This is a genomic window from Mediterraneibacter sp. (genome assembly GCF_030825015.1).
Taxonomy (GTDB): Bacteria; Bacillota; Clostridia; order Lachnospirales; family Lachnospiraceae; genus Mediterraneibacter.
Window position 1 is genome coordinate 1 of sequence record NZ_JAPJQP010000001.1, and the last position, 57671, is coordinate 57671.

General features: G+C 44.7%; 53 protein-coding genes and 1 riboswitch (1 of these 54 running past the window's edge). Of the genes, 46 read left to right on the forward strand and 7 right to left on the reverse strand.

Annotated elements, in window-relative coordinates; translation table 11 throughout:
• The first annotated feature begins 20 nt into the window (after positions 1–20).
• From bcp to RCH61_RS00100, 20 genes are all read left to right on the forward strand, one after another.
• The gene (gene bcp / locus RCH61_RS00005; RefSeq protein WP_178006670.1) at positions 21–473 is read left to right on the forward strand and encodes a thioredoxin-dependent thiol peroxidase; all 453 of its coding nucleotides are present in this window, start codon (positions 21–23) and stop codon (positions 471–473) included.
• A 22-nt stretch (positions 474–495) separates the two neighbouring features.
• The gene (gene cbiD, locus RCH61_RS00010; protein WP_178006668.1) at positions 496–1704 is read left to right on the forward strand and encodes a cobalt-precorrin-5B (C(1))-methyltransferase CbiD; all 1209 of its coding nucleotides are present in this window, start codon (positions 496–498) and stop codon (positions 1702–1704) included.
• Complete coding sequence (cobI, locus tag RCH61_RS00015) at positions 1701–2435, forward strand: precorrin-2 C(20)-methyltransferase (RefSeq protein WP_178006666.1); 735 nt, start codon at positions 1701–1703, stop codon at positions 2433–2435. The genes cbiD and cobI overlap by 4 nt, the downstream gene beginning before the upstream one ends.
• A 60-nt stretch (positions 2436–2495) precedes the next feature.
• Positions 2496–3290, forward strand: coding sequence for a precorrin-4 C(11)-methyltransferase (gene cobM, locus RCH61_RS00020; protein ID WP_178006664.1), 795 nt, complete (start codon positions 2496–2498; stop codon positions 3288–3290).
• Complete coding sequence (gene cobJ, locus RCH61_RS00025) at positions 3283–4014, forward strand: precorrin-3B C(17)-methyltransferase (RefSeq protein WP_178006662.1); 732 nt, start codon at positions 3283–3285, stop codon at positions 4012–4014. Before cobM ends, cobJ begins: the two co-directional genes overlap by 8 nt.
• Positions 4007–5275, forward strand: coding sequence for a precorrin-6Y C5,15-methyltransferase (decarboxylating) subunit CbiT (gene cbiT / locus RCH61_RS00030; protein WP_178006660.1), 1269 nt, complete (start codon positions 4007–4009; stop codon positions 5273–5275). Before cobJ ends, cbiT begins: the two co-directional genes overlap by 8 nt.
• Positions 5257–6741 carry a cobyrinate a,c-diamide synthase gene (locus RCH61_RS00035; RefSeq protein ID WP_306479495.1) on the forward strand — a complete coding sequence of 495 codons (1485 nt, stop codon included), beginning with the start codon at positions 5257–5259 and terminating at the stop codon, positions 6739–6741. The genes cbiT and RCH61_RS00035 overlap by 19 nt, the downstream gene beginning before the upstream one ends.
• The gene (gene cobT / locus RCH61_RS00040; RefSeq protein ID WP_306479496.1) at positions 6719–7837 is read left to right on the forward strand and encodes a nicotinate-nucleotide--dimethylbenzimidazole phosphoribosyltransferase; all 1119 of its coding nucleotides are present in this window, start codon (positions 6719–6721) and stop codon (positions 7835–7837) included. Before RCH61_RS00035 ends, cobT begins: the two co-directional genes overlap by 23 nt.
• A 32-nt stretch (positions 7838–7869) precedes the next feature.
• The gene (locus RCH61_RS00045; RefSeq protein WP_306479497.1) at positions 7870–8634 is read left to right on the forward strand and encodes an adenosylcobinamide-GDP ribazoletransferase; all 765 of its coding nucleotides are present in this window, start codon (positions 7870–7872) and stop codon (positions 8632–8634) included.
• Between the two features lie 5 nt (positions 8635–8639).
• Positions 8640–9317 carry a histidine phosphatase family protein gene (locus RCH61_RS00050; protein ID WP_306479692.1) on the forward strand — a complete coding sequence of 226 codons (678 nt, stop codon included), beginning with the start codon at positions 8640–8642 and terminating at the stop codon, positions 9315–9317.
• A complete protein-coding gene (gene cbiB / locus RCH61_RS00055) occupies positions 9314–10288 on the forward strand; it encodes an adenosylcobinamide-phosphate synthase CbiB (protein ID WP_306479693.1) in 975 nt (324 codons plus the stop codon). Before RCH61_RS00050 ends, cbiB begins: the two co-directional genes overlap by 4 nt.
• Before the next feature lie 28 nt (positions 10289–10316).
• Positions 10317–11393, forward strand: a complete 1077-nt coding sequence (locus RCH61_RS00060; RefSeq protein ID WP_306479498.1) for a pyridoxal phosphate-dependent aminotransferase — start codon at positions 10317–10319, stop codon at positions 11391–11393.
• Complete coding sequence (locus RCH61_RS00065; RefSeq protein ID WP_306479499.1) at positions 11393–12922, forward strand: cobyric acid synthase; 1530 nt, start codon at positions 11393–11395, stop codon at positions 12920–12922. The genes RCH61_RS00060 and RCH61_RS00065 overlap by 1 nt, the downstream gene beginning before the upstream one ends.
• The gene (gene hemC / locus RCH61_RS00070; RefSeq protein WP_306479500.1) at positions 12901–13827 is read left to right on the forward strand and encodes a hydroxymethylbilane synthase; all 927 of its coding nucleotides are present in this window, start codon (positions 12901–12903) and stop codon (positions 13825–13827) included. Before RCH61_RS00065 ends, hemC begins: the two co-directional genes overlap by 22 nt.
• A gap of 5 nt (positions 13828–13832) precedes the next feature.
• Positions 13833–15380 carry a uroporphyrinogen-III C-methyltransferase gene (gene cobA, locus RCH61_RS00075; RefSeq protein WP_306479501.1) on the forward strand — a complete coding sequence of 516 codons (1548 nt, stop codon included), beginning with the start codon at positions 13833–13835 and terminating at the stop codon, positions 15378–15380.
• A 167-nt stretch (positions 15381–15547) separates the two neighbouring features.
• Positions 15548–16027 (forward strand): Cys-tRNA(Pro) deacylase, encoded by a 480-nt coding sequence (gene ybaK, locus RCH61_RS00080; RefSeq protein ID WP_306479502.1) that lies wholly within the window; start codon positions 15548–15550, stop codon positions 16025–16027.
• 51 nt (positions 16028–16078) lie between these two features.
• Positions 16079–17005: an ABC transporter permease gene (locus RCH61_RS00085; protein ID WP_306479503.1), complete on the forward strand. Its 927-nt coding sequence runs from the start codon at positions 16079–16081 to the stop codon at positions 17003–17005.
• 35 nt (positions 17006–17040) lie between these two features.
• Positions 17041–17865 (forward strand): ABC transporter permease, encoded by an 825-nt coding sequence (locus tag RCH61_RS00090; protein WP_306479504.1) that lies wholly within the window; start codon positions 17041–17043, stop codon positions 17863–17865.
• Between the two features lie 2 nt (positions 17866–17867).
• Entirely contained in the window at positions 17868–19634 is a 1767-nt protein-coding gene (locus RCH61_RS00095) for an ABC transporter ATP-binding protein (RefSeq protein ID WP_306479694.1), read from the forward strand.
• A 136-nt stretch (positions 19635–19770) separates the two neighbouring features.
• Positions 19771–21369 (forward strand): peptide ABC transporter substrate-binding protein, encoded by a 1599-nt coding sequence (locus tag RCH61_RS00100; protein WP_442920437.1) that lies wholly within the window; start codon positions 19771–19773, stop codon positions 21367–21369.
• A gap of 48 nt (positions 21370–21417) precedes the next feature.
• Here RCH61_RS00100 and sdaAA read toward each other — a convergent pair whose 3' ends face one another.
• Positions 21418–22278 (reverse strand): L-serine ammonia-lyase, iron-sulfur-dependent, subunit alpha, encoded by an 861-nt coding sequence (gene sdaAA, locus RCH61_RS00105; RefSeq protein WP_306479506.1) that lies wholly within the window; start codon positions 22276–22278, stop codon positions 21418–21420.
• Complete coding sequence (gene sdaAB, locus RCH61_RS00110) at positions 22278–22964, reverse strand: L-serine ammonia-lyase, iron-sulfur-dependent subunit beta (protein ID WP_306479507.1); 687 nt, start codon at positions 22962–22964, stop codon at positions 22278–22280. Before sdaAB ends, sdaAA begins: the two co-directional genes overlap by 1 nt.
• A 146-nt stretch (positions 22965–23110) precedes the next feature.
• Between sdaAB and RCH61_RS00115 the strand changes: the two genes are divergently transcribed.
• From RCH61_RS00115 to RCH61_RS00160, 10 genes are all read left to right on the forward strand, one after another.
• Positions 23111–24103: a bifunctional adenosylcobinamide kinase/adenosylcobinamide-phosphate guanylyltransferase gene (locus tag RCH61_RS00115; RefSeq protein WP_306479508.1), complete on the forward strand. Its 993-nt coding sequence runs from the start codon at positions 23111–23113 to the stop codon at positions 24101–24103.
• 34 nt (positions 24104–24137) lie between these two features.
• Positions 24138–24785, forward strand: coding sequence for a precorrin-8X methylmutase (locus RCH61_RS00120; RefSeq protein ID WP_306479695.1), 648 nt, complete (start codon positions 24138–24140; stop codon positions 24783–24785).
• Complete coding sequence (locus tag RCH61_RS00125; protein WP_306479509.1) at positions 24782–25258, forward strand: precorrin-2 dehydrogenase/sirohydrochlorin ferrochelatase family protein; 477 nt, start codon at positions 24782–24784, stop codon at positions 25256–25258. Before RCH61_RS00120 ends, RCH61_RS00125 begins: the two co-directional genes overlap by 4 nt.
• A gap of 422 nt (positions 25259–25680) precedes the next feature.
• Complete coding sequence (gene nuoE / locus RCH61_RS00130; protein ID WP_306479510.1) at positions 25681–26175, forward strand: NADH-quinone oxidoreductase subunit NuoE; 495 nt, start codon at positions 25681–25683, stop codon at positions 26173–26175.
• Between the two features lie 78 nt (positions 26176–26253).
• Entirely contained in the window at positions 26254–26637 is a 384-nt protein-coding gene (locus RCH61_RS00135) for a (2Fe-2S) ferredoxin domain-containing protein (RefSeq protein WP_178006617.1), read from the forward strand.
• An 18-nt stretch (positions 26638–26655) separates the two neighbouring features.
• A complete protein-coding gene (nuoF, locus tag RCH61_RS00140; protein ID WP_306479511.1) occupies positions 26656–28443 on the forward strand; it encodes an NADH-quinone oxidoreductase subunit NuoF in 1788 nt (595 codons plus the stop codon).
• A gap of 14 nt (positions 28444–28457) precedes the next feature.
• The gene (locus RCH61_RS00145) at positions 28458–30200 is read left to right on the forward strand and encodes an NADH-dependent [FeFe] hydrogenase, group A6 (RefSeq protein WP_178006619.1); all 1743 of its coding nucleotides are present in this window, start codon (positions 28458–28460) and stop codon (positions 30198–30200) included.
• Positions 30201–30418: 218 nt separating this feature from the next.
• Complete coding sequence (locus RCH61_RS00150; RefSeq protein WP_178006414.1) at positions 30419–31384, forward strand: CPBP family intramembrane glutamic endopeptidase; 966 nt, start codon at positions 30419–30421, stop codon at positions 31382–31384.
• Between the two features lie 31 nt (positions 31385–31415).
• Positions 31416–33125, forward strand: coding sequence for a [Fe-Fe] hydrogenase large subunit C-terminal domain-containing protein (locus RCH61_RS00155; protein ID WP_178006415.1), 1710 nt, complete (start codon positions 31416–31418; stop codon positions 33123–33125).
• Positions 33126–33139: 14 nt separating this feature from the next.
• A complete protein-coding gene (locus RCH61_RS00160) occupies positions 33140–34315 on the forward strand; it encodes a SpoIIE family protein phosphatase (RefSeq protein ID WP_306479512.1) in 1176 nt (391 codons plus the stop codon).
• A gap of 119 nt (positions 34316–34434) precedes the next feature.
• Here RCH61_RS00160 and RCH61_RS00165 read toward each other — a convergent pair whose 3' ends face one another.
• Genes RCH61_RS00165 through RCH61_RS00175 form a run of 3 tightly spaced genes read right to left on the reverse strand, consistent with a single transcriptional unit; the run spans position 34435 to position 37904 of the window.
• A complete protein-coding gene (locus tag RCH61_RS00165; protein WP_306479513.1) occupies positions 34435–36657 on the reverse strand; it encodes a DUF6449 domain-containing protein in 2223 nt (740 codons plus the stop codon).
• The gene (locus RCH61_RS00170) at positions 36632–37534 is read right to left on the reverse strand and encodes an ABC transporter ATP-binding protein (RefSeq protein WP_178007239.1); all 903 of its coding nucleotides are present in this window, start codon (positions 37532–37534) and stop codon (positions 36632–36634) included. Before RCH61_RS00170 ends, RCH61_RS00165 begins: the two co-directional genes overlap by 26 nt.
• Positions 37512–37904 carry a GntR family transcriptional regulator gene (locus RCH61_RS00175; RefSeq protein ID WP_178007241.1) on the reverse strand — a complete coding sequence of 131 codons (393 nt, stop codon included), beginning with the start codon at positions 37902–37904 and terminating at the stop codon, positions 37512–37514. Before RCH61_RS00175 ends, RCH61_RS00170 begins: the two co-directional genes overlap by 23 nt.
• A gap of 204 nt (positions 37905–38108) precedes the next feature.
• Between RCH61_RS00175 and RCH61_RS00180 the strand changes: the two genes are divergently transcribed.
• The 11 genes from RCH61_RS00180 (at position 38109) to carB (ending at position 51947) form a co-directional block, all read left to right on the forward strand.
• Positions 38109–39488, forward strand: a complete 1380-nt coding sequence (locus RCH61_RS00180; protein ID WP_306479696.1) for a bifunctional folylpolyglutamate synthase/dihydrofolate synthase — start codon at positions 38109–38111, stop codon at positions 39486–39488.
• Positions 39489–39492: 4 nt separating this feature from the next.
• On the forward strand, positions 39493–40053 hold the full coding sequence (gene folE / locus RCH61_RS00185) for a GTP cyclohydrolase I FolE (RefSeq protein WP_178007243.1): 561 nt from the start codon (positions 39493–39495) through the stop codon (positions 40051–40053).
• Between the two features lie 47 nt (positions 40054–40100).
• Positions 40101–40592, forward strand: coding sequence for an HD domain-containing protein (locus tag RCH61_RS00190; RefSeq protein ID WP_306479514.1), 492 nt, complete (start codon positions 40101–40103; stop codon positions 40590–40592).
• Complete coding sequence (gene folP / locus RCH61_RS00195; protein WP_306479515.1) at positions 40589–41404, forward strand: dihydropteroate synthase; 816 nt, start codon at positions 40589–40591, stop codon at positions 41402–41404. The genes RCH61_RS00190 and folP overlap by 4 nt, the downstream gene beginning before the upstream one ends.
• A 120-nt stretch (positions 41405–41524) precedes the next feature.
• Positions 41525–42364 carry a 2-amino-4-hydroxy-6-hydroxymethyldihydropteridine diphosphokinase gene (gene folK / locus RCH61_RS00200; protein ID WP_306479516.1) on the forward strand — a complete coding sequence of 280 codons (840 nt, stop codon included), beginning with the start codon at positions 41525–41527 and terminating at the stop codon, positions 42362–42364.
• Between the two features lie 171 nt (positions 42365–42535).
• Positions 42536–42668, forward strand: a riboswitch (glycine riboswitch).
• A gap of 2 nt (positions 42669–42670) precedes the next feature.
• A complete protein-coding gene (locus RCH61_RS00205) occupies positions 42671–44086 on the forward strand; it encodes an alanine/glycine:cation symporter family protein (protein ID WP_178007581.1) in 1416 nt (471 codons plus the stop codon).
• 411 nt (positions 44087–44497) lie between these two features.
• On the forward strand, positions 44498–46657 hold the full coding sequence (gene nrdD / locus RCH61_RS00210; RefSeq protein WP_306479517.1) for an anaerobic ribonucleoside-triphosphate reductase: 2160 nt from the start codon (positions 44498–44500) through the stop codon (positions 46655–46657).
• Positions 46658–46686: 29 nt separating this feature from the next.
• Complete coding sequence (locus tag RCH61_RS00215; protein ID WP_306479518.1) at positions 46687–46863, forward strand: hypothetical protein; 177 nt, start codon at positions 46687–46689, stop codon at positions 46861–46863.
• Positions 46845–47384 (forward strand): anaerobic ribonucleoside-triphosphate reductase activating protein, encoded by a 540-nt coding sequence (gene nrdG, locus RCH61_RS00220; RefSeq protein ID WP_306479519.1) that lies wholly within the window; start codon positions 46845–46847, stop codon positions 47382–47384. Before RCH61_RS00215 ends, nrdG begins: the two co-directional genes overlap by 19 nt.
• A gap of 292 nt (positions 47385–47676) precedes the next feature.
• A complete protein-coding gene (locus RCH61_RS00225) occupies positions 47677–48747 on the forward strand; it encodes a carbamoyl phosphate synthase small subunit (RefSeq protein ID WP_178007574.1) in 1071 nt (356 codons plus the stop codon).
• Positions 48747–51947 carry a carbamoyl-phosphate synthase large subunit gene (gene carB / locus RCH61_RS00230; RefSeq protein WP_306479520.1) on the forward strand — a complete coding sequence of 1067 codons (3201 nt, stop codon included), beginning with the start codon at positions 48747–48749 and terminating at the stop codon, positions 51945–51947. Before RCH61_RS00225 ends, carB begins: the two co-directional genes overlap by 1 nt.
• A 114-nt stretch (positions 51948–52061) precedes the next feature.
• Here the strand turns inward: carB and proB are convergent, their stop codons facing one another.
• Positions 52062–52868, reverse strand: coding sequence for a glutamate 5-kinase (gene proB, locus RCH61_RS00235; protein ID WP_306479521.1), 807 nt, complete (start codon positions 52866–52868; stop codon positions 52062–52064).
• Between the two features lie 332 nt (positions 52869–53200).
• Positions 53201–53653: a CYTH domain-containing protein gene (locus RCH61_RS00240; RefSeq protein WP_306479522.1), complete on the reverse strand. Its 453-nt coding sequence runs from the start codon at positions 53651–53653 to the stop codon at positions 53201–53203.
• A 145-nt stretch (positions 53654–53798) separates the two neighbouring features.
• Between RCH61_RS00240 and RCH61_RS00245 the strand changes: the two genes are divergently transcribed.
• From RCH61_RS00245 to clpX, 5 genes are all read left to right on the forward strand, one after another.
• The gene (locus tag RCH61_RS00245; RefSeq protein WP_442920438.1) at positions 53799–54452 is read left to right on the forward strand and encodes a DJ-1 family glyoxalase III; all 654 of its coding nucleotides are present in this window, start codon (positions 53799–53801) and stop codon (positions 54450–54452) included.
• A 24-nt stretch (positions 54453–54476) separates the two neighbouring features.
• Positions 54477–54809 carry an LPS biosynthesis protein gene (locus RCH61_RS00250; protein WP_306479523.1) on the forward strand — a complete coding sequence of 111 codons (333 nt, stop codon included), beginning with the start codon at positions 54477–54479 and terminating at the stop codon, positions 54807–54809.
• A gap of 196 nt (positions 54810–55005) precedes the next feature.
• A complete protein-coding gene (gene tig / locus RCH61_RS00255; RefSeq protein WP_178006580.1) occupies positions 55006–56295 on the forward strand; it encodes a trigger factor in 1290 nt (429 codons plus the stop codon).
• Between the two features lie 145 nt (positions 56296–56440).
• Positions 56441–57022, forward strand: coding sequence for an ATP-dependent Clp endopeptidase proteolytic subunit ClpP (gene clpP, locus RCH61_RS00260; protein WP_178006581.1), 582 nt, complete (start codon positions 56441–56443; stop codon positions 57020–57022).
• 22 nt (positions 57023–57044) lie between these two features.
• A protein-coding gene (gene clpX / locus RCH61_RS00265; protein ID WP_306479524.1) for an ATP-dependent Clp protease ATP-binding subunit ClpX crosses the window boundary here: on the forward strand, positions 57045–57671 show its beginning. Its footprint extends 645 nt past the window's final position; only the first 627 of its 1272 coding nucleotides appear in the window; its start codon is at positions 57045–57047; its stop codon lies off the right edge, out of view.

A 57671-nucleotide genomic window follows, 5' to 3' on the forward strand; every position in this document is an offset into this window, starting at 1 on the left:
AAAAGCAGGAGGAAAAACAAATGTTAGAAGCAGGAATGAAAGCGCCGGGATTTGAATTGCCGGATCAGGACGGAACAGTACACACATTGGAAGAGTACAAAGGAAAAAAGGTTGTTTTATATTTTTATCCGAGAGATAATACACCCGGTTGTACAAAACAGGCATGTGGTTTTGGAGAATTATATCCACAGTTTTTAGAAAAAGGAGCAGTTGTGCTCGGAGTAAGTAAGGACAGCGTGGCGTCACACAAGAAGTTTGAAGAGAAATACGGACTTCCGTTTACCCTTCTTTCGGATACAGAGTTATCGTGCATCCAGGCTTATGATGTATGGAAGGAAAAAAATATGTATGGGAAAAAGACGATGGGTGTTGTCCGCACTACTTATTTGATCAATGAAGACGGTGTGATCGAAAAAGTATTCGGCAAAGTGAAAGCGGCGGAAAATCCACAGCAGATGCTTGCGGAATTATAAGAAATCAGGAGAAGACTGCAAAATGAGACAGGAGATCGGAAGAAACCGGTCAGGGCTTCGGTATGGATATACAACAGGAAGCTGTGCGGCTGCGGCTTCGAAAGCTGCGGCGGCGATGCTGCTTGGAAAAGAGGAAATTACACATGTAAAACTGATGACTCCGAAAGGAATTGAACTGTATTTGGAAGTAGAGTCAACCGTCAGGACTGCAGATTATGTGCAGTGTGCAGTTTCAAAATACAGCGGTGATGATCCCGATGTGACGGATGGTATGAAAGTATATGCAAGAGTGGAAAAGAGCGAGCTGTTTCTTGGAAAGGAAGAAGACACCGCACGCTGTTTTGAGATTGGAGAACGTCTCATCCTTGCCGGAGGGGAAGGAGTCGGGCGGGTGACAAAAGCGGGATTGGAACAGAAGGAAGGTTTTCCTGCGATCAATAAAATCCCGCGGAAAATGATTGCCGAAGCAGTGGAAGAGGAATGTGAAAAGTATCAGTATAACGGGAAGATCAAGGTGACGATCTCTATTCCAGACGGCAAAGAGATTGGGAAAAAGACGTTTAATCCACGGTTGGGGATCGTAGATGGATTGTCAGTTCTCGGAACGACAGGAATTGTGGAGCCGATGAGCGAAAAGGCGCTGACAGATACGATCTGGCTGGAAATGAAAATGCGAAAGGAGACAGGACATGACAGGTGTTATGTAGTCCCGGGGAATTACGGAATGGATTTTTTGCGCGAAGAACTTGGCGTCGATGAAGAGTTGACCGTAAAATGCAGCAACTATATCGGAGAGACGATCGACGATGCAAAATTACTTGGGATGAAAGGGATTCTCCTGATCGGTCATATCGGGAAGTTTGTCAAGCTGGCGGCAGGAGTGATGAATACTCATTCCAGGCAGGCGGACTGCAGGATGGAAGTGCTGGCAGTTCATGCGGCTTTGGCTGGCGCTGAGACGTCGGTTGTGCGCTCGATTATGGAGTGTATAAATACATCGGAGGCGTTGGAACTGTTGAAAAGATATGGATTTCTCGAAAAAGTAATGAAAAGTGTAATGGATCGGATTGAATTTTATCTGACAAACAGAGCCGGGGAAACATTAGAGATCGGGGCAGTCGTTTTCTCAAACGAAGAAGGGATTCTGGGAAAAACATCAAAGGCAGACGAGCTGTTTGATCGGATGAATCGTTCTGTCACGCATAGAGAAAAGGAGACGAAGACGTTATGAAAGGGAAATTTACAGGTGTCGGAGTTGGACCTGGAGATCCTGAACTTTTGACATTAAAAGCATTGCATGCAATACAAAAAAGCGACGTTATCGCCATTCCGGTATCGGACAGCACTCTGGAAGAACCGAGTGAAAAGGCAGATCAAAAATATGCCGGACAGTGCACAGCTTTTCAGATTGTAAAACAGGTCTATCCAGAGATAGAGAACAAAGAGTTGATCTTTCTGCCGATGCCGATGATCAAAGATCGGAAAAAACTGATGCAGATTCACGATAAAGACGCAGAATTTACAGGTGAAAAATTAAATCAGGGCAAAAATGTTGCATTTCTTACGATCGGCGATCCAAGTATTTATTCTACTTGTATGTATGTGCATAAAAGAGTGAAGCGAATGGGATATGAAACGGAGCTGATCCCCGGCATCCCGTCTTTTTGCGCGGCGGCGGCTCGTCTTGACATCTCTCTTTCGGAAAACAGAGATGAACTGCATATTATACCTGCCTCTTACGGAGTGGAAGAGAGCATACGGTTATCGGGAACAAAGGTATTTATGAAAAGTGGACGGAAAATGGCAGAAGTGAAACGTTTTCTTCTTGAAAATGGGTTAGAGGCAAAAATGGTAGAAAACTGCGGGATGGATTCGGAAAAGCTTTCTCTTTCTACAGAAGAAATTCCTGAGCAGGCGGGGTATTATTCGCTGCTTATCGTAAAAGGGAAAAAGGAAGGCTGAAAAAAAGAACAAGAAAGCTGAAAAAATAGAGAAGCTTAGAGCAGGAAAGGAAAGAAAAGGATGGTCACATTTGTTGGAGCAGGTCCGGGTGCGGAAGATTTGATCACTGTGCGCGGTCAGCGCCTTTTGGAAGAGGCAGATATTGTAATTTATGCGGGATCACTTGTGAACCCGAAACTTCTCTGTATTTGTAAAGAAACGTGTGCGGTTTACAATAGTGCGAAGATGACACTGGAAGAAGTACTGGAAGTGATGAAAGAAGGAGAAGCTCAGGGAAAGAAGATTGTCCGGCTTCATACAGGGGATCCTTGTCTGTATGGAGCGATTAAAGAGCAGATGGATGAGCTGGAACAACTGGGGATTGAATACGAAGTGTGTCCGGGGGTCAGTTCTTTTTGCGGAGCAGCGGCTGCGCTTAAAACAGAATATACTCTTCCGGGTATTTCTCAGTCCGTCGTGATTACCCGTATGGCAGGAAGAACACCGGTTCCTGACAAAGAGTCGATCAGAAGTTTTGCGGCTCATGGTGCGTCGATGGTTATTTTTCTAAGTACGGGGATGTTAAGGGAGCTTTCGAAAGAGCTGATCAGCGGAGGGTATACGCAAGATACGCCGGCAGCAATCGTATATAAGGCGACATGGCCGGAAGAAAAAGTGCTGAACTGTACAGTAGGAACATTGGCGCAGACTGCAGAAGAAGCAGGAGTGACGAAGACAGCGCTTATTGTTGCAGGTCATGTTTTGGATGGAACGTATGAAAGATCTAAATTATATGATCCTTCGTTTACGACAGAATTTCGGCAGGCATCTTCCCATGCGGCCATGACAGAAAAGGAGAGATCAGCGGATGAATAAAATATATGTTGTAGGACTTGGACCAGGGGCGGAAGATCAGATGACGGTGCGGGCAAAAAAAGTTCTTGATACATGTCCGGTCATTATCGGATATACGGTATACATTGATCTTGTGCGCCCTTTGTTTCCTGATAAACAGTTTTTAAGTACTCCGATGAGAAAAGAAACGGATCGCTGCAAGATGGCGTTTGAGGAAGCGGAGAAAGGCTGTGACGTTGCCATGATATGCAGTGGTGACAGCGGGATTTACGGAATGGCGGGGCTGATCTTTGAGATTGGGCAAAAGTATCCGAATATTGGGATCGAGATCGTTCCCGGAGTTACGGCGGCGTCAGGCGGAGCTGCTGTTTTAGGAGCTCCCTTGATGCATGATTTTGCGGTCATCAGTTTAAGTGATTTATTGACTCCGTGGGAATTAATAGAAAAAAGACTTCGGGCGGCAGCAGAGGCTGATTTTGTGATCTGTCTGTATAATCCATCCAGCAGGAAGAGGGCTGATTATCTTGAGAAGGCATGTGAGATCATTCTTAGATCCCGGGCAAAAGAGACTGTATGCGGGCTTGTAAAAAATATAGGCAGGGAAGGAGAATCTTATGAGATCCTGTCTCTGGAAAAACTGAAAACAACACAGACAGATATGTTTACAACCGTTTATATAGGCAACTCAAATACGAAGGAACTGAACGGAAAAATGGTGACTCCAAGAGGTTATAAAGATGTGTGAGAAAAAAAGAAAGGTATCACTGATCGGGATCGGAGCAGGCAATCTGAAAGAGATGACAGGAAGAGCGAAAGAAGAAATTCTTGCAAGCGATTGCCTGATCGGCGCTTCACGGATGCTTGCAAGTGCCGAGATGTTTTTGCAGCAAGAAAAAGATACAAAAAAGCGGGCTGTTCTAAGGGAATATCGGTGGGAATCGATTCTTTCTTATATAGAGGAACAAAAGGAGTACAGACGGATCGCAGTTTTGCTTTCCGGTGATATCGGATTCTACAGCGGAGCAAAAAAACTGGAATCAGCGCTGCTGCGATCAGCGGAAAATTGTACAGTTGAATTGATACCGGGGATTTCTTCTGTAGTCTATTTTGCGGCAAAACTTAGGACTTCATGGGAAGATGCAAAGATCGTCAGCCTTCATGGGAATGAAACGCAGTTTATACATACAGTAGACATAAGCAGAAAAACATTCTTCCTTCTTGGCGGTAAGGATGCAGGAGAGCGTCTGCTGGATGCACTTTTGGCGTATGGAATGGGAGATTTTTTTCTTTCAATCGGGAAGAATCTCTCTTATGAAAATGAAGAGATCATAAGGAAAAAAGCTGCGGATTTTCAGCGAGAAGAGGTGCAGGGATTATGCGTTGCATTTGTGGAAAATGAAAATCCGTCAAGGCGGTGCGGGCCTCATATTCGGGACGGAGAGTTTGTAAGAGGAAACGTTCCGATGACAAAAGAAGAGGTACGGGCAGTCGGTATCGCGCGGCTGGAACTTACAGAAAATGCGGTTGTTTATGATATCGGCGCCGGAACCGGTTCGGTATCTGTAGAGGCGGCTCTTTCCGGTGAACAGGTGAAAGTATATGCAGTTGAGAAAAATCCGGAGGCAGCTGCACTTTTAAAAGAAAACCGGAAAAAATTCAGAACAGACGGGATCAGGATCATAGAAGGGACAGCGCCGGATGTACTCTTGGAGCTGGAGCCTCCGACACATGTGTTTATCGGAGGAAGTTCCGGTAATCTGAAGGAGATCCTGACAGTTGTGAAACAGAAAAATTCAAATGTGAAGATCGTGATCAGTGCGGTGTCGCTGGAGACAGTTCGGGATGTGATGGATGCAGAGGCAGAGGGACTTTTGGAAGATTTGGAGATCACGCAAATCTGTGCGTCACGATCCCGGGTTTTAGGACATTATCATATGATGACAGGAATGAATCCGGTCTATTTGATTTCATCTGGAGGAAAAAGAGAATGGCTTCAGGAATCTTGATTACGGCAATTTCGAGCGGGAGCGGAAAAACAGCGGCGGCATGCGCTTTGATGGCAGCTTATCAGTCTCAGAAGAAAAAGGTTTCTGCCTGCAAATGCGGACCGGATTATATCGATCCGATGTTTCACAGAGAAGTGTTGGGAGTCGATTCAAAGAATCTGGATCTGTTTTTTTCTTCGAAAGATGCTCTGCGAAGGGAGTATGCGAAGCATACAGCCGGGGCAGAAATTGTTATAACGGAAGGCGTAATGGGTTATTATGACGGTATGACCATGAATTCAGATGCGGCGAGTTCCTACGATGTAGCGAGAACACTGAACCTTCCGGTGATTTTAGTTCTGCCATGTAAAGGTGCGGCGCTTTCTCTTTGTGCTGTTGTCAAGGGAATCGTATCGTTTCGAAAAGACAGCAATATTCAGGGACTCCTTTTAAATCGTGTATCAAAATCTCTCTATCCGCGTCTGAAGCAAATGCTTGAAGAACAGTTAAAGGAAGAGGGTTATCCCATTCCGGTGCTGGGTTATCTTCCACAGAATGAAGCATTTTGTTTGGAAAGCCGTCATCTCGGACTGGTTACTCCGCAGGAAATCTGTCATCTGAAAGATCAGATGCAGGAGGCGGGGAGGATTGTATCAGAAACTGTGGATCTGGACAGTTTGTATCAGATTGCTCAAAGTGAACAGAACAAACAAAGCGGTCCAGGCAGACAAAGCGGTCAGGGTGTGGTAAAGGATGGCGGGAATCAGAATAGAAGGAAGAAGGATGATACATCCTGCCGCCAAATTCGGATCGGCGTGGCAAAGGATGCGGCATTTTGCTTTTATTACAAGGATAATATGGAACTTTTAGAAGAACAGGGAGCAGAACTTGTGTTTTTCAGTCCTTTGGAAACAGAAAAGATTCCAAAAGATGTCTCGGGATTGATTTTCGGAGGCGGATACCCGGAACTGTACTGCCGGAAATTGTCTGCAAATAAGTCTATGCGGCAGTCGGTGAAGGAGGCGGTTGATCGCGGAATGCCTTGTTTGGCGGAGTGCGGCGGATTTATGTATCTGCATGAAGAAATAGAAGATAAAGAACATCGGATCTGGAAAATGGCAGGGGCCTTAAAAGGCAGGGCTTATCCCGCGGGAAAGCTTGTCCGGTTTGGATATGTGGAGTTAACGCTTGCGCCGGAAGAAGAGACGAGCCTTTATTTGAAACAAGGAGAAATGATCAAAGGACATGAGTTTCATTACTGGGACAGTTCAAAGAGCGGGGAAAAAATAACGGCAATGAAGCCGGATAAGAGCAGGTCATGGAAATGCGTCCGCATCGAAGGAGCGCTGTTTGCAGGGTATCCGCATTTGTACATGCCTTCTTGTCCGCAGTTCGCACAGCGGTTTGTGGAACAGTGCAGGATATGGAGAAAAAAGGAAGAAAAGAAAGAAGAGAAGGAAACATATGTCAGCAGACAGGGAAAATAGAACAGAACGACCAGAAAATGGTACAGTAAAATTAAAAGAACAATTAGAGAGCAGATTAAAACAGATTTGTCCTCCGGATCAAAAAGCAGCGGCAGAGGCGCAGAAACGGTGGAAACAGATTGCAAAACCGCTGTTTAGTCTCGGAAAACTGGAAGATGCCGTTACGAAAATCGCTGCGATTAAAGGAACGCCGATATACAGTCTGAAAAAGAAAGGTCTTGTCATTATGTGTGCGGATAACGGAGTGGTTGAGGAAGGCGTTACGCAGACCGGGCAGGAGGTGACTGCTGTTGTTGCTGAAAATTTTACAAAAAATGCCACAAGTGTATGTATGATGGCCCAGATTGGGGGAGCGGACCTGTTTCCCATCGATATCGGAATGGCATCGGACGTACCTGCTGTTACAAAACCGGAATACAAAGTCGCGTCAGGAACAAAAAATATGACTAAGGAAGCGGCTATGACGGAGGATGAGGCGATCAGGGCGATACTGATCGGAATGGAGATCGTACAGACATTGAAGTCACAAGGATATGAAATCTTGGCGACAGGAGAAATGGGGATCGGAAACACGACGACGAGCAGCGCAGTTGCGTCTGTTTTGACTGGTGAAAAACCTGAGATAATGACGGGCAGGGGCGCGGGTCTTAGCTCAGAAGGGTTAAAACGAAAAAGAGCGGCGATTGAAAAGGCGATTCTGATCAATGAGCCGGATCCGAATGATCCGGTTGATGTGCTTAAAAAAGTAGGAGGATTCGATCTTGCAGGACTTACCGGTGTGTTTTTGGGAGGTGCGGTTTTTCGGATTCCGATCGTCATCGACGGATTTATTTCTTCTGTAGCTGCACTTTGCGCGGCGAGGCTTGCCTCTGACTGTGTCGGATATATGCTGCCGTCTCATTGCTCCAAAGAACCGGCGGCATCAATGATTTTGGAGCAGTTAGGGTTGTCGGCGATGCTTGATTGTGGGATGTCTCTCGGAGAAGGGAGCGGAGCGGTAGCTCTGTTTCCTCTTTTGGAAATGGGTCTGTCTGTTTATGAAAAGATGAGTACGTTCGGTGAGATCCATGTAGAGCAATATGAAGAATTAAAGTAGAAACGGATAGAACAGATTAGGAGACAGAGAAAATGAATGTGCTGAAATCTTTGGCGATTGCCTTGGCAATGTATTCAAAGCTTCCGGTTCCGAATATTGAGTGGGAAGAAAAGAATATGCGGTATGCGATGGGTTTTTTCCCGATTGTAGGAGTGATCATAGGGGCGCTGACACTTGGAGTCGGGCAGCTGCTTTTGCTCTTTACGGATTGTGGGAAGCTTTTCTTTTCAGCAGTGATGACAATGATTCCGGTTGTTGTGACCGGAGGAATCCATTTGGACGGGTTTGCAGATACAATCGACGCCCTTTGTTCTTATGGAGATAGAAAGCGGAAACTGGAGATCTTAAAAGACCCTCATGCAGGAGCGTTTGCAGTGATCGGACTGTGCGCCTGTTTTCTTGTTTCTACAGCGCTTTGGAGTGAAATAGATGTCACGATGCTGCCTCTTGCCGCGTGGATGTATCCTTTGTCGCGGGCATTAAGCGGACTGTCTGTAGTTAGCTTCCCGTCGGCAAAAAACAGCGGTTTACTGAAAACCTTTCAGGAAAAGGCGGATCGGAAACGGGTGAAGAGGATGTTGTATGCATGGATCGTAGTCGTGACGGCGGGAATGGTGTTTATGTTTCAGGCGGCAGGGGCTGTGGTGGCGGCATCTTCCTGGGTTATGTTTTTTTATTATTATAAAATGAGTTCTAAGCAGTTTGGCGGGACGACCGGAGATCTGGCGGGATATTTTCTTCAGATGTGCGAGCTTGTCATGTTGGCTGTCATTGTTTTTGCAGGAGGATTGTATTGAAAATTATGCTGATCCGGCATCTGCCTACGCCGGGAAATGAAAAAAGACAATATATTGGGAGGACAGATGAAGATCTTTCGGAAAAAGCGGTACTGCCGCAGTTTGCTTACCCTGTGCCGGAAGGGGTTGTCATCAGTCCGATGAAACGCTGTATACAAACGGCAAAGCGGATATGGGGAGTGGATTTGGACGGCTGTCCCGTCGTTTTGGAACCTTTGATGCGGGAGTGTGACTTTGGGCAGTTTGAAGGAAAAACATATGAACAGTTAAGAGAAGAGCCGTCCTATATAAAGTGGCTGGAAAGCGGAGGGGTGACTGCGTTTCCGGGAGGAGAGACGCAGGAAGCATTTCGTGTCCGGTGCGTCAAAGGCATGATAAAGCAAGTGGACCGATTACTGGATCAGCAGATCAGATATGTGGCGTTTCTTGTCCATGGGGGCACGATTATGGCAGTTATGAAAACTTTTTCGGAAGAAAAGAAAGATTTTTATGACTGGCAGGTGGAAAATGGAAGCGGTTATCTTGTTTCCGTATCAGAGGGAGAATGGAAGAACGGAAACAAAGTGTTGAGGAATGCAATCAAATTGGAAGAGAAAAACCGGAACAGGATCGAGAAAGAAATTGAAGAAGAGCTTGCAGGAAAGACCGGGGAAGATAAGGGGAGAGGAAAGAGAAAATGTTGATATCATTAGCATCCTGTGTAACCGGATTTTTGCTGGATTTTTTGTTCGGCGATCCTGTATGGCTGTATCATCCGGTGCGGCTGATCGGAAAGTTGATTTCACTTTTGGAGAAACGATTGCGAAGGGGCAGTGAAAAGCAAAAGGAAATTTTAGGCGGTGTGTTGTGGTTATGCGTATCTGTCCTGTCTTTTACGATCCCGTTTGTATGTCTGGCGGCAGCACAGAAGATTCATCCGATGGTTCGGTTTCTGTTAGAATCTTTTTGGTGTTATCAGATTTTTGCGGCAAGATCACTGACGAAGGAAAGCAAAAAGGTGTACCGATGTCTGAAGGAACAGGATCTGAAAGCGGCTCGTAAAGCGGTTTCAATGATCGTTGGGCGAGATACGGAGAATCTGACAGAAGAAGGCGTAATCAAGGCGGCTGTAGAAACTGTGGCGGAAAATACATCGGATGGAGTGACAGCGCCTCTTTTTTATATGATGCTGGGCGGAGCGCCTCTTGGATTTTTGTATAAGGCAGTAAATACAATGGATTCCATGCTTGGATATAAGAATGAAAAATATTTGTATTTTGGAAAGATACCGGCAAAGCTGGATGATATTTTTAATTACATTCCTGCGCGGCTGACAGCGTTGACTATGATATGCGCAAGTTTTCTTGCAGGAATGGACGGAAAAAATGCAAAAAAAATATATTTGAGGGACAGGAATAAACATGCAAGTCCAAATGCCGCTCAGACAGAATCAGTCTGTGCAGGGGCGCTTCGAATCCGGCTTGCAGGCGATGCCGTTTATTTTGGGAAGCTTTATAAGAAAGAGTTTATCGGGGAGGCGCTGCGTCCGATTGAACCGGAAGATATTTTGAAATCCGGAAGATTGATGTATATGACGACAATTCTGATGCTGTTTGTTTTTACAGCGGTAAAATTGTGTGTTGCATTGGGGCAGCAGTGTTTTGTCGGATTTTAATCAGATCAGATAAAGAAGGAGACGGAATATGAGATATACACATGGGGGCGATATTTATACATATGGGGAAATGCTTGATTTTTCTGTGAATATTAATCCTCTCGGTCCATCTAAGAACGTGCTCAATGCGGCGAAGGAAGCGCTTTTACAGTCCGCAGCCTATCCGGATAGTCGATGTCGTAAATTGAGAGAAAAACTGGCGGGATGTCTTCATGCGGAAGAGAAGACGTTTGTGTTCGGCAACGGAGCTGCCGAGCTGTTATATACGCTTGTACTTGCAGAAAAACCAAAAAAGGCGTTGCTTCCGGTTCCGGCATTTTCTGAGTATGAACAGGCGCTAAGAACAATAGAGTGTGACATAAAATACTATCAAACAACACAAAATAATTACTTTTGTATTGATTTTGATTTCCTAGAAGAGCTTTCAGAAGAAGTGGATATCCTTTTTTTGTGTTCGCCGTCTAATCCATCGGGAAAGAAAATGGATCTTGCATTTCTCAGAGAAATTGCAGATCGATGCGAGCAGTATCGGATTCGTTTTGTGCTGGATGAATGTTTCCTTGATTTTGAAAAAACTCCGGAAAGTCTTTTCGATCAGATTGATCTTAGTCAGTATCCTCATTTGTTTTTTCTGCGGGCATTTACGAAGACATATGCGATTCCGGGAATACGGCTTGGGTTTGGAATGACGTCGGATGAAGAATTGTTAGAGAAAATGGAGGGAATGAAACAGCCGTGGAATGTATCGGTGATCGCTCAGAAAGCAGGAGAGGCGGCTCTTGACGAAGCGGAACGTGTGGCAGAAATGAGGCAGGCCGTATCTGCCGAACGAAAAAGAATTGAGAAAGAATTAAAATACCTTGAAATTGATTTTATTTCTTCTGATGTTAATTTCATTCTTCTTCATAGTGAAATTAATCTGTTTGAAGAACTTATGCAATATGGAATTTTAATTCGGGACTGCACAAAGGATCGTGGGCTTGGAGATGGCTGGTATCGGATCGCGGTTCGACGAAAAGAGGAAAATGAGCGGCTGCTGAAAGCATTGGCAAAAATTGTGCATAAAAATAAAATGAAGAAAGAACAGACAGGAGGCGGACAGTGATGGCAAAGTCGATTATGATACAGGGAACGATGTCAAATGTAGGAAAGAGCGTACTGGCAGCAGCGCTCTGTCGGATTTTAAAAGAAGATGGTTACAAGACAGCGCCTTTTAAATCTCAAAATATGGCGTTAAATTCTTATATCACAAGAGATGGTCTGGAAATGGGCAGAGCACAGGTTATGCAGGCAGAGGCGGCAGGTATTGAACCGTCTGCGGATATGAATCCGATCTTGTTAAAACCGACAAGCGATATAGGATCACAGGTGATCGTCAGAGGAAAGCCTCTTGGTATGATGTCTGCGTCCGAATATTATAAACGGAAAAAAGAATTCATTCCGTCGATCAAGGAGTCTTATAAAAAACTGGAAGAAGAGTATGATGTGATTGTGATCGAGGGGGCAGGGAGTCCGGCAGAGATTAACTTAAAGAAAGATGATATTGTGAATATGGGATTTGCAGAAATGGCAGACGCTCCGGTTCTGCTTGTCGGGGATATAGACCGGGGAGGTGTGTTTGCGCAGCTTGCAGGAACGATTCTTCTTCTTGAAGAGGAAGAAAGAAAGCGGATCAAAGGAGTGGTTGTTAATAAATTTCGCGGTGATCGCTCAATCTTACAGCCGGGACTGCGTTTGCTGGAAGAAAAAATAGAAAAACCGGTGTTAGGAGTTGTTCCTTATTTCCATCTTGACCTTGACGAGGAAGATAGTTTGACAGAACGTTTTCAAAGAAAGGGAACGCCGGGGCTTGTAAAAATAGCAGTTATACGTTTGCCGAGAATATCGAATTTTACAGATATCGCACCTTTTGAAGCATTGGAGGAAGCCGAAGTAACTTATGTGGCGTCTGCAGCTCAATTTGGAGAACCGGATGTGGTGATTGTTCCCGGAAGTAAAAATACGATCAGCGATCTCTTGTGGATGCGGCAGAATGGATTAGAAGGAAAGGTTCTGCGTCATGCAGCAAAGGGGGGAATCGTATTTGGAATCTGCGGAGGATATCAGATGCTCGGAGAGTCGATCAGTGATCCGACAGGGGCAGAACAGAAAGGAACGGTCCGTGGAATGGGGCTTCTTCCGGTTAAAACAGTGTTTGCACAGGAAAAGAGAAGGGTGCGGGTGACCGGAAAATTTGCGAGAGTAGACGGAGCGCTTGCAGAATTAAGCGGTGTATGTTATGAAGGGTATGAGATCCACATGGGAAAAACTGTCCTCAACGAAGGTACACAGCCGCTTGTTTATTTGCAAGAAGGCGGGAAAATGCGTCCGGACGGAGCGCAGCATAAGCAGGTGTATGGTTGTTATATGCATGGACTTTTTGATATGTCCGAAACGGTAAGGGCATTTTTGACTGCCATTTTGAAGCAAAAAGGAATCGATCCATCAGAGGTTAAGGTGCAGGACAGAAAGGCGTATAAAGAGGAACAATACGAACAACTTGCGGCAATCGTAAGGGAAAATCTTCAGATGGAGACAGTGTATCGGATTATAGAGAAAGGAAATGAAGCGACATGCAGTCTGTCATTCGAATAGGAAGCAGAGAAAGCCGGCTTGCAGTGAAACAGGCCGAAATGATAAGAGAGCAGATCCAAAAGTGCGATCCGCATCTTTTAGTTGAGATCATTACGATGAAAACGACAGGGGATAAGATCCTCGATCGAAGTTTAGAATCTGTCGGCGGGAAAGGTCTTTTTGTAAAAGAGTTAGATCTGGCGCTGGCAGAGGGCACGATCGATCTCGCTGTTCACAGTTTAAAAGATATGCCGATGGAAGAAACTTCAGAATTTCCGATTCTTGCGTACAGTAAACGGGAAGATCCTCGAGACGTACTGATTTACAGGAACAGGGAAAATGAGAAGAATGATAAGGAAGAATCTGCTCTCGAAAGATCCGGGGCGGTTATAGGAACTTCCAGTAAAAGGCGCATGATACAGATTCAAAGGTTATATCCGAATGCTGTATTTAAAGGGCTTCGAGGAAATATACAGACAAGACTTCGAAAACTGGAGGAAGAGGAATATGATGCGGCTGTTTTGGCAGCCGCCGGAATAAAGCGGCTTCAAATGGACGCGGTAATCGGAAGATATTTTTCGGTAGAAGAAGTGATTCCTGCCGCAGGACAAGGGATTCTTGCAGTCCAGGGAAGAAAAGAGTTTTTAGAGGACACCGTAAAGTGGCGTCAGTATGTGGATGATAGAGAGAGCAGGATACAAGCGGCAGCGGAGAGAAGTTTTATCCGCGTGCTTGACGGGGGATGTACATCTCCTTGCGCGGCTTATGCACAGGTAAGAGGAAATGAAGTGGAGCTGACCGGATTGTATTATCATGAAGAAAGTGGACAGTATTTTGTGGATAAAGTTTCTTCTAATGTTGAAAAAGCTCTTAGTATCGGGGAAAATCTTGCCTTGAAAATGAAAAGGCAGTTTGGAGAAAGGTGAGAAAGATGGAACAGACTTTATATGGAAAAGTGTGGATCGCGGGAGCGGGTCCGGGCGACGCCGGATTGTTGACTTTGCGGACTGCGGAATTGATCGAAGAAGCAGATGTTATCGTATATGACGCTCTTTTAAGTGCGGAGATATTAAGCCGGATTCCCCGAACTACAGAAACAATCTATGTTGGGAAACATGCGGGACATCATCCTGTTCCACAGGATGAGATTAATCGGATTCTTATAAGGGAAGCAAAAAAAGGAAAAAAGGTATTGAGACTTAAAGGTGGAGATCCGTTTGTGTTTGGAAGAGGAGGAGAAGAAGTAGAAGCTATTAGAAATGAAAAAATTTCTTTTGAAATTATTCCGGGAATTACATCTTCAGTAGCTGTTCCGGCTTATGCCGGAATTCCGGTGACACATCGGGATTATACATCGTCTTTTCATGTGATCACGGGACATACGAGAATAGATGAAAAACCAAAGATTGATTATGAGGCTCTTGTAAAATTAAACGCAACGCTGGTCTTTCTTATGGGAGTATCGGCAATGGAAACGATCTTGGAAGGGTTGATGAAAGCAGGAATGCCGGAAACTATGCCGGCGGCTGTACTGGAACGTGGTACGACTGCGAAACAAAGGAAAGTCTGTGCAACTGTGAAAACATTAAAACAACGGGCAGATGAGGCGAAGATCAAAGCGCCTGCGATTATTGTAGTCGGAAAAGTATGTTCTCTGTCAGAAACATTTCATTGGGCGGAAGACAGGGTGTTGGGTGGAAAACAATTTCTGATTACAAGACCACGACAAAATAGTTCTGGTTTGGCAAAACGTCTCCGAAATCTCGGGGCGCAGGTGATCGAGATGCCGTCTATCCATACAGTGACGATCCATCCGAATGACAGATTAAAAAGAGCGTTGGAAGAGATTGAACATTCTGAAAAAGAGGAATGGATTGTCTTTACAAGTCCGATTGGAGTGCGCGTATTTTTTGAACAGTTGGAAAAAGAAGCATGGGATCTGAGGAGGCTGTTTGCAGGGAAAACTCAGATCAAAATTGCTGCGATCGGTTCTGCAACAGCAGCAGCGTTGAAAGAACACGGATTATTTGCAGATATCGTGCCAAAGATTTATAATGCAGGAGAGCTGGGAAAAACGCTTGCAGACAATCTTTCGGCTCATAGTTCGGTTACGATCTTTCGGGCGGAGGAAGGTTCTTTCGAATTGCTTCCGCCGCTTACGGAATCCGGCGCTCAAGTGAAAGATATTCCATTATACCGCACGGAATATGAAGTTTCTTCTTTACTTAGACACAAGATAGAAAAGATGTTTCAAAAGGAGGAAATCGATGCAGTTACTTTTACGAGCGCTTCGACAGTAAAAGGGTTTGTTGAAGCGATGAAAAATATAGAATTACAAAACGTGTCTGCCGTTTGCATCGGAGAGCAGACAGCGGCAGAAGCGCGGAAATATGGGATGAAGATCCAGGTTGCAGAACGAGCGGACATGGATGCAATGACAGAGAAGATCGTGGAATGTTTTGGGGATGTAAGTTTTTAAAATTTAAAATAAAAAAGTGAAAGATTTTATGTTTCGGTTTGCCAGAACACCATTGAATGATATTCAGTATAATTGGGCAGTAGATGGTCTGTTATTCTTTGTCTTTTGTGTGGAAATTTGGATTCTTACAGAAGCATAATAATAAGTGGATTTAGGAAGGAAGAATAATGGGGAAAAATAAAGAGAAAACAAATGTGATGCGGATTTTAGATCAGAAGAAGATCGCTTATGAAAGCCATAGCTACGTTGATACAGAAGCAGTCAGTGGAATTGAAGTGGCAGAGGTATTGGGAGAAGACCCCGACATGGTGTTTAAAACTCTTGTGACGGTCGGGAAATCAAAAACAAATTATGTGTTTGTCATTCCGGTTAACTGCGAGTTGGATTTGAAGAAAGCGGCGCATGTCGTGAAAGAGAAAAGTATTGAAATGCTGAAGTCAAAAGAACTGCTTCCTCTTACCGGATATGTTCACGGCGGCTGTTCACCGATCGGAATGAAAAAACAGTTTCTGACAGTGATCCATGAGACAGCGAAAGATTTGGACAAGATTATTTTCAGCGGCGGTAAGATCGGGTATCAGGTGGAACTTGCACCAGAAGATCTGTTGAAATTAATTCCCGCAAAGCTGGCGGATGTGACAGAATAAAAGAGCAGGCGGCAACAATATTATGAGCGGAACAAGGAGGTGAAAGAGGCAATGATGCGCTATGCAGGAAAAAGAATATTGACGGGGATCGTGTCATTGTTCATTCTTGCTACGGTTACTTTTTTTCTTGTAAGACTGATTCCTGGAAGTCCGTTTCAAAGAGGCGGTGTTTCTGCAAATGTAGTAGAAGCTATTGAAGAAGAGTACGGGTTAAACGATCCGGTACTTGATCAGTACCTTGCCTATATGGGAAATCTGTTGAAAGGAGATTTGGGAATCTCTTATCAGGATCCGGGTACGTCGGTAAAAGAAATCATCGGAAGGGCTGCGCCGCTTACGGTATCAATCGGATTTCCGGCGTTGATCGTATCAGTGATCGTAGGGACAGGGTGCGGGATCATTTATGCTGCATCCGAGAAAAAGGCAGTCAGAAGGATGATCGGTTCTGTGGGAATGATAATCGCAGGGATTCCAAGTTTTGCTGCGGCGATTCTTCTTTTGATTGTATTTAGTGTGAAATTAAAATGGCTCCCTTCTTCAGGACTGCTTTCTTTTTCACATTATATTCTTCCGGTTACGGCTCTGGCGATGTATCCAGCGGTTGTGATCACCCGGATGACCGGAAACGCATTGACGGCAGAAATGCAAAAAGAATATGTTCTTTTTGCCCGAGCGAAAGGGCTGAAAAAGAGCCGGATCATTTTTACTCATGCTCTGAAAAATGCATGGGTTCCGGTGTTGAATTATATCGGACCTGCGTCGGCGTTTCTTCTTACAGGAAGTTTCGCTGTGGAGAGTGTCTTTACGATCCCCGGGTTGGGGAGAGAGTTTGTTATGTCGATCGCAAACAGAGATTACACGTTGATCCTCGGACTGACAGTATTTATGGGAACCGTTGTGATCGTGCTTAATTTGATTACCGATCTGCTTGGAGCATGGTTTGATCCGAAGATCAGAAGAGCCTACAAAAGAACTTGAAAAAGTCCGATGCGAAACACTGCGGGAGGCACAAAATGCAGAAAGAAAGAGAAAGAAAAACTTTATACTTAGATGAAAAGGCGGCGCTTGCAATCCTTTTTGTCTGGATTTTACTGGCGGTGTGCGTCCCATTATTCGGACCGTATTCGCCCACTGATCAAAATGTACAAATACGAAATGAATCGTTCTCGGGTGCTCATCTTTTCGGAACAGATGAATTTGGGAGGGATAATTTTACGCGTGTTTGGTATGGGGCAGGGATCAGTCTTGTAATTGGACTGGGAAGTGCTTTGCTTAACGGAATGATCGGTATTTTGTACGGCGCAGCAGCCGGATATTGTGGGAAACGAATTGATCTGTTTATGATGCGGGCTGCGGATTTGATTGCTGCCATCCCGTCGGTTTTGTATGTGATATTGATTACACTTGTTATGGGCGCGGGGGTACAGAGTATGATACTTGGACTTTGTATTGCCGGATGGATTGACATGGCGCGAGTTGTACGGGGAGAGATTATCCGTTTAAAAGAAACAGATTTTTGCGCGGCGGCAAGGATTGACGGAATTTCAGATGTGCGGATTTTGTTTAAACATCTGCTTCCGAATGCGGCGGGAATGATCGCGGTAAATTTTTTATTTCTGATACCGCAGGCAATTTTTACAGAGGCGTTTTTAAGTTTTTTGGGCGTTGGATTATCTGCACCGACGGCAAGTTTGGGAACATTGATTCAGGAAGCAAGAGACCGGATGCTTCTCTATCCTCATGAGATCTTGTTTCCGCTTCTTGTCTTATGTGTATTGTTGATCGTATTTCATATCCTTGCAGAGGCAATGGAGAGAAGGGGAGGTCAGACAGATTGAGTATGCTTGATGTAAGATCGCTTTATGTAACATATTTGTCGAAAACCGGATCGGTTGAAGCGGTGCGGGGGATCGATTTTTCAGCAGAAGCGGGAAAGGTGACAGGGATTGTGGGGGAATCCGGATCCGGCAAGAGTACGGCAATGCTTGCGGTCATGGGGCTTCTCGGGCAGGAGGCTGCTGTGGAGGCAAAGGCGGTTACTCTTTCGGAGACGGCGGTCAAGGCAGGAGAAAATGCAGCGATCGTCTTTCAAGATCCTTTAAAATGTCTGAATCCGACGGTGAAAGTTGGAAGACAGATTGCCGAGACTGTTCGAAATCGAAAAAAATGTACATGGCATGAGGCGAAAAAACGTGCAGAAGAACTGTTGGAGTCGGTTGGTATCCAACACCCAAGATTGCGGATGAAACAATATCCTTTTGAACTTTCAGGCGGAATGCGTCAAAGAGTTGTCATCGCCATCGCCCTTGCCTGTGAACCAAAGCTGATTATCGCTGATGAACCAACGACGGCGCTGGACGCGGCCATGCGGATCCGAACGATTCTTCTGCTGAAGAAAGTTGTAAAAGAGACGGAGGCAGCGCTTGTCCTTGTAAGTCATGACATGGGGGTGATTGCAGCGGCATGCGATTACGTTTATGTGATGAAAGATGGGGAAATGATTGAAAGCGGGTGCGCAGAGGATCTTTTTTATGATCCTCAGACAGAATATACAAAGAAACTTTTATCTGATGCAAAGGCAGAACGGTTTTTGGTAAAAGAAAAAGAATCCGCTGTAGGTAAGGTGCCATTATTTACAGTAAGCCGTTTGAAAAGACAGTTCCAAAAAGAAGAAGGGGTGGATGAAGTATCATTTGATATTTATGAAGGAGAACTGTTTGCTCTTGCAGGAGAGAGCGGAAGCGGAAAGACAACGCTGGCAAAGATCCTTACGGGGATTGAGCGGCCGGATCGTGGAAAACTGTTTTATCGGGGCGAAGAGTTTGATCCTGCGGGCAAAAGAGAGAAAGGGAAAGCGGCAGGCAGAGTCAGAATGGTTTTCCAGGATCCGTATTCTTCTCTGAATCCGTGTATGACGATAGAAGAAATGTTAACGGAAACATTGCGGGCAAAAGAAAAACAGGGTGTCTCAGAAGGAAAACATAAGAGCCGGGAACAGCAGATTGAACAGATGCTTCTTCGTGTCGGACTGAGCCGGACAGATGCAAAACGGTATCCAGGAGAACTTTCAGGAGGTCAGCGCCAGCGCGCGGCGATTGCAAGAGCGCTTCTTGCTGAACCGGAACTTTTGATCTGTGATGAGGCGGTATCTTCTTTGGATGCTGCTACAAAGAAGCAGATTTTAAACCTGCTTCTGCAAGAGGTGGAAGAGAAGAGGATCGCGTGTTTGTTTATTTCTCATGATATGGATGTGATCAGGAGGATCAGTCACAGGACGGGGATTCTTTATAAAGGAAGACTTATAGAATGTGCTAACACACGCCAGTTGTGTAAAGATCCGTGGCATCCGTATACAAAGGTTCTTTTAGAATCTGTGATTCCGCCCGATCCGCTGAAAGCGAGAAAACGAAAAGCGCCTGTCGTTCATGAACAGAAGACAGAAGGCGGATGTCCCTGTTTTGGGATGTGCGGATATCGGATGGAAATGTGCCGAAAAGAGATGCCGAAGACGGATACGTTCGGAGACAGGAAGATCGCCTGTTGTCTTTATTCTGAAAGACAAAGCGGCGGGCGAGATCCTGCATACAAGATGACTTCGCAAATATAGAGAAGGGAAAATTTGAAACAGGAGAGATGAATTGTTGAGAGATAGAAAATATACAGAAGAAAAGAAAAACAAGAGTCTAAACAGGAGAAAGATTACAGTGACGGCAAAAAAAGGTATCGCACTGCTTTTGTCGGCTGTGCTGTTTGCTGGAACTGTTTTGACCGGCTGCGCCCATACAGAGCAGTCGGGAGAGAAAGGGGGAAAAAGTGACCGTTCTAAAAAAGAGATCACAGTTGCGATTAACAGTGAAACCGGTTCTTTGGATCCCGCAGGATCGATTGCGCTGACCTACCTTGCATATTCGGTAAGCGCATTGGATGAACTGCTGACATTTGATGAAAACGGGGAGATTGAATATCGTGCAGCACAGTCTTATGAAGTGAATGAAGATTTTACAACATGGACTTTTCATCTGCGTCAGGACGCCCTTTGGTCTGACGGAACAGAAGTGACGTCGGCAGATTTTAAAAATACGATCACACGGGCGCTGAAACCGGAATCAGGAAGCGGATATGCAGTATATCTTTTTCCGATTCTAAATGCGGAAAAGATCTATAAGAAAGAGGCAGATATGGAGTCGCTGGGAGTTGAACTTCCTGATGATAAGACGATCGTTTTCCATCTTGAGAAACCTTGCGTATATTTTTTAGATCTTCTCAGATTGCCTGTGTATACGCCGTCCTGTGTAAAATATGCAGACGCAGATAACAGCGGCTGGGACAAAGATCCGAAGAGAAGTTTGTCAAACGGACCTTTTTATTTGGCAGAATACGTTCCGAATCAGTATTTTGTCCTTGAAAAAAATGAACGTTATTGGAAGAAAGATGCGGTTCATCTGGATCGGATCACTTATCGGTTCTATGACGATACGCAGTCTATGGCAGCAGCTTACGAAACAGGAGAAGTGGATGTGGCAACTTCCCTGCCGTCTGCAGTCATGAAGTTATATGAAGGGAAAGAGGATTTGCTTGTGACAGATCAGATTGCTACCCGATATCTTTATTTTAATCTGAATGTAAAACCGTTTGACGATGTCCGTGTGAGAGAAGCCTTTAATCTTGCGGTAAACAGAGAAGAACTGTGCAAGATCGTCGGGGAAGATACGGAGCCGACCTATAATCTTGTGGCAAAATATATGAAAGATAAAAATACAGGGAAATATTTTACAGAAGAAGCAAAGCAGCCTTTTGAAGAAAATGTAGAACGTGCGAGGGAACTTTTGGCAGAAGCCGGATATCCGAACGGGAAGGGGTTTCCCAAACTGACATACAGTTATCCTTCGTTGGAACTTGATTCGGATACGGCGCAAGTCATTCAGGAGCAGCTCAAAAAAAATCTCAATATAGAGATTCAGTTAAATGCACAGGAATTACAGACGAATTACAGTATGCGTCATGCCGGTAATTTTGATCTGTGCCGGATGAACTGGACAGCAGATTTTTCAGATCCATACACATATCTGTCAATGCTTCTGTCAGACAGTACTTATAATTGCAGCGGGATTCAGGATCAGCAGTATGACGATCTTGTCCGTAAATCAGATTCCGAGACGGATCCTCAAAAGCGGTCGGCGCTGATGCATGAAGCGGAACAACTGGCGGTTGGAGAGCAGTTTTATATACTTCCTCTTTATGCGATGAAGAGTGTGAATCTTGTCAATCCTAAAGTCAGAGGAATCCGACAGATTCCGGCAAGCGGCGCTTTGGAATACCGCTATGCCGAAAAAGAATCTTAAGAGGAAGAAACGGTGATATCATCTGCTGAAAGCACAAAATAATGTCGGTTAATGACAGAGGGTACATCCGGTAGCTGTTGCAGCGCAGCCGCCGAGAGCCGTCTCTCTATATTCGGAAGGAAGCCGTTTTCCGGCAGTATACATGGCGTCTAACATTTCATCAAAAGGAATGAGCTGTCGGACGTTGCTCAAGGCAATTTCGGCTGCGGTCAATGCATTGGCAACCCCGGAAGCGTTTCGCATCTGGCAGGGACATTCCACAAGACCACCGACAGGATCACATACAAGTCCAAGCATATTCATCAGCACGGTAGATGCTGCGTCGAGACATTGCTGCGCAGAGCCGCCCATCAGTTCAACAGCGGCAGAAGCAGCCATTGCAGAAGCGACGCCTACTTCCGCCTGACAGCCGCCTACGGCGCCGGCAACGGTAGCGTTGCGCATGGCGAGGCAGCCGATAGCCCCTGCATTAAAAAGGGCAGAGACAATGTCGCTGTCGGAGAGGTCATAAGTTTCCTGAAGGGCGAGAAGAAGCCCGGGGACGATTCCTGCAGATCCGGCGGTAGGAGCGGCGACAATCAGTCCCATAGAGGCGCTTGTCTCAAGTACTGCCATGGAATAGGTGATTGCCAGGCTCAAAGGATCTTTGCAAATGCTTTTCCCTGATTCCCGGTGCTGGCTGACAAGCTTTGCTTCTCCCCCGATGAGTCCGCCCATAGAAGGCTTTGGATCTTCAACTGCAAAATGAGCGGAGTCTTTCATGATCTGCCACGTTTCGGACATCTGTTGAAGAAGATCCTCTCCTGGTCTTTCTGTGAAAGTCTCTTCTCTTATAAGCATGATCTGTGAAATGGGACAGTTGTTTGTATTACATAATTCGATCAGTTGACGTCCGTTTTTAAAATCCATTAAATTACTCCTTTCTTGCTGGGAAGCACGAGCATGACATCATGTACATAAGGATTGGTTTTGATCCGGTCGGCGGCAGTCTGCGGAAGGATTCCGTCCGATTCGACGATGCTGTATGCCGTACAGCCTTTCTCTTCACGATAAAGTTTCATGTATGCGATATTGACGTTCATCTCGCTCAGACAATTCGTAATATGAGCGATGACTCCGGGTTTGTCCTGCTGGACGACGATGAGAGTGCTGTATTCTCCGGTAAAGTCGACTTCTACTTCGTTGATCCGTGTGATTCGGATTTTTCCTCCCCCGACAGATTCTCCGCGAACCATAAGTTTTTGTCCGCTTTCATCGGTCATATGGATATCGACCGTATTTGGATGGACTTCGGTTTCTGTCGTGTTTGTAGTAAAGGAATAGACGAGTCCTCTTTCGTCTGCAATGGAAAATGAATGGGGGATTCTTCGGTCATCTGTTGAAAATCCCATGATTCCTCCAAGAAGGGCGCGGTCGGTTCCGTGTCCTTTGTAAGTTCTGGCAAAAGAGCCGTAAAGAATAAAATCTACTTTTTTAATAGCAGCGTTGGGCATTTTCCCTGCGAGAAGGGCGATTGCCGCTGCGCCTGCCGTATGTGAACTGGACGGACCGATCATATTTGGTCCGAGCACATCGAATACGCTGATAAAAGACATGAAAGTTCCTCCTGTGAATTTTCGGTTCATAATATTGACGCTTATACAGAGGTAGTATATCATGTTTTCAAATAAGAATGTGGATTGAAAGAAAAATATATGTTTCATTCTATTATGAAACTGGAGAGAAGGATGGTTTCAAAAAGATGATGGAATTAGTAACAGGAGGCAGCGGGAGCGGGAAATCCGCATATGCAGAAGAACGTATCTGTGCGCTGCACAGAGCGCTTTGCGCTGCGAAAGAAAATGGCGGGGAAAACCTGAGTTATATAGCGACGATGTATCCTTATGGAGCTGAAACGAAAGAGAAGATTGCCGATCATCGGATGCGAAGGGCAGGGAAAGGGTTTCAGACATTGGAGTGGTATACGGATATTACAGGGAAGATCCGACAGTTTGAAGCCGAAGGAAGATCAATCGGATGCGTCCTTTTGGAATGCATTTCCAATTTAACGGCCAATGAACTTTATATGGAAGAAGGAGCAAAAGAAGAGGCTGTCGGGGGCATTTTAGAAGCGGCTGCTTTGCTGAAAGAGAAAAGCAGCCATCTGGTTGTTGTGACGAATGAGATTTTTTCAGAGTCATCGGAAGATTCGGAACAGATGAGATATTATAAGTATGTTATGGGAACGATCAACCGAGAACTTGCGCAGATGGCGGATCAGGTTACAGAGGTTGTTTATGGAAGACCGGTCAAGAAGAAAGGATGGAACACAGGGGAGATGAGCGGGGTCACAGAGAAAATGAGCGGGCCTGCAAAAGGCATTAAGATCGTGACGGGAGGAGCGTTTCAGGGTAAACGAAAGTATGCCATGGAATGTTATCCTGAATTAAACTGGAGCAGCGGAGCCGACTGTAGTTTAGATAAAGTCGGAATTTGGGAAGCGGTAGATCAGTTTCATCTTTTTGTGCGTCGCTGGCTGGAAGCAGGGCGTGGGAAAGAGCAATTACTGGAAGCAATCGGCGATGAAAATCGGAATCTTGTGATCGTCAGCGATGAGATCGGATGCGGTCTTGTTCCGGTGGATGCTTTTGAGAGGGAATACCGGGAGACGGTCGGTCGGATCATGACAGAACTGACTGCAAAGGCAGTGCGGGCAGATCGCGTGATCTGCGGGATCGGTCAAAGGATCAAATGAGAAGAAAACAGATAGGAGGAATTCGAAGAAGATGATGTTGAGAGAAATAGAAAAAGTGCTTCCATCTGATATTGAAAAAAGAAGTTTTGAAATCATTACAGAGGAGCTGGGAGACAAAAAACTGATTCCGGGTACAGAGATGATCGTGAAAAGATGTATTCATACGAGCGCGGATTTTGATTATGCAGACAATCTTGTGTTTTCGGACAGTGTAGTTGAAAAGGCGCTGAAAGCAATCCGAAACGGCGCGTCTGTCGTGACGGATACACAGATGGGAAAAGCAGGGATCAATAAAAAATGTCTTGCGCGATACGGCGGAGAAGTCTATTGTTTTATGTCTGACGAAGATGTGGCTCAGGCGGCAAAGAAAAATAAAACGACGCGGGCTGCTGCCAGTATGGACAAGGCGGCAAAATTGGGAAATCATGTGATCTATGCGATCGGGAATGCGCCTACCGCGCTTGTTCGTCTGTATGAATTGATCAAGGAAGGTCGGATCAATCCTGAGCTTGTTATAGCAGTTCCGGTCGGATTTGTGAATGTTGTCCAGTCGAAAGAACTGATCCTGAGTCTGGAAGATACTCCGCATATCGTAGCAAGAGGACGCAAAGGCGGCAGTAATATTGCGGCATGTATATGTAATGCGCTTTTGTATATGGAAGACGGAGGAGCGGGAAGATGAAAAAACCGTATTTTCCTATGTTTGTCGATCTTGCAGGAAAACAGATCAAGGTAATCGGCGGCGGAAAGATCGCGCTGAGGCGGGTGAAGACATTGCTTTGTTTTGGCGCAGACATCTGTGTGATCGCACCGAAGATTCGAGAAGAGTTTTATTCTTTGGAGTCGGAAGGAACACTTACTTTTTTTGAAAGAGAGTATGAGAAAAATGATATACAAGGCGCGGATCTTGTGATTGCGGCATCAAACGGTAAGGAAGTAAATCGTTGCGTGTATGAAGCATGTAAAGAGGCAGGAGTTTTAGTCAATACGGTGGATGACAGGCGGTTGTGTGATTTTTATTTTCCATCTGTTGTGGTGACGGAAGATCTTGTTATCGGTATGAATTCAATGGAACATGATCCGAAGAAGGTGAAAGAAGCGAGATCGGTTATCGAAACAATGTTTGAAAACGAAAGAGATTATCGTTCTGAATAAATAATATGGAACAGGTGAAAGGATATTGCTTTATGATGCTGTCAGCAGAGAAATCTGTTGGCAGTTTTTTTACAATGGCGACGAGCCAAAGTTCGGACTTGCCTGAGACCTTGACGATGGCTTACAATCCCGGAATGCGCCTTTTGGAACTTCCGGCGAGTTGTTTATGGGGGGGACGCTGTTTTGTAAAATGAAGAGCGGACAGATTGTCGCAGGCGACAGAAAATGACGAGCCGACAAAAAGCATAAAAATAAAAAGAATAACAAGTGCAATATGTATAAATCGTAAAACAAAAAGAAGACCGGATAAGTAAAAATGCGGAAAAATATACAAAAAATTAATAATAAAGAAGTGGAATTTTGATATTTTGTATGATATGATATCTCTAATGGGCATTAACAGTAAGAATGGAGGTTGAAGAATGGCAGCAAAAAAGGCGACTGTTCCTTTCTCGGGAACAAAAGAACAGGAAGAAGCACTCATGAAAGTAATCCATGAGCTGAAAGATGAAAAAGGGGCGCTGATGCCGATCTTGCAGAAAGCGCAGGATATATATGGGTATCTTCCGATCGAAGTTCAGAAGATGATCTCGGATGAGACAGGGATTCCGATGGAGAAGATCTATGGTGTGGCAACATTTTATTCACAGTTTACATTAAGTCCGAAGGGCAAATACAGGATTTCCGTCTGTCTTGGAACGGCATGTTATGTGAAAGGTTCGGGAGATATTTACAATGCATTGATGGAAAAACTGGGAATTGTAGGCGGTGAGTGTACGCCGGACGGAAAATTCTCTCTTGATGCATGCCGTTGTGTCGGAGCATGTGGATTAGCTCCGGTCATGATGATCAATGACGAAGTATACGGACGTTTGACTGTAGATGATCTGGATGACATTTTAGCAAAATATGAGTAATGCCAAAATGATATTTCCGGGGGATACAGAGCCGGGAATAGAAGATATTTGTTTGGAAACAGGAAATGGAGGAGCAATATGAAATCTCTTGAGGAATTACATGAGATCCGTGAACGGATGCAGGGAATCGTAGGACTTAGAGCAGAGAATGCGGATCAGATCCTTGTAACGGTCGGCGTGTCTGAGAGTGGAAAGGCTGCCGGAGCCGGAAAAGTTCTGACAACGCTTTCCGATGCGGTTCAGGAACAGAATCTGACACATAAGATCAGAGTGACGCAGGACGGATATTTGGAAATGAGCGGACAAGAGCCGGTTATGGAAGTCGTGGAAAAAGGAAAAGATAAAGTTGTTTATGTGAAGATGACTCCGGAAAAAGCGCTGGAAGTGCTGAGTACCCATTTGCTCGGAGGACAGGTGGCTGCGGAATATACGTCTGCGGCGCAGGAACAGAAAGAATCATAGAAGAGGAGGCTTGAACATATGTATCGTTCACATGTACTTGTCTGCGGCGGAACGGGATGTACTTCATCCGGAAGTGCGCGGATCAGGGAAAGATTGGAAAAAGAGATCGAAGCGAATGGATTGTCTGAAGAAGTGTGTGTCGTTAAGACAGGCTGTTTTGGACTGTGCGCCTTAGGCCCGATCATGATCGTATATCCGGAAGGAACATTTTATTCGATGGTTCAGGAAGAAGATATTCCGGAAATCGTAACAGAACATTTACTGAAAGGAAAAGTTGTAAAGCGTCTGCTCTATGATGAGACGGTAAAGACTGATAAGATCATTCCGCTCAATGAGACGAATTTCTATAAAAAACAGCACAGAGTTGCTCTTCGAAACTGCGGTGTGATTAATCCTGAGAAGATCGATGAGTACATAGGTACAGGCGGATACGAGGCGCTGGGCATCGTGCTGACACAGAAGAAGCCGGAAGATGTGATCCAGATCCTCTTGGACAGCGGACTTCGGGGAAGAGGCGGAGCAGGATTCCCGACCGGATTAAAATGGAAATTTGCGGCAGGAAATGACGCGGATCAGAAATATGTCTGCTGTAATGCGGACGAAGGAGATCCTGGCGCGTTTATGGACCGCTCTATCTTAGAGGGAGATCCCCACGCAGTTCTTGAGGCGATGGCAATCGCCGGATATGCAATCGGGGCGTCTCAAGGTTATATTTACGTCCGCGCAGAATATCCGATCGCCGTAAAACGTCTTGAGATTGCGATCGGACAGGCAAGAGAGTATGGTCTGCTCGGAAAGAACATTTTCGACAGCGGATTTGATTTTGATATTGAATTAAGACTCGGAGCAGGAGCGTTTGTCTGCGGAGAAGAGACGGCGCTTATGACATCTATTGAAGGAAACAGAGGAGAGCCGCGTCCGCGTCCGCCGTTCCCGGCGCTGAAAGGATTGTTCCGGAAACCGACGATCTTAAATAACGTAGAGACATACGCGAATATTCCGCAGATCATTGTGAATGGTCCGGAATGGTTCGCATCGATGGGAACAGAAAAGTCAAAAGGAACGAAAGTATTCGCTCTTGGCGGAAAGATCAATAATACAGGTCTTGTAGAGATCCCGATGGGAACAACGCTTCGCGAGATTGTAGAAGAGATCGGCGGAGGCGTTCCGAACGGAAAGAAATTCAAAGCGGCTCAGACCGGAGGACCGTCAGGCGGATGTATTCCTGCGGAACATTTGGATATTCCGATCGATTATGATAACCTGCTGGCAATCGGCTCGATGATGGGTTCCGGCGGTTTGATCGTTATGGATGAAGATACTTGTATGGTCGATATTGCGAAGTTCTTCCTTGAGTTTACGGTAGATGAGTCTTGCGGAAAATGTACGCCGTGTCGTATCGGAACACGCCGTATGCTTGAGATCCTTGAGAAGATCACAAAAGGTCAGGCAACGATGGAAGATCTGGATAAGTTAGAGGAGTTATGTTATCATCTTCAGTCCAACTCTTTGTGTGCGCTTGGACAGACAGCGCCGAATCCGGTGCTTTCGACTTTGAGGTATTTCAGAGATGAGTATATTGCTCATATTGTAGATAAGAAATGTCCTGCCGGCGTATGTAAAGATCTCCTTCAATATAAGATCGATCCGGATAAATGTAAAGGCTGTACGCTTTGTGCGAGAACCTGTCCGGCGGATGCGATCATCGGCAAGGTAAAAGAAGTGCATATGATCAATCCTGAGAAATGTCTTAAGTGCGGAGCTTGTATGGAAAAATGCCGCTTTGGAGCAATTTACAAAGAATAGGGAGGGCAGAGAAGATGGAAAATGTGAATTTAAAGATCAATGGTTTGAATGTGACAGCGCCTGCCGGCTCTACAATCCTCGAAGCGGCGCAGGCTGCGGGAATCAGGATACCGACTTTGTGTTATCTGAAAGAGATCAATGAGATCGGAGCCTGTCGTATGTGCGTTGTAGAAGTAAAGGGCGCAAGAAATCTTGTGGCGGCATGTGTGCATCCGGTTGCAGAAGGAATGGAAGTACAGACAAATACACCGAAGCTTCTCGAATCAAGAAGAAGAACATTGGAGTTGTTGTTATCGAACCATGACAAGAAATGTCTGTCCTGTGTCAGAAGCGGACAGTGTGAGCTTCAGGAACTTTGTCAGGAACTTGGAGTGACAGATGAAAATTATTTTGAAGGCGAGACGCCCCATTATGAATTAGACGAAAGCGCAGTTCATATGGTTCGCGATAATAATAAATGTATTCTTTGCCGGAGATGCTCCGCTGTCTGTGAAAAAGTGCAGAGCGTAGGCGTGATCGGACCAAACAACAGAGGTTTTGCGACATTTATCGGCTCTCCGTTTGAGATGGGGCTGGGAGATACAAGTTGTGTCGGCTGCGGACAGTGTATTGCGGCATGTCCGACAGGCGCGCTTTATGAAAAGAGCAATATCGATGATGTCCTTGCTGCTATTGCAGACGAGACAAAACATGTTGTCGTGCAGCCTGCTCCGTCGGTGCGCGCGGCTCTCGGTGAAGAATTCGGTTATCCGATGGGAACAGATGTAGAAGGCAAAATGGCTGCCGCTCTTAGAAGGATCGGATTTGATAAAGTATTTGATACAGATTTCAGCGCGGATCTTACGATCATGGAAGAGGCGCATGAATTCCTCGACAGAGTGAAAAACGGAGGCGTTCTTCCGCTTATGACATCCTGTTCTCCGGGATGGGTAAAATATTGCGAACATTATTATCCGGATCAGCTTGACCATCTGTCGAGCTGTAAATCACCGCAGCAGATGTTCGGAGCGATCACGAAGACATATTATGCGGAAAAGATGAACATCGCGCCGGAAAATATTGTTTGTGTCAGCGTGATGCCTTGTACGGCGAAGAAGTTTGAGATCCAAAGAGAAGATCAGGACGCAGGCGGTGTTCCTGATGTAGATATTTCGATCACGACAAGGGAACTTGCCCGTCTGATCCGTAAAGTCGGAATTAATTTCCGCAGTCTTCCCGAGGAAGGCTTTGACGATCCGCTCGGAGAATCTACAGGTGCGGGCGTGATCTTCGGCGCGACAGGCGGTGTTATGGAAGCGGCTCTTCGTACAGCAGTGGAAGAACTGACAGGCGAGACACTTGAAAAAGTAGAATTTACAGAAGTGCGCGGAACAGAAGGTATCAAAGAGGCAGTTTACAGCGTTGCCGGGATGGATGTGAAAGTTGCCGTTGCTTCAGGACTTTCCAATGCAAAGATCATTATGGATAAAATAAGAGCAAAAGAGGCAGATTATCATTTTGTTGAGATTATGTGCTGTCCGGGCGGATGCGTCAACGGCGGCGGTCAGCCGCAAGTACATGCGGATGTACGCAACTTTGAAGATGTAAAGGCGATCCGTGCAAAAGTGCTTTACGATAACGACGCTGCAAAAACATTGAGAAAATCTCACGAGAATCCGTCTATCAAACGGGTTTACAGCGAATATCTCGGGGAACCGGGAAGTGAGAAGGCACATCACATCCTTCATACGACATATGTAAAACGTACAGTGAATTAAAAAGTCTGTGAAACAACTGATCCGGGTTGTTATGGGCGGAACTGTTACTATATGACAGATATTTTATAACACAGGAAAGTCTTTTAGACTTTCCTGTGTTATAATTATAAAAGCTGTTTTATTCAAAAGAGGACAGACAGGGGACAAAGATAAAACCGAAAACAGGCTGTGAAAGATGTGCCTCTGTCTGTTGATTTATCAGGAAAGGGGAATTGTATATGGGATGGGATTGGCATTTGTTTCGGAAAGATACGGCGTTTGCGACAAGAAATCTGATCTGGTACAGTCTGATCATGACGGTTGTGACAGAGCTGGTTTCTGCCATGGTTGGGGCGCTGACGAAGACAGGAGGTTCTGCGGAGTCGCTCCTTTCGGAGGTAACCGGAACAGCAGCTTCCGCAGGGATGATAGCGGGAGTTTTGATCGGAGTTTTCTGTCTTTTTAAGATTGACGGTTCAAATGCGGAAAAGATCAATCTTTTCCAAAAAACGGAACGGAAGATGACGGCAGGCGCGTTTTCAAGATTTTGTATTTATATAATCATGGCGCAGATGATTTTTTCATTGACTATAGGTGCAGCGGAATTGTTCTTGGATCAGTTGGGAGTTTCTTTGGATACGTTGGCGGAGCTTGCTTCGGTCGGCGGGGATATGGGAATTATGATAATGATCTATGCCGGATTCGTCGGACCGGTTGTGGAAGAGCTTGTTTTCAGAGGCTTTCTTATGAGACGGTTCGAAAAATATGGAAAAGGTTTTGCGGTTATCGTTTCGGCAGTTTTGTTCGGCATTATGCATATGAATCCGCTTCAGATCGTATTTGGAATACTCATGGGACTTCTTTTAGGATATGTGGCGATCGAATATTCGATAAAATGGTCGATTGTCCTTCATATTGCGAATAATTTTATCCTCGGAGATGTGATCGGCGGGCTGTTTGAACTGCTTCCGGATCATGTGGAAGGAATTGCGTTTACTGCATTTTTAGGTATTGGTTTTGTGGTTGGCATTATCCTTCTGATCATGAGAAGAAAAGAGTGGATCGGCTGGCTGAAAGAAAACGCGGCGCCCGGAAGTTATTATCTCAACGCGCTTACGACACCGTCAGCGGTCATTTATATTGGTTATAATCTGTTTAACGGACTGATGCTTTTGGCGTTTACATTTATGGAGCCGTTTTTGTAAAAAAGCGGACATCCTACAGGAGGTATGAGGAATGAAAGTCATTGATTTTAAAGATGCAAAATGCCGTCATTGTTATAAATGCGTACGAAACTGCGCAGTAAAAGCGATCAGTGTTAAAGACGAGCAGGCGCGCATTATGGTCGATCATTGTATCAACTGTGGGCGTTGTCTGGAAGTCTGTCCGCAGAATGCGAAAACATTTGCAAGTGATCTGGACAGAGTGAAAGGGTATTTGGCACAGGGATTCAAAACAATCATATCGATCGCTCCGTCGTATGCCGGAGTTCTTGATTTTGATCAGCCGGGGCAGGTCGTGGACGCACTTTTGAAACTCGGATTTTATGAGGTGAGAGAAACTGCGGAAGGGGCGGCTCTTGTGACAAATGAATATAAGAAACTTGTGCGGGAAAATCAGATGTCCAATATCATTACGACATGCTGTCCGAGTGTGAATGATCTGATTGAAAAATATTATCCCGACTGCGCGAAGTATATGGCGCCTGTCGTATCGCCGATGGTAGCCCACGGCAGATATATTAAGAAGATATATGGATCGGATGTGAAGGTTGTATTTTTAGGACCGTGTATTGCGAAGAAGCAGGAGGCGATCGGAGATGAGAGAGTGTTCGGAGCGATCGATGCGATTCTGACGTTTGAAGAGCTGGCAGACTGGTTCTCGGAAGCCGGGATCAATCTTCGTCAGTGCGAAGAGAAACCGATGGGGAATCCGGATCCTAAGATTAACAGGCTCTATCCTGTCAGCGGAGGGGTGATTCAGTCTGTGATCACAGAAGAAGATGCGGACGGATATCATAAAGTATTTGTGGACGGACTGGAAAACTGTATGGAGATGTTGGAATGTCTCGGAAAAGGAGAGCTGGATCATTGTTTTATCGAGGCGAACGTCTGTGAAGGCGGATGTGCGAAAGGTCCTGCGTCTGCACATTGGAACACATCTTATGTAAAGACAAAAGTAAAAATAGAAAACGGCGTTTCCTATAAAGCAGCGAGAGATCTTCCTGATATGACGGAGGAAGAATTGCACAAAGAGTTCGGAGATCACAGTCTTTCTGATGAGATGCCGTCGGAAGAACAGATCCGGCATATCTTAAAATCTACAGGAAAATATTCTGCGGAAGACGAATTGAACTGCGGGGCATGCGGGTATTCTACATGCAGAGAAAAAGCGGTTGCGGTCTTTCAGGGGAAAGCCGAACTGTCGATGTGTATGCCCTATGCACTGACGCAGGCAGAATCGATGTCCAATGTTGTGATGGATGTGACGCCGAATATGATCTTTGTCATTGGAAGCGATATGAAGATATTAGACTGCAACAGGAAAGGGCAGGATCTTCTCGGAGTCGGACGGGAGGAAGCGGTACAACGGTATATTTTTGAATTTATTGAGACCCAGGACATCGAAGAAGTTCTGAATACGAAACAATCTGTGATGCATAAAAAAATTAAGATCGATAACGACAGGCTGACAGTTGAGGAGACGATCGTATATATCGACAATCTGGACGCTGTTCTGGTGACATATCAGGATGTGACAAGGGAAGAAAAAGTGCGGGAACAGCATTATAAGCTGAAAGTCGGAACTGTGGAGATGGCGCAGAAGGTGATCGAAAAGCAGATGATGGTTGCGCAGGAGATCGCGGGACTTCTGGGAGAGACGACGGCTGAGACGAAGGTTACATTGACGAAATTAAGAGATTCGATCTTGAATGAAGAAGATTAAGAGGGCGAAAAAGAATGAGTGTAAGTATTGATGTGGCTTGGAAAAGTCTGAATAAGCATCATGAAGAGCTGTGCGGAGATAAGGTGGAAGTGCTAAAGACCGATGACTCCGACATTCTGATCCTTGCAGATGGGATGGGAAGTGGTGTGAAGGCGAATATTTTAGCGACACTGACATCCAAAATTCTCGGGACAATGCTCTATGAAGGGGCGGCTCTGGAATCCTGTGTGGAAACGATTGCGAAAACACTTCCAATCTGTCAGGTGAGAAAGGTGGCATATGCGACATTTTCTGTCTTGCAGATCTTTCACAGCGGTGATGCGTACCTTGTGGAGTTTGACAATCCGTCCTGTGTGTTTATCCGTAATGGAAAAATTGTAGATTATGCGTATGAAACCCGTGAGATCGAGGGGAAGAAGATCCATGAATATCGGTTCAAAGTACAGAAAAATGACTGCTTTGTTCTGATGAGCGATGGAGTGATCTATGCTGGGGCAGGATCGATCTTGAATCTTCAGGGGTGGACATGGGAAGCCATGGCGGAGTATACACTCAAATGTACGAAGAAGACGATGTCTGCCTCACGTCTGGCAGTGATGTTAAGTCAGGCCTGCGATGAACTGTACGAAGAAAAACCGGGAGATGACACAACGGTTGCGGTTGCGCGAGTGATTGAGAGAAGAGTTGTGAATATTTTTACAGGACCTCCGAAAGAGAAGGAAGACGATGAGCGGATAATGCACGAGTTTATGCGTATGGAAGGAAAGAAAGTTGTAGCCGGAGGAACGAGCGCCAACATTGCGGCGCGGATTCTCGGAAAGGACATTGTTACAAAGGCGGACAGCCGTAATCCCGATGTTCCTCCGACAGCGGTTATTGAAGGAATCGATCTTGTGACGGAAGGGGTTCTTACTCTGGGGAAATGTTTGAAGCTTTTGAAAAAATATGTAAGAGATGAGTTTGACGCGGAATTTTTTGATGAGCTTGATGCAGAAAACGGAGCGTCTAAACTGGCAAAACTTTTGATCGAAGAATGTACGGAATTGAATCTGTTCGTAGGGACAGCAGTCAATGATGCTCACAGAGAGTCGGAATTGAATTTTGATTTAAGTATGAGACAGAACCTGGTAGAGCAGCTTGTTTCTACAGCGGAAAAGATGGGAAGAAGAGTAAAAGTAAGTTATTATTAAGTGTTTTTTCGGGATGAAAAAGTGAAAGAAAGAAGCAGCATTGCTTCGCGAGCAGATAAGAAAAGGATCTGCTTACGAAAGGCAATGCTGCTTTTGTCAGAAATACCGGATAAAAATGTTTAGTACAAGAGATAACTGAAACAATCTTTCTCTTTTTTAAATGTTACGTCGGCATAATCGCGGGAGTCTCCGGTATGGTCGAGAAATTCGGGGTTATTGAGGTGAAGATGTTCTGCAATAAGTCGGAAATCCTCAGGCGCGGTGACTGTGAACATGGATGTTGCGTCTTTTTCATCTGATGGGTCATAAGTATCTGCATTAGGATCGGAATTGTTTTCGTCTTTGGCAGAAGAAAGGGATGCCAGAAGATTGTCCCATTTGTTTGCCTCCATCGAGTCTCCGCTTAAATATAAGGTGATCGTGTCAATATCTTCTGCGCTGATAAGTCTTTTTGGTTTATATCCGTATTTTTCCAAACAGGAGAGGGTGTTGTCATAGTTTTCATAAATATACAGTGCACCGACAGAGATCGTCTGGTAATGAGCTCCGTTTTCAGGTGACGTGACCGGATAGTTGACATCTATTGCGGTTTTCCATGACTGTGCTCCGTTTACCGATGAATGAAATGGAAGATCGGTATTTTTCGCCTTGTGAGGATCGTAGTGAATGGTAAGAGTCAATTCTCCGATCGGAGTTTCGCTCTCCAGTTTTCGGATATCTGCACTCAAGACGTCTTTTTCATAGGCGGTCAGAAGTTCCGTTCTTTGTTCAGGTGTCAGAAGCAACTCTTCGGAAGACATATAGATATCTTGAACCGCGATAGAAGATACCGTTTCTTTCCCGACATGGAAGATCGGGAAAAGTTCCCGTCGGTAAGTCTCCTTTTCGCAGAGTTGTGTGATTGTTTCAAGTGTTTCAGCATAGGAGACGCAGTAGTTCCGATAAATTTTCTTTCCGCTTTCCAGTTCGAAGCAAAATCCGGCACACAGATAATCATCGGAATCTTCAGACGTTCGAAGCAGCGCTTCATCGGAGTAGAGCGTACTTGGAGTAATGCCTTTTTTAACATTTTTGATTCCTGACTGCGCCAGTTCATATGCAATATCAATGTCATCGGAAAGAATGAATTCTTCTTTGTCAGCTGCTGAAGTATAGTCTTCGGGATACCAAAAATAGGAAGCAAATGAATCCGGGAGAACCCCGATCCGAGCAATCTTTTCCTCTTTTGGGAGATAAGTGTCATACCCGAATATGTCAAAATGGAAAACTGCAAGCAGGACGGCTACGAATCCGATGGCGATTGCAGAAGAAAGCCATCCTTTCAAAAGCATTTTCAAATCCTGACAGTAAATAAATTCAATCAGTCCGCACAACAGGATAATGGAGATCATGCTCAGGATGATGATCCATTTAGTGCCGGAAGTTCCGATAAACGAACTGGCAAGAAGGCTGGCAAACACGGCGGCAGGAATACTGATCAGCACTTTGAATACAGGAGCTGTAAGGTTGAAAGCAAGGGCGTTTCCGGCGGCTTCCGAAGGGTAAAAACGGTACAGCACGATCGAAGCGGCAAAAAGAACGATGATTAAAACAAGGGCGGCGCCGATCATGGGAATATTGAGATAGGAAGCGTTTCGTTCAAGCAGACGGATGAACAATGGAAACGGAGAAAAATATTCCGCAAGTTTTACAGATAACGTGCTGTAGGTGTTAAATGTTGTTTGGAAAAAAGCGTCCTGCAGTGAAGGCAGCAGCGTCAATACAAGGCTTGGATAGACGCCGATGACAAGTGTTCCGAGGAACATCGTTACGTTTTGTCCGGTCAGCATTCCTGCAAAAATACATGTGTGATAGATCAGGAGGAATCCGAGGATACCTACTCCCATTGACAGAAAACATTCTGCGGCAAGAGACGGGGTCATAATTCCTTTTCCGGCGCCTACAAGGATCGTCAGCACAGTACATATTACATAAGGAACGAGAAAAAGGAAAAGTCCTGACAGATAAGAGATCCCGAACAACTGATGGCGCTTTAGTGGAAGTCCGTGATAAAAATCAAGCTTTTCTTTTTTATGCATGAATTGAAATCCGCTTATTCCAATCGTTACTCCGAGAATTCCGATCAGTATGATGAGAAAAGCGGAATTATATCCACTGATGAATCCGGAAAATGTATCCGCGAATTCTTTTGATATTTCCGGAAGATCGGGATAGCTGTCAAGGTAGATCAGTGTGTAAACAGGCATTGACAGAAAGAACAGGACGCCGGAAAGGGCGGCAAGCCATCCTCTGTGACGTATGTCCTCCCAAATAAGTTTAATATAAGAAATCTTTGATATCATAACCGGCTGCCTCCGTTTCGCTTATAAATATTTCTTCGAGTGTGAGCGGAAGGACTTCCGCAAAAACAGGATCATAAGTCTGTACAGCAGAAAGAATTTCTGATTGATTTCCGCGAAGAGTGAGCGTCAGTAAAGAACCGGAGCGCTCCATCTTCAGTATTTTTATGGAAGACAGAAACTGCTGTTCCTTATGTGAGTCTTGGATGACACATTGCAGTTTGCAGACAGAGTATTTCATCTGATCTAAACTTTGGGTAAGCAGAAGTTTTCCCTGATGCAAAAGTCCGATGCTGTCACAGAAATCTTCGAGCTCCCGCAGATTATGTGAAGAGATGATCGGTGTGAAATCCCGATTCAATATCTCTGCGGCAAACAGGCTTTTAACAGCCTGACGGACAACCGGATCCAGTCCGTCGAATGTCTCGTCACAAAGGAGATATTTTGTTCCGGTACAAAGACCGAGCAAAATCGATACTTGTTTTTTCATTCCTTTTGAAAAGCTGCTGATCTTTCTTTTTGGGTTGAGATTAAATTTTTTTGTAAGAGAGTCAAACAGTTTTCTGTTAAATGACGGGTAACAGAGCATGTAGTAATTTCGCATTTGTTCGATATCTGCATTCGGAAAAAAGTAAGGTGTGTCCGATAGAAAGCAGACTTGTGATTTTACGGAAGGGTTCTCGAAAACAGGCTGTCCGTCAATGAGAACTTCCCCTTCGTTTGGTTTGAGAATACCGGATATCATACGCAGGAGCGTACTTTTTCCGGCCCCGTTTGATCCGATGAGTCCGAACACCATTCCGTCCTGAATAGAGGTTGTGACGTGATCGGAAGCGTGGATCATCCGAAATGTTTTGTCAAGATTCTTCAACTCGATCATGAGAGTTCTCCTTTCGATAGATCTGGTCAATAAGATGAGTAAAGTCTGCGCGTTTGATTCCCAGTTCTTTTCCATTCTTAATGAGGCGGACGGTATTTTCCAAAAGTTCTTTTTTTGTCTGTTCAATGAGTTCTGTCGTGTCAGAAACGAAATTTCCCCGTCCTTTTACAGGATAAATATAGTGCTCCTGCTCTAATAATGCGTACGCTTTCTGTATCGTGTTCGGATTGATTGAAAGCTCTATGGCAAGGGAGCGAACGGAAGGCATCTGCGAATCGGGCGGAAGTACGCCTTTTAAAATAAGAGTTTGAAATCTTTTTGCAATCTGTTCATATAACGGCAGTTTGCTTTGATAGTCAATGGAGATCATATTTGTTCCTTCCTTTAAAATGAGTGTATTAAGTGTATTACGATATATAGTACACTTATCGTATCATGAATTTTGCATAATGTCTATATGAAAAAGAAAAATAAGAGAGAAATATGGAGAGATAAAGAATGTAAATCTTGTGTAATGAAACGAATAGTGCTATGATAAGTCTGCTCGGCAAGCAAGCCGGCAATGAACAAATTTATCATTTATTTTCAGGAAAGGAATAAAAGTGTGACCTATAAAGAAGCAAGGGTATATTTGGATGAGTTGTCCAAATACGGAAGTGTACTTGGCTTAGATACAATTCGAGGTCTGCTGCGTGAACTTGGTAATCCCCAGGATCGGCTGAGGTTCATACATATCGCAGGAACGAATGGAAAAGGATCTGTGCTCGCTTACACTTCTACAATATTAAGTGAAGCAGGATACCGGATCGGGCGTTATGTATCACCGACAGTCGTTTCATATCGTGAGCGGATACAAGTTGACGGAGATATGATATCGAAGCATAGTTTTGCAGAAGAGACAGAAAAAGTTCAAGATGCTATCGTTCGGTTAAAAGAAGCGAAAGAACCGCTTCCGACAGTCTTTGAGGCTGAGACGGCGATAGCTTTTTTGTATTTTGAAAAGAAAAAATGTGACTTTGTTGTTTTGGAATCGGGGTTGGGAGGCAAAGAAGATGCGACCAATATTGTGAAAAATACAGTTTGTGCCGTGTTTTCTTCGATCAGTATGGATCATGTCGGGATCATCGGCAATACACTCTCTGAGATTGCGGAAACTAAAGCCGGGATCATGAAACCGGGATGTACGGTAGTGTCGGCGCCGCAAAAATCTGAAGTGCGGATTGTTTTGGAACGAAAAGCAAAGGAACTTGGATGCCCGCTCTTTTATGCAGAGCCGGAAAAAGCTGTTATCTTAGAAGAAGATTACCGCGGTATGAGGTTTTCTTATAAAAGTACCGAAAATATACAGATCCGTCTGTCAGGAACTTATCAGCTGATCAATGCAGTTACTGCGTGGGAGACCGTACATGTTCTGAAACAGTCAGAAGAGAAGCCGTTTTGGCAGAAGGAACAAGACTGGGAACAGTCGGTGAAGACAGGTTTTTTGAAAACAGAATGGTTCGGAAGATTTACCAATATTTCAGAACGTCCGATCGTTCTTGTGGACGGCGCTCATAATGAGGATGCGGCAAAAAGGCTGGCGGAATCGGTACGGACGTATTTCCCGGGAAAGAAACTGATCTATATTATGGGCGTTTTTCGGGATAAAGAATATGATAAGATCATTCGGAGCATGATCCCTTATGCAAGATGTGTGTATGCAGTGGATCTTCCCAATACGGAACGGACCTTAAGTGCACAGAAACTAAAAGAAGCCGTTTTGGCAGAATCAAAAGATGTGCCGGTATATGCAGTCGGACAGATCCGACAGGCGGTGAAAAAAGCGCTTCGGGATGCGGGGGAAGACGATATTATTCTTGCATTCGGATCTCTGTCTTATTTAGGGCAGGTAAAAGAAGCGGTTTACAAAGAGCAGACGGAGCAAAAAAGGCATTTAATAGAAGATGAAGGATGAAAAAATGATAGATCAGGAGAAAGTAAAAGAAGCAGTCAGATTATTATTGGAAGGAATCGGAGAGGATGTCGGAAGGGAAGGGCTGATTGATACGCCGGATCGGATCGCCAGAATGTGTGAGGAAATATACGGCGGGTACGAAGAAGATGCAAAACACCATTTAAGGAAAACGTTTCATGCGCAAAACAGCGAGATGGTTGTGGAAAAGGATATTACTTTTTATTCTATGTGTGAGCATCATCTTCTCCCTTTTTATGGGAAAGCTCATATTGCGTATCTTCCGGATGGGAAAGTCGTAGGTCTTAGTAAACTGGCTAGAACTGTAGAAGTGTTTGCAAGAAGACTCCAGCTTCAGGAACAGCTCACAGGGCAGATTGCAGATGCACTGATGGAAGAGATCGCGCCGAAAGGGGCGGCAGTTATTATTGAAGCGGAGCATATGTGTATGACGATGCGGGGAATAAAGAAACCGGGAAGTAAGACCGTGACGATTGCAAAAAGAGGAGCGTTTCAGACAGATCCTCTTTTGGAAGAACGTTTTTTCAGAATGCTTGAAAGAGGCTAGATCAGACAGATGAAAGAAAAGGACTGCCGGAGGAAAAGATAAAAGATATGGAAAGAGTAAATGCGGTGATGAGTCATCCGTTATATAAAGAATATTACAGCAGGCTGGAAAAGGCGGAAAAAGACCGGATTTTTTGCAGACATCAGATGTCTCATCTTCTTGATGTGGCAAGGATCGCGTATATTCTTAATTTGGAAAATGCAGACGGATTTCGAAAAGATGTGATTTATGCGGCGGCAGTACTGCATGATATAGGAAAGTCTCTTCAGTATGAGGAAGGGATTCCCCATGAGATCGCCGGAGAGGAGATCGCCGGAAAGATCCTGGCAGAACTTCCGAAGGAAATCACTTTTTCTGAAGAAGAGAAGACAGAGATCATCGCCGCGGTGCGCGGACATCGGCGGCTTCGAAAAAATGCAGGAAGATTGGAACAGCTTCTGTATGAAGCGGATAAGGCGTCCAGGGTATGTTTTGCCTGTCCGGCACAGAGGGAATGTAACTGGGAAAAAGAAAAGAAAAATATGGAGATAAAAATATGATCATAGGCGGAAAAGAATTTGACACAGAACATAATACATATCTTATGGGGATTTTGAATGTGACCCCTGATTCCTTCTCGGATGGAGGTCGTTTTGATAAGATGGATGCGGCGTTATCTCATGCAGAGCAGATGGTGAGAGAGGGCGCGCATATTTTGGACGTAGGCGGGGAATCAACCCGTCCCGGTCATGTTCAAATTACAGATGAGGAAGAGATCGGCAGGGTCGTTCCGGTTATTGAGAAACTGAAGAGGGAATTTGATGTTCCTGTTTCTGTTGATACATATAAAAGTGCGGTGGCAGAGGCGGCGATTCGTGCCGGAGCCGATCTTGTAAATGATATATGGGGATTGAAATATGATGAAAAAATGGCGGGCGTTATTGCTGCAAATCAAGTTGCGTGCTGCCTGATGCATAACCGGACGGAGGCGTCATACAACAGGTTTCTTCCTGATTTTATGGAAGATATGAGAGAGTGTGTTAAAATTGCAGAACGGGCAGGGATCTCTCGGGATCAGATGATTCTTGATCCCGGAGTCGGCTTTGGAAAGACATATGAAATGAATTTGGAGATCATACAGAAGCTGGAGGTGATGCATGAATTGCATCTTCCGATCCTTCTTGGAACGTCCCGGAAATCCGTGATCGGTCTTACACTGGATCTTCCGGCAGACGAGCGGGAAGAAGGAACGGCAGTGACGACGGTCTATGCAGTACAGAAGCGATGTGCATTTGTACGCGTTCATGATGTGGAAAAAAATAAAAGGGCAATTCTTATGACGCAGGCGATCATGCGGGAACATGAAGTATAATCAGGACTGTAAAACAGGCAAGCGAAGCTGTCGGGCTGACTGCTTCGCTTGCGTGCAGTTTAGATAAAGGAAGGTTTGACGTACAGGAGAATGTGCAGCGGAGAGGAAGAAAGATAGAAAATGAGAAAAAAATATGATGAAATTAGAATAGAAGATCTGGAAGTGTTTGCAAATCACGGTGTGTTTCCGGAAGAAAATGTGCTGGGACAAAAATTTTTGGTTTCGGCAGTTCTTTATACAGACACACGAAGAGCCGGGCTTGCAGATGATCTGACCGCATCCATTCATTACGGAGAAGTGAGCGCTTTTATAGATCGCTATTTGCGGGAACATACCTTTCAGCTTTTGGAACGGGCGGCGGAAAGCCTTGCAGAAGAACTTCTGCTGGATACGGCCGGACTTCAGAAGATCCGGCTGGAGATTAAAAAACCGTGGGCGCCTGTACGGCTTCCGCTGAAAACGGTCAGCGTTTCGATCGAGCGTGGATGGCATACGGCATATATTGCGCTTGGTTCTAACATCGGAGATAAAGAAAAATATATTGCCGATGCAGTAAAAGCATTGGATGGGATAAAAGGCTGCCGTGTTGAAAAAGTTTCTGCTCTGATTGAGACGCCTCCGTACGGAGTGACGGATCAAGATGATTTTCTGAATGGATGTCTGAAATTAAAAACACTGCTTTATCCTGAGGAACTTTTGAAAGAGTTAAACAAAATTGAAAAAGCGGCGGGCAGGGAGAGAAAGATCCACTGGGGACCGAGAACGCTTGATCTGGATATTATTTTATATGATGATCTTGTGTGCCAGGAGGATCATTTATGTATCCCTCATGTAGAAATGCATAAAAGGGAGTTCGTGCTCCGTCCACTGACGGAGATTGCACCGTATGTCCGTCATCCATTGTACGGAAAGACTGTAACGGAAATGTTGGAAACCTTACAGAGGAATGTCGAAAAATAGAGCAGAAACTTCGGGCTGCTGCGGCATTTTTTGGAAGAAAAAGACGTCGTCAGTAATCATACCGATTATAAGTGAATTGTATGAAAAAGGTCGTACAAAGCCTTTCATAGAAAAATCTTGATTTTTATTATCTTCTATGCTATTCTGAACTGTGTCGTGTTAAAGCACGAAAGAGAAAACTCAGGAGAGTCTCTTTGCTGTCTGTGGTGAGGGCGGCGAAAGAGCGCCGAAGGTGTAAGCGGCGGATTCGGCTTTTGATAGCGAATGCTGCGAGTCTCTCAGGCAAAAGGATGGAGGTATAAAGGAATGTTAGAGCAAATCGACCAAATCATTAAGGTGATCGACGAGGCAGTGTGGGGACTGCCATTGATCATTCTGATCCTGTTTACAGGATTTCTTCTCACAACCCGGCTGGGTCTTTTACAAATAAGACATCTCGGGAAAGCACTAAAATTTATGTTTCAAAATGAAGAGGATGGACATGGTGAAGTGACCAGTTTCGGAGCGCTTTGTACAGCGTTATCGGCAACGATCGGAACCGGAAACATCACAGGAGTTGCAACCGCATTGGCGGCAGGCGGTCCGGGAGCGCTGTTTTGGATGGTTATCGCGGCGTTTTTCGGAATGGCGACAAAATATGCGGAAGGCCTTTTGGCGATCAAATATCGCACGATCGACAAAGACGGGCATGTCCTCGGAGGACCGTTCTATTATATTGAAAACGGAATGGGTAAGAACTGGAGATGGCTGGCTAAGGTTTTTGCATTTTTCGGAGCCGGTGTAGGTCTCTTTGGTATCGGTACGTTTACGCAGGTAAACAGTATCTCGTCAGCAGTAAAAAACTTTTTTGATCCGAAATCGGCAAATGTTGTTTTTTCTGCTTTTGGTCATGATTATACAATGGCTACGGTTGTGACAGGACTGATCCTGACGCTTTGTGTCGGACTTGTCGTGATCGGCGGCATTAAGAGAATCGCAAAAGTGTCGGAAGTTGTTGTTCCGTTTATGGCGGTGCTTTATGTGGCGCTTGGTGCGATTATCATTATTACAAATATTACGGCTGTTCCGGCAGCGCTTGTTTCGATTGTAAAATCAGCGTTCACAGGCAGTGCGCTGGCAGGCGGTGCGATGGGAACGATGGTTGTTGCGATGCAGAAAGGGATTGCGCGCGGGATCTTCTCGAATGAATCAGGACTTGGAAGCGCGCCGATCGCAGCGGCAGCGGCAAGGACGAAAGAACCGGTTCGTCAGGGACTTGTTTCTATGACGGGAACATTTATTGACACAATCGTAATCTGTACGATGACAGGTCTTTCTATCGTGATTGCGGGTACTTGGATGAATCCGGAACTTGAAGGCGTTGAAATTACGGTGGCTGCATTCCAAAAAGGATTGCCATTCCCTCCGGTTGTGGCTTCGTTTGCCTTGATGCTCTGCCTTGTGTTCTTTGCATTTACGACAATACTTGGCTGGAACTATTACGGTGAGAGATGTATCGAATATCTCTTTAACAGAAATCAATCTGTAGTGAAAGGATATCGCTGGCTCTATATCCTTGCAGTATTTATCGGACCGTATATGACAGTTGCGGCTGTCTGGAATATCGCGGATATCTTTAACGCGTTGATGGCATTTCCGAATCTGATCGCTCTTTTGGCGCTGAGCGGAGTTGTCGTGAGCGAAACGAAAGACTATTTCGCAAGACAGAAGAAGGCAAAGTAAAGAAAAGAATGAAATTGTAAACGAAAAAGAAAAGTCTGTACTTATCAATTAGATAGGGCAGGCTTTTTTTGCTGGCGACCATTTCCGGTAATTTCTTCGTTTTGTGTACTTCATAAGAAAATGGGTAAAGTGACAGATAATTTTATCTGTGGTGTTTATTTGTGTAAAAGGAAACGGAAATATTCCTATAAAAACGACAATCTTTCGTAAAAATACAGTTGTTCTGAAAATACATTATCATGTGTTTTGGGGATTGCATTATACTATATTTTGTATTAGAATAGGATTTAGACAGCGCGGAACATGAAAGCCGTGTGATGCGAGATATGAGGCAAACTTTCCGCAAAACATCCGCAGGAGCAGAGAAGCGGAATGCATATGAAAAAAAAGATAGATGAGGAGAGGCAGAATATGAAGATTATCAAGAGAAATGGAGCAGAAGAAGTATTTGACATTAAGAAGATTGTCGTTGCTGTGACGAAAGCGGATTCTTCTTCAGAAGGAAGAAGCCTGACAGATTCTCAGATCGAAGATATCGCAGAATTTGTTGAATTTAAGTGTAATAAGCTGAACCGTGCAGTTTCCGTTGAGGAGATACAGGATCTTGTGGAAGATCAGATCATGGCGACAGGCGCGTTTGAGCTGGCAAGAAGATATGTGAGATATCGCTATAAGAGATCACTTGTGCGTAAGGCTAACACGACGGATAATAGAATCCTTTCCCTGATCGAATGCAACAATGAAGATGTAAAACAGGAAAATTCTAATAAGAATCCGGCGGTTAACAGTGTACAGCGCGATTATATGGCCGGAGAGGTGAGCCGTGACCTGACACAGAGAATGCTTCTCCCGGAAGATATCGTGGAGGCAGATAAAGAAGGGATCATTCATTTTCATGATTCGGATTATTATGCGCAGCATATGCATAACTGTGATCTTGTGAATTTGGAAGATATGCTTCAGAACGGAACAGTTATCAGCGGAACAATGATTGAAAAGCCGCATAGTTTCTCTACGGCATGTAATATTGCAACGCAGATTATTGCACAGGTGGCAAGCAATCAGTATGGCGGACAGAGCATTTCCCTCGCGCATCTTGCACCGTTCGTTCAGGTGTCAAGAGACAAGATCCGCACAGAAGTTCTTCAGGAGATGGAGATGGTAGGAATTGATTATCCGAAGCAGGTGCTCAACGATATCGTGGAAGGACGTCTGAAAAAAGAGATTATAAAAGGAGTGCAGACGATCGAATATCAGGTGATCACTCTGATGACGACAAACGGTCAGGCTCCGTTCCTTACAGTATTTATGTATCTTAATGAAGCGAAAAACGAGCAGGAGAAAAAAGATCTTGCAATGATCATTGAAGAGACATTAAAACAGCGCTACAAAGGTGTGAAAAACGAGGCCGGCGTATGGGTGACACCGGCGTTCCCGAAACTGATCTATGTGTTGGAAGAGGACAACATCGAAGAGGGCGCTCCGTATTTCTATCTGACAGAACTTGCGGCAAAATGTACGTCGAAACGTCTTGTCCCGGATTATATTTCCGAGAAGAAGATGAAAGAACTCAAAGAAGGCAACTGCTTCCCTGTTATGGGATGCCGCAGCGCGCTTAGTCCATGGAAAGATGAAAACGGAAACTATAAGTTCTACGGACGTTTCAATCAGGGTGTTGTGACGATCAACCTTGTAGATGTAGCTCTGTCTTCAGGCGGAGATGAGGATAAATTCTGGAGGATATTTGATGAGAGGCTGGATCTTTGCTACCGTGCATTGATGTGCAGACATAACCGTCTGAAAGGAACTCTTTCTGACGCGGCTCCGATCTTGTGGCAGTTTGGCGCTTTGGCTCGTCTGAAAAAGGGAGAGACGATCGATAAGTTACTTTACGGCGGATATTCTACGATTTCTCTCGGATATGCAGGTTTGTATGAGTGTGTGAAATATATGACAGGAAAATCCCATACGGATCCGTCTGCAACACAGTTTGCTCTTGATGTAATGAAGTATATGAATCAGGCTTGTGACAGATGGAAAGCAGAGACGAACATTGGTTTTAGCATTTATGGTTCTCCGATCGAGAGTACGACATACAAATTCGCAAAATGCCTTCAGAAAAGATTCGGTCTTGTTCCGGGTGTGACAGATAAAAGCTATATTACAAACAGTTATCATGTAAACGTATGCGAGCCGATCGACGCCTTCGATAAACTGAGATTTGAATCCCAGTTCCAGGCGCTTTCCACAGGCGGAGCGATCAGTTATGTAGAAGTGCCGAATATGCAGGATAACATTCCGGCTGTTCTTCAGGTGATCCGTTTTATCTATGATAATATCATGTATGCGGAACTGAATACGAAGAGTGACTACTGCCAGGAATGTGGATTTGACGGAGAGATCCAGATCGTGACATCTGAGGACGGAAAGCTTGAGTGGGAATGCCCGCATTGCGGAAACCGCAATCAGGATACGCTGAATGTTGCAAGACGTACATGCGGTTATATCGGAACACAGTTTTGGAATCAGGGAAGAACGCAGGAGATTAAAGAAAGGGTGCTTCACCTGTAGAAGGCTGGGCAAGAAACAAAGAGGGATAAATGAATCAACAGAAACAGGATGCCCTGCTTGGTATCCTGTTTCTTGGTATGACGACCGCTTACAATCCCAAAAGGCGTCTTTTGGCACTTCCGGTGATTGGCAATGGCGGATATGGATATCAAAGGGATAAGAGTGTAGAGGAAAGGTGTGAGTTCAGGTGTATTACGGAGAAATAAAAAAGTGTGATATTGCAAATGGGGAAGGCGTGAGAGTCTCGTTGTTTGTTTCAGGATGTACGCATCATTGTCCGGGGTGTTTCAACGCAGATACGTGGAATTTTAAATACGGAAGCGAATATACAGAGCGTACCGAAGAAGAGATTTTGGATGCCCTTTCACCGGGGTATATTAATGGGCTGACTTTGCTTGGCGGCGAACCGTTTGAGCCGGAGAATCAAAAAACGCTTGTCGGACTTCTGCGCAAAGTAAGAGAAAGATACCCTGAGAAAAATATATGGTGCTACACCGGATATCTGTATGATGAGGAACTTTTAAATGACAGCCGCGCCAGATGCGAGTATACCGATGAAATGCTCTCTATGATCGATGTGCTTGTGGACGGGGAATTCGTGGAGGCGCTAAAAGATATCCGTCTTGTATTCAGAGGTTCATCAAACCAAAGGGTCATTAATGCGAAAAAAAGTCTTGAAAAAGGCGAGATTGTTATGTGGCAGCCGAAAGTAAAGAAAGGCGTGTAAAAAGAAAGTTTATTTTTGAAATTTTGATCATATTTGACCGAAAATTCACCTCTTATTTAGAAAAATTTATCAGTTGAAATATGGGCTCGGTTGTAGTATAATCTTTACAATTTGAGAACAAGGGCGCTCTGGATGAAAAGACTCCAAGAGCGCCTTTCCTGTATCAACTGTTTCGCAGAGAAGATTTTTTTCAAAAACATTTTGGAAAACGGGCGGTTGGAGGGGGAGATTGCAGGCTGAACGATCTGCCGTCAGAGTCTTAAATGAATATACGAAAGGGAAGGGTGAACAGATGAAAGCATTTCTAATATTGGAAGATGGTACGGTGTTTACAGGAACGAGCATCGGCTCAACGCGGGACTGCATCAGTGAGATTGTATTTAATACTTCGATGACAGGTTATCTTGAGGTGCTGACAGATCCCTCTTATGCGGGGCAGGCAGTTGTTATGACATATCCGCTGATCGGAAATTATGGAATCACGCCGGATATGGAGTCCGGGAGAGCATGGCCGGACGGATATATTGTGAGGGAGTTATCCCGTATGCCGAGCAATTTTCGATGTGAAGGAACGATTCAGGATTTTTTGAAAGAACAGGACATTCCGGGGATTGCGGGGATAGATACTCGTGCTCTTACAAAGCTTCTGAGGGAAAAGGGTACGATGAACGGAATGATCACAACGAACGAGTCCTATGATCTGGAAGAAATCCTTCCGAAACTTAAGGCATATACAGTCGGGGACGTCGTATCAAAAGTAACGTGCAAAGAGAAATATGTTGTTGAAGGGGCCGGGAAGAAAGTTGCGCTTCTTGATTTTGGGGCAAAAAATAATATCGTGAAGTCGTTAAATGACAGAGGATGCGAAGTAACTGTTTATCCTGCCGATACATCTGCGGAAGAGATTATCGCATCAAAACCGGATGGGATCATGTTGTCTAACGGACCGGGAGATCCGTCTGATTGTACTTCTATTATAGAGGAGATCAGAAAATTATATGAGACGGATATTCCGATTTTTGCCATCTGTCTCGGACATCAGCTTATGGCTCTTGCAACAGGTGCAAAGACACATAAACTGAAATACGGACATCGGGGAGGCAATCACCCGGTTAAAGATTTAAGTACAGGAAGGGTTTATATTTCATCTCAAAATCACGGATATGTTGTAGACGAGGGCAGTTTAGATGAAAATACGGCAGTTCCGGCATTTGTTAATGTAAATGACGGAACAAACGAAGGGTTGTCCTATGTGGGAAAACAGATTTTTACGGTACAGTTTCATCCCGAAGCATGTCCGGGACCACAGGATTCCAATTTCTTATTTGACAGGTTTGTTGATATGATGAAAGGAGCGAAATAATGCCTAGAGATTTTAGTATCAAAAAAGTATTAGTCATAGGTTCGGGCCCGATCGTGATCGGACAGGCGGCGGAGTTTGATTACGCAGGTACGCAGGCATGCCGTTCGCTGAAAGAAGAAGGGATCGAAGTAGTTCTTCTTAATTCCAATCCTGCCACGATCATGACAGATAAAGACATCGCAAACCGTGTATATATCGAACCGCTTACAGTAGAAGTAGTAGAACAGCTTATCCAAAAGGAAAAACCGGACAGTGTTTTGCCGACGCTTGGTGGTCAGGCAGGATTAAATCTTGCGATGGAACTGGAAGAAGCCGGATTTTTAAAAGAAAACGGTGTACGTCTGATCGGAACAACTTCAGAAACGATTCGAAAAGCGGAAGATCGTTTGGAATTTAAAGCGACGATGGAGAAAATCGGAGAGCCTGTCGCGGCATCTCTTGTTGTAGAAAATGTAGAAGACGGACTTGCCTTTGCAAATGAGATCGGCTACCCGGTTGTGCTTCGTCCTGCTTATACACTCGGAGGAAGCGGCGGCGGTATTGCGCACGATTCGCACCAGTTGATTGAGATCCTTGAGAATGGTCTCAGACTTTCCCGTGTGGGACAGGTTCTTGTAGAACGTTGCATCGCAGGCTGGAAGGAAATTGAATACGAGGTGATGCGTGACAGCAAAGGGAACTGTATTACAGTATGTAATATGGAAAACATCGATCCTGTAGGCGTCCATACAGGAGACAGTATCGTAGTTGCGCCGTCGCAGACACTTGGTGATAAAGAATATCAGATGCTTCGGACTTCTGCTTTGAATATTATCAGTGAGCTGAATATTACAGGAGGATGTAATGTGCAGTATGCGCTTCATCCGGAGACTTTTGAGTATTGTGTGATTGAAGTGAACCCGCGAGTGAGCCGTTCTTCTGCGCTTGCGTCCAAAGCGACCGGATATCCGATTGCAAAAGTAGCTGCAAAGATTGCTCTTGGATATACGCTTGATGAGATTAAAAATGCGATTACACAGAAGACGTACGCAAGTTTTGAGCCAATGCTCGATTATGTGGTTGTGAAGCTTCCCCGTCTTCCGTTTGACAAATTTATCAGCGCGAAACGTACTCTGACAACGCAGATGAAAGCAACCGGAGAAGTTATGAGCATATGCAGCAGTTTTGAGGGCGCGCTTATGAAAGCAATCCGTTCGCTGGAGCAGCATGTGGACAGCCTGATGTCGTATGATTTTACGAAACTTTCAAAAGAAGAACTTTTGGAACAGCTTGCAGTCGTAGATGACATGAGGATGTGGAGAATCGCGGAAGCTCTTAGAAGGGGAATCGATTATGATACAATCCATGCCATTACGAAGGTAGATAAGTGGTTTATTGATAAATTTGCGATTATCACAGAGATGGAAGAAGCTTTGAAGACGCAGGAACTGACAGTTGAGTTGTTGAAAGAAGCGAAGAGGATAGAGTTTCCTGATAGTGTGATTGCTCGTCTGACCGGAAAAAGTGAGCGAAACATTCATGATATGCGTCATGAAAACGGAATTGTTGCGGCGTATAAGATTGTCGATACATGTGCAGCGGAATTCGCAGCAGAAACGCCGTATTATTATTCTGTTTTCGGCGGCGAAAATGAAGTGGAAAAAACAGACCGGAAAAAGAAGGTGCTTGTTCTTGGTTCCGGTCCGATCCGAATCGGACAGGGAATCGAATTTGATTTTTGTTCTGTGCACTGTACATGGGCGTTTGCAAAAGAAGGATACGAGACAATCATTGTAAATAATAATCCGGAGACGGTAAGTACCGATTTTGATATTGCAGATAAACTGTATTTCGAACCTCTTACACCGGAAGATGTGGAAAGCATTGTAGATATTGAGAAACCGGACGGGGCGGTTGTGCAGTTCGGCGGACAGACAGCGATCAAACTGACGGAAGCGCTCATGAAAATGGGAGTTCCGATCCTTGGAACTTCCGCAGAAAATGTTGACAAAGCAGAAGACAGAGAATTGTTTGACGAGATCCTTGAGGAGTGCGAAATTCCGCGTCCTACAGGGGGAACAGTGTTCACGGCAGAAGAAGCGAAAGAAGTGGCAAATAAACTCGGCTATCCGGTTCTTGTCCGTCCTTCCTATGTTCTCGGAGGACAGGGAATGCAGATCGCGATCAATGATGACGATATTGATGAATTTATCGGTATTATCAACCGAATCGCGCAGGATCACCCGATCCTTGTAGACAAATACCTTCAGGGAAAAGAGATTGAAGTTGACGCAGTATGTGACGGAACGGATATTTTGATTCCGGGTATTATGGAACATATCGAGCGCGCGGGAATTCATTCAGGAGACAGTATTTCTGTCTATCCGGCACAAAGTCTGACAGAAGGTGCGAAAGCAAAAATTGCAGAATATACGAGAAGACTTGCAAAATTACTGCACGTTATAGGGATGATCAATATTCAGTTTATCGTCTGCGGCGAAGAGGACGTCTATGTAATCGAAGTGAATCCTCGTTCCAGCCGTACGGTTCCGTATATCAGTAAAGTGACAGGAATTCCGATCGTTCCTCTGGCAACGCAGGTGATTATCGGAAAGAAAATAAAAGAACTTGGATATACGCCGGGACTCCAGTCTGAAGCGGATTATGTGGCGGTCAAAATGCCGGTATTCTCCTTTGAAAAGATACGCGGCGCAGATATCAGCTTAGGACCGGAGATGAAATCTACAGGGGAGTGCCTTGGAATTGCGAAGACGTTTGATGAAGCTTTGTATAAGGCGTTTATCGGGGCGGGAATCAGACTTCCGAAATTCAAAAATATGATTATGACTGTTCGGGATGAAGATCAGAAAGACGCTGCCGAGATTGCCCGCAGATTCGAGGCGATCGGATATCACATTTTTGCTACGTCAGGAACTGCCCGTACATTGAACGAGGCAGGAGTAAGAGCAACCACGGTCCGCAAGATCGAACAGGAGTCTCCGAACCTTCTTGATCTGATCCTCGGTCATAAGATCGATCTTGTGATCGATATTCCGGCTCAGGGAGCAGAACATTCCAAAGATGGATTTGTAATCCGCAGAAATGCCATTGAAACAGGAGTGAATGTCCTTACGGCGATCGATACGGCACAGGCGTTGATCACAAGTCTTGAAAATACAGATATTAAGAAACTTACTCTGATTGATATTGCAGCCCTGTAGTGAAGGCTGTAATATGTAAATTGCAGCAGAAGAAAGGATTGCAGCGGGAGAAATCCGTGCTGCAATCCTTTCTTAATTCAGTAAACTGATTTTTACTATGTATGAGATCTTTTATTACAGACAATCTTTATTGCCGACAAACAGAGTTCCTGCCGGTTTTCCGTTCACGATATCGTATAAAACTTCCGGGTGTTTTCCGTTTGTTACAATCGTATCAATTCCTTGTGAAGCGGCAAGTTCAGCAGCCTGAAGTTTTGTTCTCATACCGCCTGTTCCGCGTCTTGATCCTGCACCTCCTGCGAGGGAGTAGACGCTTTCATCGATCTGACGGATCTCCTCGATCAGTTTCGCATTCGGGTGAAGGCGGGGATCGCTGTCATAAAAACCATCGATATCAGAGAAAATGACAAGTCGTTTTGCACGGCAGAGAACAGATACGACAGAAGAAAGCATATCGTTGTCGCCGAAAAGTCTGTCTTCGGATTCGATTTCTTTATAACTTACCGAATCATTTTCATTTACGATCGGAATGACTCCCATTTCAAGCAGGGCGTCAAATGTGTTCGTTAAGTTTTCTTTCTTTTCTTCCTGCTCGATATCTTCTGCATTTAAAAGAATCTGAGCGACTGTTTTATCATAATCTCCGAAAAATTTATCATATAAATACATCAGACTGCATTGTCCGACTGCCGCGGCAGCCTGTTTCATACGCATACTGTCCGGTTTTTCGTGCATGTTCAGCTTATTACGGCCGACTGCGATCGCTCCCGATGATACGAGAATAACTTCATATCCCATATTCTGAATGTCGGCAAGTGTGCAGACAAGGCGGTCAATGGCGCGCAGATCACTTTTTCCCGCGTCGTTTGTCAGTGTGGATGTTCCCACTTTTACTACAATTCTGTTGTTGCAAAGTCCCATGATATTTTATTCCTCCGGATTAAACTGTAAACTGCCGTATAAATACGGCGATCGTATATAAGCATCCAAAAGAACAGATGCAGACACGATTTACTGTAATATAGTATCACGACAGAGAACGCATGTCCATGAAGAAAATAAAAAAATAATATAACAAAGAGTAACAGTTCGGCCATACAGATGTCCGTTTATGAATAAAAAAGCGGCGCTGGCCACGATAAATATGCAGCGCGGTTTTATGAATGACGCGGACGGAATTGTTACTAACAATATAAATGTGGTTTTTTGCAAATTTTTAGTGTCATCGAAGCGAAAAGCCGAAAATGTCAGGCTCAGTCTTTTTGACTGAGCGTACTGTTATGATATTTGGCGGAGTTCGTTACTTCTTCTCCGAGCCATGCAGGAGCTTGATAAGTTTTGGCAAGTGCTTCATCTGGAAATTCGATCTCGGCGAGAACAAGCGGGGAAAGGTCTCCTTCAAAAATATCCAGTTCGACAGAAAGGTTATTTTCAATAGGTATGACATAACGGGTTTTCGTAATGACTCGTCCATCGGCTTTTTGCAGGAGGTGATCGTAACTTTTTTCTGTCAGCGGAAGATTGTATTCTTCTCTGACCATCAGTCCTTTTGATTTATAAGTAAGGAAAAAATCGTCATTGTCTCTTCGGATACGGACAACCGGGGCGGTACATAGATAAGCCTGCTCGATCTTCCTGGACGGATAAGCTTTCGGATCAAACGGAAGATCAGAAAGATTTACAAGAAATTTTCGTTCGATTTCCATAAATATTCTCCATTCCGCCGCGTTTTTGCGGCATAAATTTTATAATCCTGCCAAGAAAACGATAACAGTTCAGTCTGCGCCGTTCGTAAAACCACATATGTTTTGTACTTTCCGCACACTGTATGGGGAACTGTTACATAAAATGATGTCGGTGCAATGCTTTAAGTTGAACTTGGCAGTATTTTTAAGCTATAATAATTATAGCAGAGTGAATGCGGGAAATAAAGAAAAAGGAAAATGTGGAGGTAGTAATTTGAAAGGATATATTTTTTTGGCAGATGGATTTGAAGAGATTGAAGGGTTGACAGTTGTTGACGTTATGCGCCGGGCGGGGATTGATGTGGAGACGATCTCAATTAGCGGACAGAAGCAGATTAACGGGGCGCACAAAATCATAGTGGAAGCGGACCGGTTGTTTGAGGAGACAGATTTTTCGGATGGGGATATGCTTGTACTTCCGGGCGGAATGCCGGGAACATTGAATCTGAAATCACATGAAGGACTTCGCAAACTGATCGTTGAATTTGATGAGGAGAAAAAATATCTTGCGGCAATTTGTGCAGCTCCGAGTATTTTGAGCGAACTTGGTATTTTGAAAGGAAGAAAAGCATGTGCTTATCCGTCTTTTGAAGAAGGGCTTGACTGTGCGCAGATTGTGCGTGAGGCAGCGGTTACAGACGGACATGTTACGACCGGAAGAGGAATGGGGGCGGCAATTCCATTTGCTTTGAAATTGACAGAACTGCTCTGTGGAACAGAAAAAGCAAACGAGATCGCAGAATCTATTGTGTATGCATAGGCAATTCAGAGAGGGGATGTAAACATGCTTATTGAAGGTAATCAGAAGGAATTAGAGGCAATGGAGCAATTTCATAAGGGAAATAGACGGGAAGGGTTGAGACTGCAAGAAGAATTTGTATCTGCTTTTAGAGAGGAATATCAAGAGAAAGACCATTGTTCCTGTAAAAAAGCCTGCCGTTATCATGGAAATTGTAAAGAGTGTGTGGCTATTCACAGGGCGCATCAGGAGCATGTTCCAAACTGCATGAGACCTATTATCAATGCCAAAATAAAACTTTTATCTGAATTGACAGAACATACGATTGCTGATGAAATCGAAGCTCCGCGCGAGAGATTGCGAAAAGAGGATCTGTGAAGTTTGACTGCAATAAATTCATGACGAAATGAATGCTTTTCATAATTGACAACCCTTGTCTGAACTTGGACGAAAAAATACTGGAAATATGCGGATGTGTATGCTATACTATAACAATGACTGCGAGTGTATTTTTTTTAGAAAGTGATATGGCAAAAAGGCAGTTTTGAAGTTAGCACATTCAAGGAGGAAAAAAATGAGTTTACAGGTAGAAAGATTAGAACATAATATGGCAAAATTAACGATCGAAGTACCGGCAGAGGAAGTAGAGAAAGCGCTTCAGGCAGCTTATCTGAAAGAACGCGGCAAGATCAGCCTTCCGGGATTCCGTAAAGGAAGAGTTCCGCGCCAGATGATCGAAAAGATGTACGGACCGGAAGTGTTCTATGATGAGGCGGCAAACCGCATGATCTCAGAAGCATATGCAAAAGCATATGACGAGTGTGAGCTTGAACTTGTGTCACAGCCGAAGATCGAGATCACACAGCTTGAGAAAGGTAAAGAATTTATCTTTACGGCAGAGGTAGCTGTGAAACCGGAAGTAAAACTCGGTGAATATAAAGGTCTGAAAGTTGACAAGGTTTCCACAAGAGTAACACAGAAAGAAGTAGAAGAAGAGATCGACAAAGAGCGTGAGCGCAATGCAAGAACGATTGATGTAACTGACAGAGCTGTTCAGGACAAAGATCAGATCACACTTGATTTTGAAGGATTTGTTGACGGAGTTGCATTCGAAGGCGGCAAAGCTTCCGATTATCCGCTGACAATCGGATCCGGCGCGTTTATTCCGGGATTTGAGGATCAGTTGATCGGAGCGAATATTGGCGAAGAGAAAGAGATCAACGTGACATTCCCTGAAGAATATCAGGCGAAAGAACTTGCAGGAAAAGCAGCTGTATTTAAATGCACAGTACATTCCATCAAAGCAAAAGAACTTCCGGAGCTTGACGACGAGTTTGTATCCGACGTATCTGAGAAGAGCGAAACAGTTGATGCATATAAAGCAGAAGTAAAAGCGAAGATCAAAGAGCGTAAAGAAAATGAAGGAAAACAGAAGAGAGAAGATCAGTCTGTAGAGCAGGCGGTTGCCAATGCAGAGATTGATATTCCGGAAGCAATGATCAGTTTCCAGTCAAGACAGATGGTAGATGATTTTGCGCGCCGTATCATGCAGCAGGGAATGACGATGGAGCAGTACTTCCAGTTTACAGGTCTTTCAGAAGAGAAGATGATGGAAGAGTTCAAACCGGAAGCAGAGAAACGAATTCGTACAAGACTGACTCTTGAGGCGATCGTTGCGGCTGAGAACATTGAAGTATCTGAGGAGCGTCTTGATGAAGAACTTCAGAAGATGGCAGATTCTTACAAGATGGAAGTTGAGAAGCTCAAAGAGTACATGGGCGAAAATGAAAAGAAACAGATGAAAGAAGACATCGCGATCCAAGAAGCAGTTACCCTGATCGCAGATGCTGCAGTAGAAGGTTAAGGAATGCAAAGAAGGTGTGCTGTATGGCGCACCTTTTTCAAAAAATATGTAACAGTTCAACCGACAGAACGGTTGCTTTAACCGACATTTATGTAAAGGGATTCGTAAATGTCGAAAAATTGACAGATTGAAAGGAGTATAGATCATGAGTTTAGTACCTTATGTCATTGAACAGACGAGCCGGGGAGAGCGCTCGTATGACATTTACTCAAGACTTTTGAAGGAAAGAATTATATTTCTCGGAGAGGAAGTAAACGATGTGTCAGCAAGTGTGATCGTGGCGCAGCTTCTTTTCCTTGAGGCAGATGATCCGGATAAGGATATTCAACTGTATATTAACAGTCCGGGAGGGTCTGTTACGGCAGGAATGGCGATCTATGATACGATGCAGTACATCAAATGCGATGTTTCCACCGTATGTATCGGTATGGCTGCAAGTATGGGAGCGTTCCTTCTTTCCGGCGGAAAGAAAGGAAAACGTTTTGCCCTTCCGAATGCGGAGATCATGATCCATCAGCCGTCAGGCGGAGCGCAGGGACAGGCGACGGAGATCCAGATTGCAGCGGAACATATTTTGCGCACAAAACAGAAATTAAATGAAATATTGGCTGCGAATACGGGACAATCACTTGAAACGATCAAAGCGGATACAGAGCGTGATAATTTTATGTCTGCTGAGGAAGCAAAGGCATACGGCTTGATCGACGAGGTGATCATAAAACATTAATTTGGCTTTGAGGTGAGAGAATATGGCAGGAAAACCGACAGACGATATCGTCAGATGTTCTTTTTGTAATAAGACGCAGGCGCAGGTGAGAAAACTGATCGCAGGTCCGAACGGCACATACATTTGTGACGAGTGTATCGGGATCTGTTCTGAGATCATTGAAGAGGAATTGGATTATAACGAAAGAGAGCTGTTTGATGATATCAATCTTTTGACACCGGAAGAGATGAAAGCGTTTCTTGACGACTATGTGATCGGACAGGATGAAGCGAAGAAAGTGCTTTCAGTGGCAGTTTACAACCATTATAAACGAATCATGGCAGAGCAGGATCTTGGAGTTGAATTGCAGAAGAGTAATATTTTAATGCTCGGACCGACCGGATGCGGAAAAACATTTTTGGCGCAGACACTTGCAAAAGTATTGAACGTGCCTTTTGCGATCGCAGATGCAACGGCGCTTACAGAGGCAGGTTATGTAGGTGAGGACGTAGAGAATATTCTGCTGAAGATTATTCAGGCGGCAGATGGAGATATTGAGAGAGCAGAGCATGGGATTATTTATATTGACGAGATTGACAAGATTACAAGAAAATCCGAAAATCCGTCGATTACCCGAGATGTTTCAGGGGAAGGTGTACAGCAGGCTTTA

What these genes read in the sequence shown, in the direction of transcription:
- bcp (WP_178006670.1), top strand. Translation starts at nt 21, where the DNA reads ATGTTAGAAGCAGGAATGAAAGCGCCGGGATTTGAATTGCCGGATCAG.
- cbiD (WP_178006668.1), top strand. Translation starts at nt 496, where the DNA reads ATGAGACAGGAGATCGGAAGAAACCGGTCAGGGCTTCGGTATGGATAT.
- cobI (WP_178006666.1), top strand. Translation starts at nt 1,701, where the DNA reads ATGAAAGGGAAATTTACAGGTGTCGGAGTTGGACCTGGAGATCCTGAA.
- cobM (WP_178006664.1), top strand. Translation starts at nt 2,496, where the DNA reads ATGGTCACATTTGTTGGAGCAGGTCCGGGTGCGGAAGATTTGATCACT.
- cobJ (WP_178006662.1), top strand. Translation starts at nt 3,283, where the DNA reads ATGAATAAAATATATGTTGTAGGACTTGGACCAGGGGCGGAAGATCAG.
- cbiT (WP_178006660.1), top strand. Translation starts at nt 4,007, where the DNA reads ATGTGTGAGAAAAAAAGAAAGGTATCACTGATCGGGATCGGAGCAGGC.
- RCH61_RS00035 (WP_306479495.1), top strand. Translation starts at nt 5,257, where the DNA reads ATGGCTTCAGGAATCTTGATTACGGCAATTTCGAGCGGGAGCGGAAAA.
- cobT (WP_306479496.1), top strand. Translation starts at nt 6,719, where the DNA reads ATGTCAGCAGACAGGGAAAATAGAACAGAACGACCAGAAAATGGTACA.
- RCH61_RS00045 (WP_306479497.1), top strand. Translation starts at nt 7,870, where the DNA reads ATGAATGTGCTGAAATCTTTGGCGATTGCCTTGGCAATGTATTCAAAG.
- RCH61_RS00050 (WP_306479692.1), top strand. Translation starts at nt 8,640, where the DNA reads ATGCTGATCCGGCATCTGCCTACGCCGGGAAATGAAAAAAGACAATAT.
- RCH61_RS00060 (WP_306479498.1), top strand. Translation starts at nt 10,317, where the DNA reads ATGAGATATACACATGGGGGCGATATTTATACATATGGGGAAATGCTT.
- RCH61_RS00065 (WP_306479499.1), top strand. Translation starts at nt 11,393, where the DNA reads ATGGCAAAGTCGATTATGATACAGGGAACGATGTCAAATGTAGGAAAG.
- hemC (WP_306479500.1), top strand. Translation starts at nt 12,901, where the DNA reads ATGCAGTCTGTCATTCGAATAGGAAGCAGAGAAAGCCGGCTTGCAGTG.
- cobA (WP_306479501.1), top strand. Translation starts at nt 13,833, where the DNA reads ATGGAACAGACTTTATATGGAAAAGTGTGGATCGCGGGAGCGGGTCCG.
- ybaK (WP_306479502.1), top strand. Translation starts at nt 15,548, where the DNA reads ATGGGGAAAAATAAAGAGAAAACAAATGTGATGCGGATTTTAGATCAG.
- RCH61_RS00085 (WP_306479503.1), top strand. Translation starts at nt 16,079, where the DNA reads ATGATGCGCTATGCAGGAAAAAGAATATTGACGGGGATCGTGTCATTG.
- RCH61_RS00090 (WP_306479504.1), top strand. Translation starts at nt 17,041, where the DNA reads ATGCAGAAAGAAAGAGAAAGAAAAACTTTATACTTAGATGAAAAGGCG.
- RCH61_RS00095 (WP_306479694.1), top strand. Translation starts at nt 17,868, where the DNA reads ATGCTTGATGTAAGATCGCTTTATGTAACATATTTGTCGAAAACCGGA.
- sdaAA (WP_306479506.1), bottom strand. Translation starts at nt 22,278, where the DNA reads ATGGATTTTAAAAACGGACGTCAACTGATCGAATTATGTAATACAAAC.
- sdaAB (WP_306479507.1), bottom strand. Translation starts at nt 22,964, where the DNA reads ATGTCTTTTATCAGCGTATTCGATGTGCTCGGACCAAATATGATCGGT.
- RCH61_RS00115 (WP_306479508.1), top strand. Translation starts at nt 23,111, where the DNA reads ATGATGGAATTAGTAACAGGAGGCAGCGGGAGCGGGAAATCCGCATAT.
- RCH61_RS00120 (WP_306479695.1), top strand. Translation starts at nt 24,138, where the DNA reads ATGTTGAGAGAAATAGAAAAAGTGCTTCCATCTGATATTGAAAAAAGA.
- RCH61_RS00125 (WP_306479509.1), top strand. Translation starts at nt 24,782, where the DNA reads ATGAAAAAACCGTATTTTCCTATGTTTGTCGATCTTGCAGGAAAACAG.
- nuoE (WP_306479510.1), top strand. Translation starts at nt 25,681, where the DNA reads ATGGCAGCAAAAAAGGCGACTGTTCCTTTCTCGGGAACAAAAGAACAG.
- RCH61_RS00135 (WP_178006617.1), top strand. Translation starts at nt 26,254, where the DNA reads ATGAAATCTCTTGAGGAATTACATGAGATCCGTGAACGGATGCAGGGA.
- nuoF (WP_306479511.1), top strand. Translation starts at nt 26,656, where the DNA reads ATGTATCGTTCACATGTACTTGTCTGCGGCGGAACGGGATGTACTTCA.
- RCH61_RS00145 (WP_178006619.1), top strand. Translation starts at nt 28,458, where the DNA reads ATGGAAAATGTGAATTTAAAGATCAATGGTTTGAATGTGACAGCGCCT.
- RCH61_RS00150 (WP_178006414.1), top strand. Translation starts at nt 30,419, where the DNA reads ATGGGATGGGATTGGCATTTGTTTCGGAAAGATACGGCGTTTGCGACA.
- RCH61_RS00155 (WP_178006415.1), top strand. Translation starts at nt 31,416, where the DNA reads ATGAAAGTCATTGATTTTAAAGATGCAAAATGCCGTCATTGTTATAAA.
- RCH61_RS00160 (WP_306479512.1), top strand. Translation starts at nt 33,140, where the DNA reads ATGAGTGTAAGTATTGATGTGGCTTGGAAAAGTCTGAATAAGCATCAT.
- RCH61_RS00165 (WP_306479513.1), bottom strand. Translation starts at nt 36,657, where the DNA reads ATGATATCAAAGATTTCTTATATTAAACTTATTTGGGAGGACATACGT.
- RCH61_RS00170 (WP_178007239.1), bottom strand. Translation starts at nt 37,534, where the DNA reads ATGATCGAGTTGAAGAATCTTGACAAAACATTTCGGATGATCCACGCT.
- RCH61_RS00175 (WP_178007241.1), bottom strand. Translation starts at nt 37,904, where the DNA reads ATGATCTCCATTGACTATCAAAGCAAACTGCCGTTATATGAACAGATT.
- folE (WP_178007243.1), top strand. Translation starts at nt 39,493, where the DNA reads ATGATAGATCAGGAGAAAGTAAAAGAAGCAGTCAGATTATTATTGGAA.
- RCH61_RS00190 (WP_306479514.1), top strand. Translation starts at nt 40,101, where the DNA reads ATGGAAAGAGTAAATGCGGTGATGAGTCATCCGTTATATAAAGAATAT.
- folP (WP_306479515.1), top strand. Translation starts at nt 40,589, where the DNA reads ATGATCATAGGCGGAAAAGAATTTGACACAGAACATAATACATATCTT.
- folK (WP_306479516.1), top strand. Translation starts at nt 41,525, where the DNA reads ATGAGAAAAAAATATGATGAAATTAGAATAGAAGATCTGGAAGTGTTT.
- RCH61_RS00205 (WP_178007581.1), top strand. Translation starts at nt 42,671, where the DNA reads ATGTTAGAGCAAATCGACCAAATCATTAAGGTGATCGACGAGGCAGTG.
- nrdD (WP_306479517.1), top strand. Translation starts at nt 44,498, where the DNA reads ATGAAGATTATCAAGAGAAATGGAGCAGAAGAAGTATTTGACATTAAG.
- RCH61_RS00215 (WP_306479518.1), top strand. Translation starts at nt 46,687, where the DNA reads ATGAATCAACAGAAACAGGATGCCCTGCTTGGTATCCTGTTTCTTGGT.
- RCH61_RS00225 (WP_178007574.1), top strand. Translation starts at nt 47,677, where the DNA reads ATGAAAGCATTTCTAATATTGGAAGATGGTACGGTGTTTACAGGAACG.
- carB (WP_306479520.1), top strand. Translation starts at nt 48,747, where the DNA reads ATGCCTAGAGATTTTAGTATCAAAAAAGTATTAGTCATAGGTTCGGGC.
- proB (WP_306479521.1), bottom strand. Translation starts at nt 52,868, where the DNA reads ATGGGACTTTGCAACAACAGAATTGTAGTAAAAGTGGGAACATCCACA.
- RCH61_RS00240 (WP_306479522.1), bottom strand. Translation starts at nt 53,653, where the DNA reads ATGGAAATCGAACGAAAATTTCTTGTAAATCTTTCTGATCTTCCGTTT.
- RCH61_RS00245 (WP_442920438.1), top strand. Translation starts at nt 53,799, where the DNA reads ATGTCGGTGCAATGCTTTAAGTTGAACTTGGCAGTATTTTTAAGCTAT.
- RCH61_RS00250 (WP_306479523.1), top strand. Translation starts at nt 54,477, where the DNA reads ATGCTTATTGAAGGTAATCAGAAGGAATTAGAGGCAATGGAGCAATTT.
- tig (WP_178006580.1), top strand. Translation starts at nt 55,006, where the DNA reads ATGAGTTTACAGGTAGAAAGATTAGAACATAATATGGCAAAATTAACG.
- clpP (WP_178006581.1), top strand. Translation starts at nt 56,441, where the DNA reads ATGAGTTTAGTACCTTATGTCATTGAACAGACGAGCCGGGGAGAGCGC.